Here is a 55,888-nt window from a genome sequence, read left to right on the forward strand (position 1 = left end):
GAAGGATTTGCTGCGCCAAAAAGGGGTTTCCGTTATAGAATACAAAGCCGACTACAGCCAGGCGGTTAAAGAGGGACGCCGGCAGGCGGAGCAAGATCCTTATTGTTATTTTATTGACGATGAACATTCGCGGGATCTGTTATTAGGCTATGCGGCAGCGGCTGGCGCTGATGAGCCGCTTTTTGTCTATCTGCCGTGCGGTGTCGGCGGCGGGCCGGGAGGAGTTGCGCTCGCTTTAAAACTTATCTATGGAGAGAATGTCCATATCTTTTTCGGTGAGCCGACACATTCCCCGTGTATGCTTTTAGGTTTATTTTCGGGTTTGCATGACGGCATCAGCGTGCAGGATATCGGCCTCGACAATCAAACGGCTGCCGACGGGCTGGCGGTGGGAAGGCCGTCCGGGTTGGCAGGCCCCCTCATGGAGCCTCTGCTCAGCGGCTGTTATACCGCGGATGACAGCACGCTTTTTTCGCTTCTTTATAAGCTAAGAGCATCCGAACATAAGAGTCTGGAGCCTTCAGCGCTTGCCGGGATGGCCGGGCCTGTCAAGTTATATCAAACGAAAGCCGGAAAACGCTATATGAAAGAGCACGGACTGAATATGAAAAATGCCGTTCATCTTGTCTGGAGCACGGGCGGGAGCATGGTTCCGTCTGAAGAAATGGAAGAGTACAGCCGTATCGGCTTCTCATTTGCAAAAAAAATGGGCAGACAGTGAGGCGGATTTCCGTTACAATCTTTGTAAGCGTTTGTTTTAAACCGGAAGCTATACAGAGAGATTGGTGTGAATTGTGAAAAGTAAAGAATTAAACTTACATACATTGTACACGCAGCACAGCCGCGAGTCGTGGTCGGGATTCGGCGGCCACCTCTCGATTGCTGTCTCAGAGGCTGAGGCCAAGGCCGTAGAGGGGTTGAATGACTTCTTATCGGTGGAGGAGGTGGAAACGATTTATATTCCGCTTGTGCGCCTGCTTCATCTTCATGTGACATCTGCCGCCAGACGGAACAAGCATGTAAACGTATTTTTGAAGCATCCGCACTCAGCGAAAATACCATTTATCATCGGGATTGCCGGCAGTGTTGCCGTCGGCAAAAGCACGACGGCGAGAATTTTGCAAAAGCTGCTTTCCCGTTTGCCGGATAGGCCGAAGGTGAGCCTTGTGACAACCGATGGTTTTTTGTATCCGACAGCCGAATTAAAAAAGAAAAACCTCCTGTCCAGAAAAGGTTTCCCTGAGAGTTATGACGTAAAGGCGCTGCTTGAATTTCTGAATGATATAAAGTCAGGAAAAGAGAGAGTGGAGGCTCCGGTATATTCCCACCTCACCTACGACAGGGAAGAGGGCGCTGTCGAGGTTGTGGAAGGAGCGGACATCGTCATAATAGAAGGAATCAATGTTCTCCAGTCGCCGACGTTAAAAGATGACAGGGAAGATCCCCGCATCTTTGTATCCGATTTCTTTGATTTTTCGATTTATGTGGATGCGGAAGAAAGCCGTATTTTTACGTGGTATTTACAGCGTTTCCGCCTTCTGAGGGAAACCGCTTTTCAGGATCCTGCTTCTTATTTTCATAAATTTAAGGACTTGTCTGACGCGGAAGCGGATGCGATGGCCGCTTCCATTTGGGAGAGCGTCAATCGCCCTAATCTGTATGAAAATATTCTGCCGACAAAATTCAGATCGGATCTGATTTTGCGAAAAGGGGACGGCCATAAGGTGGAAGAGGTGTTGGTAAGAAGAGTCTGATTTGAAGAGGGAGCGGGTGCTGCGGTGCATCATATTGAATTGTATGTATCTGACCTGAAGGCTTCCGCGCAGTTTTGGGAGTGGTTTTTAGGTGAGCTTGGTTATACGGAATTTCAAAAGTGGGACTCCGGCATCAGCTGGAAAAAGGATGGAATTTATATAGTGCTTGTACAGACAGAAGAGCGGTTTTTAAAGCCGGAGTACCACAGATGCCGGGTCGGGCTGAACCATCTGGCCTTTCATGCTGTATCAAGAGGGCAAGTGGATGAGATGACGGAAAAGCTGCTTGCCAGAGGCTGCCGTGTGCTTTACAGAGACCTTCATCCGTATGCTGGCGGAAGCACGCATTACGCCGTATACACAGAGGACCCGGATCGGATAAAGGTCGAATTGGCTGCTCCGGCTTCTGACCTATAACTTTTCGTTTTTTTCCTTGCGGAGCGCATCAAGCTTCTTTTCGATTCTGTCTAATTGCACGCTGCGCTTCTTCAAACTTCTGAATACATAGATAACGGCAAAAAAGAAAATGGCGGCAATGAGAAACGAAAGCATTTGAAAGATTACATCACCAATATTCATCATCTCACCTCGTTTTTGCGGCGGACTTTTAAGAGCCCGCCTTTTTTTACAGCGTTTTTTCCATTTCCGGCGTGCTGTGAGCCGCTGTCCTCACTTGCCGGTAAGCATATGCTGAAAGCGGCATGCCGAGAAGCGTCATTCCCGCAAGAACGGAAAAAATCAGGGACGGACGATTTGGGCCGAATAAATCAATGCAAACCTCCTCCGGCCCACGGCCCGATTACGCTGCCAAGCTGCGAAAATCCCATCGCTCCGAAATACGTTCCTTTCATTCCCGGTTTGGCGCTCGAACAAAGCTTTGCAAAGCCCGTTTAAAGCATTCATCACAATGAAATCAAATGTGGGAGGCGAGCGCAAAACCGGCGAATACAAATGTCAGCCGAAGATGATCCGATAATAATGGTCCAGCTGGTGGGGTGAATCTCTCTCCATTTTTTCATCTGTTTCTCTCCTGTATGTCCTCTTCCTTTATCATACAAGAAAAAATTTCCTCTTCCAATCATAAAAAAAGAATCAAGAACTGCTTCACAGAGCTACCCGCGTTTTTTTCTGAGAATGAACAGCTTTTGCAGATGACTGACAATGACCTTTGCCACTGCATATCCCGGTATCGCAAGCAGCATCCCGATAATGCCTGCAAACTTCCCGGCTGCAAGCAGAAGAAAAATAATGGTCAGCGGATGAATCGCCAGTTTCCGGCCCATGATTTGCGGGGAGATCAGCTGGCTTTCAAGCTGCTGGACGATGACAACGACGACAATGACAAGCACCGCTTCCGCCGGTGAATCAAACAGGCCTACAATCACACCCGGAAACGTGCCGATCCAAGGTCCGATAAACGGGATCAGATTTGTTACCATAGCGAACGCGCCCTGAATGAGCGGATAATCCAGACCGATAATGAAATAACCGATCGTTACGAGAACGCCGACGCAAAAGCTGACGATCAGCTGTCCTTGTATGTATGAGCTGAGAGCTTCATCCATATCTTGAAGGATTTTCTTTCCTTCTTTTTGGTGTTTTTCCGGAAGAAGACGCAATATGCGCTGCGGCGCTTTATTCCCTTCTTTTAACATGTAATACAGGGCGAACGGGATAATGACTATGGTGATGGCTGCATTGGCAGCCGTCTCGGCCAGGCCGCCGAGAGAAGCAACGATCGAGTCTGAGTAATCTGCCGCTTTATCCGCCATCTGCTGAAAGGAATCCTGCTTTTGGAGCCGGGAAAATCATTTATTGTCCTGAAGCTGTCCGATCCAGTTTTTAGCCTGTGCGGTCAGCTCCGGAAAATGATCTATAAAGTTTGTAAACTGTTTTAGGACGGCAGGACCTGCCGTAAAGAGGAGGAGGGCAAAAAGTCCGCCCGCACCCGCATAAATCGCTAAAACAGCGATACCTTTCGGCAGCTTTGCTTTCGTATGAAGCAGCCGGACGAGCGGACGGCATAAATAGTAAAGAACGCCGGATAACACAATGGGCGGAAACAAGGTTTTAAGAGTAATGACAATAGGCTGAAACAAAAAGTCTATTAATGTTCCGAGATAAATAATAAGAAATAACAAAAGAACGGCATAACCGATTTTGAAATAGGGCCCGACAGTATTCTTTCACCACCCAATCTCAAAGGTTTTACCCTCGAACGATTCCCTTATTGCCCGGCGCATAAACGTCCGCCGTCAGGAAAACTGCCCTTGATTGGTAACATAATCATAAATAATATCCTCCACATGGGCATGGAGATCCTCATCGGGCTCTTCGTTTCTTCTCTCTTCCAAGGCCTTTTTTAAGCTTTGCTTTTCATACGGGCTCAGCGGGTCTGTCGCCACATTCCGCCCATACTGGCGGAGAGCCTGTCCCAGCATCTTTTCTATAAATTGATCCATCATTTACTCTCCTATTCTTAGGATTCGCCTTTATTCTACTAGATATGATGCCATTCTCACACCCTTGTATCATATTTTCTGTCAGGCCAATGCGGATTTCAGTTTATTCTAATTCGACTGAAATAATACGGTGAAAAGGTAAAGTTAACGCATCTTCATCATTGATGATTTTTAAGCGCTTTTCATGGTGCATCACTTGTTTTATCCACCCCCAAAACCGGAGCGGGCCTTGGGCTGAGGCATAGGTGACCGTAATGGCCCTATCCTCTTCAATCGACTTTGCGATTATGCCATTCATGTCGTTCATTTGATCCTCGCTCAGCTCCGGAAGCTGGAATTCCCGTTCTTTTCGTTTTTTGGCAAGCAGCTGTTCTCTATGCTCGGGAAGCATCATTCGGCTTGATTCCCACATGACATTATACCCGGGCGTTAATTTATTCGGATTCATGTATACCACCTCGATTATTTGTAATGCCCGCCGATTTTTTCAGCCCGGTGATGAGCCTGGCCGGCTTCGGTAAGAGAAGCGGCGTGAAGCAGGGCCGCGGGGCCGTATCGTTCGTGAATATCATCGAATACTTTGCCGAGGCTGATTTTCTTCTCCTGGGCATCAAAAAGGCTCAGCTGAAAATAATGGCAGGGCTCAAGCTGGGAGAGGGCGACTCCGGCGCTTCGGACCGGCTCGCCGTTCCAATGCTCGCGAAAAAGCTTGACCGCCTCTTTAAAAATATCCATTCCGAAATTTGTTGGAGAAGCGAGTTTTCTTTGTCTGTGAAACCCTGTGGGAAAATCAAAATCAGCGCCTCTGATGCTTACGGAAACCGTATGGCCGATATATTGTTTAAAGCGGGCGCGGCGGGCCACTTCTTCGCTTAACTCAAGTAAAATGACTTTAATATCCTCAAAGCTGCAGTAGTCCCTCGGGAGGGTCATGTTATGGCCGACTGCTTTTTGCTGATTGTGCGTGCTGACGGTGACCGGAGAGGGATCAATGCCGTGCGCTGTACGCTGAAGCAGTTCGCCGTTAATTCCCCAGCGCTTTTTCAGCAGTTCGGGAGGGTGCTCGGCAAGACCGCCAATCGTGCTGATGCCCATCCGTCTTAAATTGTGTTCCATCCGTTTTCCGACGCCGAATAATTTTCCGACCGGCAGAGGCCACAGATCCTGCTGGATGTTTGACATATCCAATCTGTGAATGCCTGACGCATTTTTTTTGGCAAAATGATCGCAAGCCATTTTCGCGAGCACCTTATTCGGCCCGATGCCGACGCGGGCATAAATGCCAAATTCATTCATAATCGCCGTTTGAATGCTTTTGGCGATGGTAAAAGGATCGCCGAACAGCCTCATGCTTCCGGTCACATCGAGAAACTGCTCATCAATGGAGTAGGGTTCAACCAGATCTGTATACCGCTCAAGCAGCTCGGTAATCATGACGGACACGTCAATATACCGCTGCATCCGCGGGCGGACAATGACGGCATCCGGACATTTGGTTTGCGCTTCCCACAGCCGTTCAGCGTTTTTTACGCCGAATTGTTTGGCAAGGGGGCAAGCGGCAAGCACGACGCCGCTGCGCCTTTCTGGATCTCCTGAGACAATCACGGGCCGCCTTTTGAGATGAGGGGCCTCCGCTTTTTCAACAGATGCGTAAAATGATTCCATATCAACAAGAAGAATCTCAGTCATAAAAAAACCACCCTCGGGAACATTTGTTCTGTTTTTCATTGTACCCGAAGTCTGACGGTGTTTATACTGGTAAATAGTTCTTCGGATGGGATCAAAGAAAAGGAGCTGTAAACAGCTGTTACTTCAATGTTTGTCTTTTTTCTTTCTTTCTCAGGACGTTCTGTCGGACTGCTTCTTCCTGAAAAGAAATCATTTACAATTACAAACAACCCACATATAATTTTTTTATATTCCAATAAGAAGAGCTGACATTCATTTTGCCGGGCGAAAAGGAGAGTCAATTGACAATGGACATTCGAACAATCACGTCTGAAGACTATGAAATGGTTACGTCTGTTTTGAATGAATGGTGGGGCGGCAGACAGATGAAAGAAAAGCTGCCGCGTTTGTTTTTTGAACATTTTCAGGACACCAGCTTTATTACATATGAGCAGGAGGGAATGACCGGTTTTTTAATCGGGTTTCAGTCACAATCAGACCCTGAGACGGCCTACATTCATTTCTCCGGTGTGCACCCTGATTTCAGAAAAATGCAAATTGGAAAACAGCTGTACGAGCGATTTATTGAAACAGTTAAAAAAAGGGGCTGCACAAAAGTCAATTGCGTCACGGCGCCTGTCAATAAAGTATCAATTGCTTATCACACAAAATTAGGATTCGAGGTTGAAAAAGGCACCAAAACTGTAAACGGAATCCCCGTTTTTGCGAATTACGACGGGCCGGGCCAAGACCGGGTTCTGTTTGTAAAGCACATTTAGAGAGGAGGGGGAATATAGTTTTTTAGCCTATACGCCGGAGCAGCCTTATTATACGGTCATTTTAGAGCGGATGATGAGGCTGGCAAGCGGCCGGCCGGGTTTTTTAGGCGCAGAAAGCGTCCGGGAGGAAAACGGGTGCGGCATCACCGTTTCCTGCTGGGACAGCATGGATGCGATTAAGCGGCGGAAAGACCATACTGACCATCAAGCGGCGAAACAAAAAGGGAGAAGTGCCCATATGCCGTCCGCATTACAAAAGCGGAGTCACAGCGGGTTTTCGCCAAAAGGAGCAAAGGATTGATTGCATTTTTACCGCATACACAAGAACAGACGGCGCGGGAAATTGCGGCGGTTCAGCGCTGCTCATATCAAAAAGAAGCCGAGCTGATCGGATTTTTCGGCATTCCTGCCCTGCATGAGACAGAAATCGATGTGAAACGATCACAGGAAACGTTTGCCGGCTTTAGAGAAAAGGAAAAGCTCCTCGGCGTCATTTCGTATGAAAAAAAGGGGCATCAACTTGTCATATGCCGGCTGACGGTGCATCCGTCCGGCTTTCGAAAAGGAATAGGGAAGGCGCTTGTTCAATTTGTGATAGACATGAATGAAGACGCTGAAACAATAGGAGTGACAACAGCCAAAGACAATATCCCGGCAGTCTCTCTCTATTTAAAGGCCGGGTTCACAGAAGCAAAACAGATCGAGGCGGCAGAAGGACTGACACTCTCGGTTTTTCAGCTCTGCCCGAAAAGAAAAGCGGAAGTCATTCCGTATCAGCCTGAATGGAAAGCGATGTTTAACAAAGAAAAAGCGAATCTGATCCTGATTTTCGGCTCAGCCCTCCAATCTGTCAGCCACATCGGCAGCACCTCCATCCCGAATATGGCCGCAAAGCCTGTCATTGATATATTAGCAGAGGTCCATGACATCCATGCCGCTGACCGCTGCCGGCCGCAGATGCAAGCGCTCGGCTATGAAGCAAAAGAGGAAAACGGGATCAAGGGCCGGCGTTTTTTTCGAAAAGGCGGCAATCAGCGCACGCACCATGTTCACATATATGAATCCGGGCATCCGGACATCAAGCGGCATCTGCTGTTCAGGGATTATCTCACCGCCTGCCCCGAGCAAGCGGCTCAATACATAAAGCTGAAACGGCAGCTCGCTGATACGCACCCGGACGATATCTCAAAGTATATCGAAGGGAAAAATGACTGGATCAAGGCTGCCGAACAAAGGGCGAAGCGCTGGGAAGCAGACGGCTGCGAATGAGGCAGAAACGATGCATACGGCCGTGCGGTATGCTACAATGGCGAAAATGAAAAGAACGGGGGATCACCTTATGCAAATACATGTGACCGATGCGGCCAAAGAAACGCTTCACCTGGCGATGGACGCCAACCCGGGAAAAAAAGCTCAGCTCCGTTTCGACGCTGAAGGCTGCGGCTGCGCCGTAAGCGGCGTGCCGACGATCTGGCTGGCGGAAGAATTAACGGGAGAATGTGAACGCATTGAAACAAACGGGCTCCCGCTTTATATCCAAACCTCACAAAAAGTGTTTTTTGACGAGCAAATGACAATCGATTACAATGAAAAGGCAAAAACGCTGGCCTTAAAAAGCCCGGCGCAGATGCTGAGCCCGAGAATGAGTATATTAGTAAAGCAGGGAGAAAGCGAAAGTGGATCAAAAGCTGAAAGCCATTAAACAAACAGCACAGCATAAAACGTGGGTATCCTTCCTGAATAAAAATCACCCGTACAGCTTGCTGCACTGGTCTATCGGAGGCGCCGAAGCCGTTCAGAAGGATGTTTGGCTGCTTCAGGATGAGATGACATTTGAAGCGCAGGAGTTTACGACAATAGATCTTGCCATTGACTGGATCGGGGAGCATATGGACGGAATTACCGACGTTTTATGACGGGAAGCGAAAGAACAAAATCGTTCTTTCGCTTTTTTACGTTGGCGCTATCGTTTCTAAAAATGTTTGAACGGCGTTGCGGTAGCTCTCCGGATTTTTCGTATATGACATGGCATGGCCGCCTGATTCTGCAAGATACAGCATCTTCGGCCCGCGTTTTCTGCGGTACAGTAATTCTGAAGAAGCGGGAGGGATATAATCATCTTCCTTGCTGTGAATAAACAACACAGGCTGTTTGATGCGGCTGATGACGGATAAAGGTGATACATCCCGGATGCGGTACCCTTCCCTTATCCGCAAAAAGACATCAGCCAAAGGTAAAATAGGCCATGCGGGCAGCCGAAACTCCCGCTTCAGCCTGTAGGCGAGCTGCCCCCGAAAGCTCGCAAAGGGACAATCGGCAATATAAAAATCGGCGCAGTCATTGTCCTGACAGTCTCCCGCATATAACAGAGCCGTTACGGCCCCCATCGATTCGCCATGGATGCCGATCAGCCCGCCGGCTCCGGTTTTTTTGCGCACCCAGTTCATCGCTTCCTGCAAGTCATCCTTTTCAAAATATCCGTAACTCGTCGTTTTGCCGCCGCTTTTTCCGTGTCTGCGGTGGTCATACATCAGCACATTCCAGCCCAAATCTAAAAACAAATGCATGTATTTCAGTGAATTGAACACATTTACCGTGACGCCGTGGCAGATGATGATGGTATTTGCCGTATCATAAGGCGCGATATAATAGCCTTTTATGTCATACCCGAGGCGGGACGGGATGACAGCTTCTTCTTTTTCCATCGTGTGAAAGGATTCAAATATGTCGTGCCCGTCTGCGATTTCCTTCTTCATAATCTCTTCATCGGTTTTTTTCTTAATAAACATGATCACATTCGTCAACCCAATCCCGGCCGCCAAAATAACGGCGCAAACCGAACCGAACACCGCCAGCCATTTTTTCACGAAGCATTCTCCTTTCTGAATATCCCTTAAGTATGACAAAAGTTTAAAAAATCCTTTATATAAGTATTGCTGCTGACGCAGCGTCATGCCGTATCATTAACATATAACAAATATGGGAGTGAAAAGATGGAGGAAAAAATATACACAGTAGGGGAGTTTGCAAGGCTGACAGGAGTGACAGAACGCACTTTACGATATTATGACCAAGAAAACCTTTTAAAACCCGCAGAGTATGAAGACAACGGCCGCCGTCTTTATTCACACGGCGCATTGTTTGAACTAAATAAGATATTGGCGTTAAAGTTTATCGGCTGTTCTTTGGCAGAAATAAAGAAATGCATACAATCACCGGCACAGCAAGTAATAGACACATTGATAAAGCATAAACAACAGCTTATGAACAAAAGAAGACATATAGATAAAGCAATTGATACCATCAGCCGAGCCGAAGCAATGATCCGGAATAAAAGTCAAGCTGACAGCGATCATGTGCTGTCACTTTTATGGCACTATCAGCATGAGGAAGAAGGGGTGCAATGGTTTACCGAACATTTTTCAAATGAATCGCTTGATAAGATGCTGATGAGTCATCATTCTAGAAAAGAGCAGAGAGAGGCGGAGCAAAAGATCAGTAGACATGAGCCGTCTGTATAAACAAAACAAAACTGCGGATGATCCTGAAGTGCAGCGTATTGCAGCACAATTTGTAAAGCTTGCGATTATTCTGTCTCCGGAATCTGCTGACTTGGAGAAATATGCTTCATTGGAAAAACCGTCATACTTTTCAGGAGGATTTCCGGAAGGGTTTGAAGAGTTTATCATTGAGGCATCAGTACATCTTGCCGAACAAGAGGAAAGATAGTTGTCGGTCTCCGGCACTCCGTGATACACTTGCTTCACAATCATCCAAATACGGGGGCGTAATGATGAAGAAGCAGCAGCCATCCAAGGAAAAACACAGCCTGAAAGACGACCTGCAAGCGGACCTGAAGGACAAGCTTTTGCAAATGAAAAGTGAGCTGAAGGAAGAAGACGAGAAAAAACAAGCGCAAAAAAAGGCGGAACAGATCAGAAAACGAAAAGAAATCGAAAAGAATAAAAGCTTTGAAGAGCTGCTGAATGAAAGCAGTCTTGATTGGCACAAATACAAATAACCAGCATCTGAAAAAGATGCTGGTTATTTTGTTTAAGAGCGATGGGCTTCGTATACGTCCCGTTTTGTATGAAATTGCAGTGCTTTTATTTCTTGTCCGCTTAAACGGCGGGCCTTGGCCGCCAAGCAGTTCTCTTTGAGCTGTTCCTGCGAGCTCGCTCCCGTAATGACAGAGGCGACGGCCGGCTGTGAAAGCAGGTATTGAAGAGACAGCTCCGTCATGCTGAGATCCGGGGCAACACCGGAAATGGCTCTTTTGGTGTCTGCCAATTCTTCAAAAGAATACGTTAAATAACCGTGCTGTTTCACGCGGCCGCCTGCCTGATCCAGCGGTTTTTCCGTCAGCAGCCCTTTTGCGACCGGGCCCCTTGCGACTGCGCTGATTCCGTGCTCTTCCAAAAGAGGCAGCCATTCCTCAGGGCGCCGGTCCAGAAGGCTGAATTGCATCATAACACTTATGATATTAGATTTTTTTACATATTCTTTGATGACATTCGGACGGATGGAGGAAATGCCGTAGTACCGGATCACTCCTTCTTGTTTTAAGTCCTCAAACGCTTCGATCGTTTCCTCAATGTTATCTTCCATCGTGCCGCCGTGCAGCTGATAAAGGTCGATATAATCCGTTTTCAGCCGGGCAAGGCTGTTTTTGACCGCTTCTTTTATGTATGCTTTTGAAGCGTCCCAATACCAGCCGTCCTTTTCATTATTCCAGCGGTTTCCGGCTTTAGTGGCTAAAATGATATCGTGCCGCCGGTTTTGAATGGCTTCCCCGACAATTTCCTCATTCCGGCCGAAATCATAAAGGTCGGCGGTGTCTAAATAATTGATGCCGAGTTCAATCGCTTCATCCAAAATGGACAGCGCTTTGTTTTTGTCTGTACCGAGTGACATGCAGCCGAGCCCGATTTCGCTTATTTCTAAATCAGAACGTCCTAACGTGCGTTTTCTCATGGTTTCGCTCCTTTTTCTGGTCTTTTATTGACCGTAATATAAAGGTGCGAAGTTTTCAACTGTTAAGGCCTGGCGATCCAATCTCCGACATAACGGAATGTGCGCCCGTACTCTTTCAGCTTAGCCCGTACTTCCCAAGCCTTTCCGACCAAAACGATGCTCTTTTCCATCCGGTACACCTTCAAGCGAAAAGCACCTCCCTATTATGCATGTATGATAAAATGTATGAGGCATAATAGAGAGACAGAACGGGAGATGAAATGATGAAACATTTAGAAGAAAAAACACTTTCTAAAAAGCAGCTTTATAATGGGAAAGTAATAGATCTTTACTTGGAGGATGTAGAACTTCCGAACGGAAAAACAAGCAAACGGGAAATCGTCAAGCACCCTGGGGCAGTTGCAGTGCTCGCGTTGACGGAAGAGGGGAAAATGATTTTGGTCAGCCAGTTCAGAAAGCCGCTGGAGCGGACAATTGTTGAGATTCCGGCCGGTAAGCTCGAAAAGGGTGAAGAGCCTGAGCATACGGCATTAAGAGAGCTTGAGGAAGAGACGGGGTATACGGCGGAAACCTTGACGAAAATCACCGCTTTTTATACATCGCCCGGGTTTGCGGACGAAATCGTGCATCTTTTCCTTGCAGAAGGGCTTTCTCCGCTTGAAGAAAAACGGGAGCTTGATGAAGACGAATTTGTCGAAGTGATGCTGGTCACGCTTGAAGAGGCGCTGGAGCTGGTGGAATCCCGCCAAGTGTACGATGCAAAAACAGCATATGCGATTCAGTATCTTCAGCTGAAGGAAGCACTGAAGGAAAAATGATGAAAACCGTTTATGCGGATCTGCACATTCATATCGGCCGCACCTATACGGGGAGGCCGGTTAAGATCACCGGAGCCAAAACGCTGACCTTGGACCGAATATTAGCCGAAGCAAGCGAGGGGAAAGGAATTGGGCTGCTAGGCATTATTGACTGTCATTCTCCGGAAGTCATTCAGGAGATTGAACACGGAATTGACTCAGGGAAATACCGCGAGCTGAAAGAGGGAGGCATCCGTTACCGGAATACAACCCTTCTGTTAGGTAGTGAACTGGAGATATATGATCAATCCTGCCGCGGGCCGATTCACGTTCTGGTGTTTATGCCGGCTCTTGCGGAGATGAAGGAATTTTCCGCCTGGCTGGCTGAGCGGCTCAAAAACATCCATCTCAGCTCACAGCGCATTTATGAAACCGGTTTGAATCTGCAAAAGAAAACGAAGGAGTTGGGCGGGCTGTTTATCCCCGCCCATATTTTCACGCCGCACAAAAGCCTGTACGGAAAAGGCGTTACCTCTTCCTTGGCCGAAGTATTCGATCCCTCGCTCATAGATGGGGTTGAGCTCGGCTTAAGCTGTGACACGGACATGGCCTCCCGGTTATCGGAGCTTGACCGATATACATTTTTAACAAATTCTGATGCGCATTCCTTAGGGAAAATCGGCAGAGAATATAATCAATTGCTTCTTCAGGAAGCGAATTTTTCGGAATTTTTGCTGGCGTTAAAAGGGAAAGACGGCAGAAAGGTCGCCGCAAATTACGGGCTGAATCCGAAGCTCGGGAAGTATTACCGGACGGTTTGCGATACATGCGGAAGCCCGCTTGAAAAAGGGGATGGAGTCTGTGCGGAGTGCGGCGGCAAAACATTTACAAAGGGTGTCAGTGAGCGGCTGGAAGAACTCAGCGATCAAAAAAAAAGCCGCGCTGCGCGGCCTCCGTATATCTATCAAATCCCGCTGCAATTCATTCCCGGCGTCGGGCCGAAAACATTAGAAAAGCTGAGAAAGGCCTTCGGAACGGAGATGGCTATTTTGCATCAGGCGGAAGAAGAGGACTTGGCGCGCGTGGTGCCGCCTAAACTGGCGGCCGTCATCCATAAAGCGCGCACAGGACAGATCGGGCTTGAGGCCGGAGGCGGAGGAACGTACGGACGGCTCAAGCCTTAAAGAAACGGCGTTTATCCGAGCTCCTCTTGAATCTTCTTTTTCGTTCGGATAAACGCAATCAATTGAATGATCTCATCCTGAGTCAGCGGCTGTCCGTCAACAGTCAGCGTGCCTGATCCTTCGGCAGCTTCTGTTAATTCAATGGCCTGCGCAAATGGCTTTGCTTTTTTTTCAGCGCGGCCGAGTAAATCGTCGCATGTAGTATCAAACAGATCGGCAAGCGTACCCAGCGCCTCAAAAGACGGACGCCGGTAGCCCGACTCATATCCGGCGTACGTGCTTTTGGCGATGCCAAGCCGGTCAGCTGTATACTGCAGCGACCAATTTTTCTTTTTTCTCAGTTCAGTTAAACGATCTAAATTCATATTCAAAACCGCTCCTTTTCACTTGAGCAAATTATATCATATCGATATGTAAAAGTGTACGCGAATTGAATAATAATAGCTTGATTAATTTCATTTGTCTGTCTATAATTTGATTAAAAGTATGCGAAAAGCGAATGCTTAATACATCTTGAGAAATGATGAAGAGGTGCAGGGTATGAAAAAATTATTGCTGTTAACAACCGGAGGAACAATCGCCTCAGTCGAAGGAGAAAACGGGCTTGCACCCGGGGTAAAAGCAGATGAATTGTTAACTTACGTATCAAAACTTGATAACGATTACACGATGGAAACCCATTCGTTAATGAACATCGACAGCACAAATATGCAGCCTGAGTATTGGGCCGATATAGCTGAAGCTGTAAAAGAAAAATATGATGCTTATGACGGATTTGTCATTACGCACGGCACTGACACGATGGCTTACACATCAGCGGCATTATCTTATATGCTCCAGCATGCTGATAAGCCGATTGTCATTACAGGTTCGCAAATTCCGATTACATTTCAAAAAACCGACGCCAAAAAAAATATCACGGATGCGATCCGCTTCGCATGTGAAGGAGTGGGCGGCGTATACGTCGTATTTGACGGCAGAGTCATTCAAGGCACCCGCGCCATTAAACTGAGAACAAAAAGCTATGATGCATTCGAGAGCATTAACTATCCGTATATCGCGTTTATCACAGAAGACGGAATTGAATACAATAAACATGTGCATGCACCGGAAAACGATTCATTTACTGTGAATACATCACTATGCACGGACGTATGCCTCCTCAAACTTCATCCGGGACTCAAACCGGAAATGCTTGATGCGTTAAAGGGCATGTACAAAGGAATCGTAATTGAAAGCTACGGAAGCGGCGGCGTGCCGTTTGAAGGCAGGGACATCCTCGCCAAGGTCAATGAAATGATTGAAAGCGGCATTGTCGTCGTCATTACGACACAATGCTTGGAAGAGGGAGAGGACATGAGCGTGTATGAAGTCGGCCGCAGAGTCAACCAAGATCTCATTATCCGCTCCAGAAACATGAACACAGAAGCCATTGTCCCGAAATTAATGTGGGCGCTCGGCCAGTCACACAGTTTGGCTGAAGTCAAAAACATTATGGAAACACCGATCGCAGACGACGTTGTACTGTAAAACAATGACTATCAACAAAGAGAAAGTAGGGTTTTAACATGTCAAACGGGCAAAAAGAATATCGTCAGGAAAAGGATTTTCTTGGAGAAAAACAAATCGAAGCTGATGTGTATTACGGAATTCAAACGCTGCGGGCGAAAGAAAACTTTCCGATTACCGGCTACCGCATCCATGAAGAAATGATCAATGCGCTCGCGATCGTCAAAAAAGCGGCGGCGCTTGCCAATATGGACGTCAAACGGCTGTATGAAGGAATCGGGAATGCGATCGTTCAGGCAGCTGATGAAATATTGGAAGGAAAATGGCATGACCAATTCATCGTCGATCCGATCCAAGGCGGAGCCGGAACGTCCATGAACATGAATGCCAATGAAGTCATCGGCAACAGGGCGCTTGAGATCATGGGGCATCAAAAAGGCGAATACATTCACCTCAGCCCGAATACTCACGTCAATATGTCTCAATCGACAAATGATGTGTTCCCGACAGCCATTCATATTTCTACTTTGAAACTTCTTGATAAGCTGCTTGACACGATGGAGCACATGCTGAGCGTATTCAGAGAAAAAGCGAAACAATTTGATTCCGTCATAAAAATGGGACGCACTCATCTTCAGGATGCTGTTCCGATTCGTCTCGGACAGGAATTTGAAGCATACAGCCGCGTGCTCGAACGCGATATCAAACGGATAAAACAGTCCCGCCAGCATCTGTATGAAGTAAATATGGGAGCGACTGCAGTGGGAACAGGGCTTAACGCTGATCCGCGCTACATAGAACAAGTCGTTAAGCATCTGGCTGAAATCAGCGGACTCCCGCTCGTCGGCGCTGACCATTTGGTGGATGCCACGCAAAACACCGATGCGTATACAGAAGTATCAGCGGCATTGAAGGTATGTATGATGAACATGTCTAAAATCGCCAACGATCTGCGCTTAATGGCATCAGGCCCGCGCGCGGGACTTGCGGAAATTTCACTGCCGGCGCGCCAGCCTGGTTCATCCATTATGCCGGGGAAAGTCAACCCGGTTATGGCGGAGCTGATTAACCAAATCGCCTTCCAAGTCATCGGGAATGACAATACGATCTGCCTCGCTTCAGAAGCGGGCCAGCTTGAATTGAACGTAATGGAGCCGGTGCTTGTGTTTAATCTGCTTCAATCGATCAGCATTATGAATAACGGCTTCCGTTCGTTTACGGATCATTGTTTGGCGGGCATAGAAGCTAACGAAAAACGCCTTCAGCAATATGTAGAAAAGAGCGTCGGCGTTATTACGGCAGTCAATCCGCACCTTGGCTATGAGGCAGCTGCGCGAATTGCCCGCGAAGCCATCATGACAGGTCAATCTGTGCGGGATCTCTGCCTTCAAAATGATGTGCTGACAGAAGAAGAATTGGATATTATTTTAAATCCGTTTGAAATGACAAAACCGGGAATTGCAGGAAAAGAACTATTAGAAAAATAAATTTTTAAGCAATATTGCCGCCTGTTCACCGTTTTTTGGTGAATAGGCGGTTGCCATACAAAGGGATGAGGAAGTATAGTATTATTTGTTATATTATTTGATGAAAGCGTTTTAGCTTTTTTCTTCTAGGGGGATTTCTTTTGAAAGAGGTTAGATTGCCAAATTTATTCGAAATTTTTATTGTTTTGGGAAGTTTTTTGGCGCTTGTCATGTCGTTTACGGTTTTTCTGGACTTGCCGATTCAGCTTGCTCTTTTTATTTCTTGGTTTATTGCCATGATTCTTGGAGCCAGACTCGGACATTCGTATAAAGACTTACAAACCGCGATTATAAACGGAATATCGAACGGGTTGGAAGCTGTGTTAATTCTTGTTTCGGTTGGCGCCCTTATCGGAACATGGATAGCCGGCGGGGTTGTGCCGACTTTAATTTACTACGGGCTCGAATTTATTCATCCTAATATCTTTCTTCTTGCGACCTTAATCATTTGTTCAATTATGTCTGTGGCGACAGGGACATCTTGGGGGACTGTAGGAACAGCGGGTATTGCGATGATTGCCATTGGCGAAGGGCTGGGGATACCGCTTCCGATTGTAGCCGGTGCCGTTTTGTCAGGCGCTTACTTCGGGGACAAGCTGTCTCCTTTGTCCGACAGCACAGTGCTTGCATCATCTCTTTCAAAGGTTGATGTGCTCGATCACGTGCGGGCGATGCTGTTTTTGTCCATACCTGCGTATATCATTACAGCCATCCTTTTTACGGTGACTGGTTTTATATATGGCGGAAAACATATTGACCTTGAAAAAGTAGATTTCTTAAAGTCTTCTTTGCAGCAGACCTTTGATATTCATATTTGGATGCTCATTCCTGCTATTGTTGTCATCGTGCTTTTGGCACTAAAAAAACCATCCATGCCAGTCATTGTCATCGGAGCTTTGCTTGGAGCGATCTGGGCTGTTGTATTCCAGGGGATGAACATACCTGATGCGCTCGGAACCGCTTATAACGGATTTTCTATTAAGACAGATGTCGAATTTCTCAATGGCCTTTTGAACCGCGGAGGAATTACAGGTATGCTCGGTTCTCTCGTCGTTATCATATTCGGCCTCGGTTTTGGCGGCTTGCTGGAGAAAATGGGCGTGCTGCAAGTGATTGTTTCAAAGTTTGAAAAGAAGCTCACGACACCAGGGAAAATAACGCTATCAACGCTGATTGTAGCCTTTTTAGCCAATATTTTCGGCTGTGCGATGTACGTTTCATTGATTTTAACGCCGAAAATTATGGAAAACAGTTATGATAAACTGAATCTTGACAGAAGGATTTTATCCCGCAACGCAGAGGTGGGCGGCACGCTGACCGCAGGGATGGTGCCTTGGTCTGATAACGGTATCTATATGGCCGGCATTCTCGGAGTGTCCACGTTTTCTTATCTGCCGTTCATGTGGCTCAGTTTTGTCTCTATAGGACTTGCTTTATTGTACGGCTACACAGGGAAGTTCATTTGGTACACGAAAGAGAAATCCTTGCAATCTCAAAAACTGGGTTAGGAGGTTCATTTTAATGATTACAAAGCATATGATTCGGACATTAATGATTGAAACGCCGACTATCCCCGGAAATCTGGGGAAAGTGGCTACCGCCATCGGCTTAATGGGAGGAGACATCGGGGAAGTTGAAACCGTTAAGGTCGGGCCGAACTACACGATGCGGAACATGACCGTTCAAGTCGAAAATGAAGAGCAGCTTCAAGAGGTCATTCAGGCCATCGAGGCCCTCGGTGAAGGCATCCGGCTTCATACGGTATCAGATGAGGTGCTCTCAGCCCATGAAGGCGGCAAAATTCAGATGAAAAGCAAAATGCCGATCCGGACATTGGCGGAGCTGGGCCGTGTGTATACCCCGGGTGTTGCCGATGTTTGCAGGCTGATTGAAAACGAGCCGGAAAAAGCGTCCATTTATACGACAATCAGCAATTCTGTCGCCATAGTGACCGACGGAACGGCGATTCTTGGCCTCGGCAATATCGGCTCTGTCGCGGGAATGCCCGTTATGGAAGGGAAAGCCGCTCTTTTTGATCAGCTTGCCGGCATCAGCGGAATTCCGATTTTGCTCGATACCTCCGACCCGGAAGAAATCATTCGCACAGTGAAACATATTTCTCCGGGCTTCAGCGGAATTTTGCTTGAAGATATCGGCTCGCCGCATTGCTTTGACATAGAGGACCGCCTGAAAGAGGATTTAAATATACCTGTCATGCATGATGATCAGCACGGCACGGCGGTTGTCACCCTTGCTGCAGCGATTTCGGCTTGTAAAAGCGCCGGCCTTGATTTAAAAGAAGCGAAGGTCGGACAAATCGGGCTTGGCGCGGCAGGAGTAGCGATTTGCCGCATGTTTATGGCATACGGAGTCAAAGCCGTTTGCGGAACGGACAAGTCAGAAGAAGCAATGGACCGCCTCGCTCAATACGGCGGCCAGCCGCTTGAAAGCATCAAGGAGTTAATGGACACATGCGACATTGTTATCAGCACGACCGGAGTTCCCGGTCTGATTAAAAAAGAGTATGTCAAACAGGGCCAGGTCATTTTGGCATTGTCTAATCCGAAACCGGAAATTGAACCGGAGGAGGCATTAGAAGCGGGTGCTGCCTATGCGGCAGACGGCCGTTCAGTCAATAATGTCCTCGGTTTCCCCGGCATTTTCCGAGGCGCGCTGAACGCCAAAAGCAAGGTGATTGATCATGAGATGCTCGTTGCGGCCGCAGAAGCCATTGCTTCTTGTACAAAGCACGGGGATCTCGTGCCGCAGCCGCTTGATCCGAAAGTGCATCAAGCCGTTGCAGCCGCCGTTGAACGTACGGCAAGAGGCAAGTAAATATTGCTTACAGCACCGGATTCTCTTCCGGTGCTGTTTTTTTACAGTGAATAAGAGCGGAATTCTTTGGCAAGCTAATAGGAAGCAAAAGTCGGAATAAAGAGGTGTCAATATGGATTATTTTCCGCTGATCCATACAAATATTTGGGATGCGGTCATCGGTGTGCCGGTCGTCTTATGCGTGACGCAGCTTATTAAGGTGTTCTGCCGGGTTCCGAGTCCATACGTCCCTGTCATTGCCCTTGCGGCCGGTAACATTGTTTCGATCGTTTTCGGCCATCATGAGCACGTGTATGCGGGGATTTTTATGGGGTTTTTTTACGGATATGCCGCGATGGGAAGCTTTTCGTCGACGAAAACTTCTCTTCGCGCTTACCGGACGAAACATGAACCGTATTCATAAACATGCCGGCTGAAATCTGCTATCATAAAGACAAAGGTAAAAGGAGTGATTGGCAGATGGCAAAAAGCAAAGCAAGAAAAAAACGCGCGCATCTCGCAAGAAACGGAGTGCGTGACGTGTCATTATCACGGGGAGCGCAGCCGTCCTTCAGCACGCATGAACGGATGACCAAAAGCAAAAAGGACCGTCTTCAAAATATCAAGCATAAAAAGAGGAATCCTTATGATCACTATAGTGATGGCAGGGATTCTTTTTTTGTGCCGCAATCTTGCAGCTTTCTATGATTTCTCTGTCATGTTTTCTCTTTTCTTTCATACAATCTACTAAATTAAGTCAATAGAGTATGCGGGAGGAAACGGTATGCGAAAACAATCGTACAAAGAAATGTTTTTTCGCCATGTAAAGGATCATCTGTCTCTTTATATATTTGTCTTTGTCTTGTTTTTAATGGGAGTCATCTTCGGGGCTATCATTGTCAACAGCATGACAATTACGCAAAAAGAAGATTTATATTACTATTTAAGCAAGTTTTTCGGGCAGCTGTCTGATGGGAAGCATGCCGGCGCTTCAGAGATGTTTTGGCAAGCCGTCTTTCATGATGTAAAATACTTGGGGCTGATGTGGATTTTGGGTATATCCGTCATCGGATTGCCGGTTATTTTTATCATGGTCTTTCTAAAGGGGATTGTTGTCGGATTTACGGTCGGTTTTTTAGTGAATCAAATGGGGATGAACGGCTTTTTCCTGTCATTCATTTCGGTGCTGCCGCAAAATATCGTGCTGATTCCCGCGTATCTCATTATGGGGACATGCTCAATCGCTTTTTCGCTGAAACTGATCAGGCAGCTGTTTGTGAAGCGGAGCCTTCATGATGCGCCGATTCAATGGTTTGGACGCTACGCCCTTGTACTTGTGCTCATTTTGCTTTTGTCACTCCTATCCTCATTTTTAGAAGCGTATGTGTCTCCGCTCTTTATGGAGAAGCTGTCATCGCGAATTTTTTAGAATAATTATTAAAAAATAATATTTTTATTTATCAGTTTATAATAATTATAGTTGGAACTCTGCGCGTATTTTGTTATAATGGGTCATGGAATGCGGCGTAGGAGGGAAAGACATGGAAAACCGTATTGATCGAATTAAAAAGCAGCTGCACTCATCAAGCTACAAGCTTACGCCTCAGCGTGAAGCGACAGTAAGGGTGCTGCTTGAAAACGAAGAAGACCATTTAAGCGCAGAAGATGTATACCTCCTCGTAAAAGAGAAATCTCCTGAAATTGGTCTCGCTACTGTATACCGTACATTAGAATTATTAACAGAATTAAAAGTCGTTGATAAAATTAACTTCGGGGACGGCGTATCCCGCTATGACCTTCGCAAAGAAGGCGCGGCCCACTTTCACCATCACTTGGTGTGCATGGAGTGCGGAGCCGTCGATGAAATTGAAGAAGATCTGCTTGAAGACGTTGAAGAAGTCATTGAACGTGGTTGGAAATTTAAAATTAAAGATCATAGATTGACTTTTCACGGCATCTGCCATCGCTGTCACGGAAAAGAAACAGAATAAAAGCCTTTGAACCTTTTCTATTCGGAAAGGGTTTTTTGCTGTTTTTATGTATAAAAGCCTTTGAAATTGGCATAAGGTGTACTAACAGTTGCCAAAGAAAGGGTCGATCGGGACATGGGCAGATTCATGAAAACAGCCGTAGATACCATCAAAGTGTTTATTCTGTTCACAGGTTTTACCGCGCTGTTCTATTATGCTATGATATGGGTGAATTCAGAGTATGAAAACTATCATCGGTACGATAAGCCGGAAGGCTCCGCCGTCAAAGTAGCCGGAATGGAAAATGAGGAGAAGGACGGCTGGTTCGGCCGATTGATCTTTTTTTACCAAAACGGGGAGTAGATCGAGAGTGAAGGATCAAATTAAGGATTTCATCCATTATGTGAGGGTTGAAAGAGGGCTGTCCCAAAATACGATGATGTCCTATGAGCGTGATCTGAAAAGTTATTCTCTCTTCTTAACAGAAACCCTTCAGATCGCATCATGGAATGATGTGACCCGACTTCATATTATTCAATATTTAAAGCATATAAAGGACTCCGGGAAATCCGGGAAGACATCCGCCAGACATTTGGCGTCGATCCGTTCGTTTCATCAATTTATGCTGAGGGAAAAAGTCACTGATAAAGACCCTTCCGTACATATTGAAACACAAAAAACAGAGCGGACGCTCCCGAAAGTGCTGGCGCTGAACGAAGTAGAACTGCTATTGGACACGCCTAAGCTTGACAGCCCATTCGGCCTCAGGGACAAAGCAATGCTTGAACTGCTGTATGCCACAGGCATCAGGGTCAGTGAAATGATTGAGCTGAAATTGTCCGATGTCCATTTGTCAATGGGATTTGTCCGCTGCTTCGGGAAAGGCCGGAAAGAGCGGATCGTGCCGATCGGTGAAGCCGCAGCCCACGCGATAGAAGAATACGTCGGGAAAGCCAGGGGGAAACTATTAAAGAAAAACGTGACCGAAGCGCTTTTTTTAAACCATCACGGCAGGCAGATCAGCCGTCAGGGCTTTTGGAAAAACTTAAAAAAAATAGCGCTTGAAGCGGGAATCAGAAAAGAGCTGACACCGCACACGCTCCGGCACTCTTTTGCCACGCATCTGCTTGAAAACGGAGCTGATTTGCGGGCGGTGCAGGAGATGCTGGGACATGCCGATATTTCCACGACGCAAATTTATACACATGTGACAAAAACAAGGCTGAAGGACGTGTATAAGCAATATCATCCGCGCGCCTAGCGGCCTCTGCCGCAGGGGCTGCGGTTTTTTTCTGTGCCCGGAGCGGAATATAGCGAAGGTTCTTATTATTTGAATTTGCATTGTCAACGGGAATGTAAACGGTTTATACTTGAGTTGTCTGACCTCTGTAAGATACAATGAACAGATGGAAGAAAAGGAGGCTTTTATGATGTCTGATTACAAATATAAACGCGTATTTTTAATCGTCATGGATTCTGTCGGAATCGGTGAAGCGCCGGATGCCGCTGATTTTAATGATAAAGGCGCAAATACGCTCGGGCACATTGCCGAACAGATGAACGGCTTACATATGCCGAATATGGCGCAGCTCGGTCTCGGGCTGATCGGAGACATCCGCGGTGTCGAAAAAACCGAACATCCCCTTGCTTATTACGGAAAAATGCAGGAGGCGTCTAACGGGAAGGATACGATGACGGGTCATTGGGAAATCATGGGTCTGTATATCGAAAAACCGTTCAAAGTGTTCCCGGAAGGATTTCCTGATGAACTTTTGCAAGAGCTTGAAAAACGTTCAGGGCGGAAAATCATCGGAAATAAACCGGCTTCAGGTACGGCGATCTTAGATGAGCTCGGCAAAGAACATATGGAAACAGGAGCGCTGATTGTTTATACATCGGCAGATTCCGTTTTGCAAATTGCCGCCCATGAGGATGTCGTTCCGCTTGAAGAGCTGTACAAAATCTGTGAGACGGCCAGAGAGCTGACTCTTGATCCGAAGTACATGGTCGGCCGGATCATCGCGCGCCCGTTCGTCGGAGAACCCGGCAGCTTTAAACGGACGCCGAACCGCCATGACTATGCCCTTAAGCCATTTGGCCGTACGGTGATGAATGAGCTGAAGGACAGCGGGTTGGACGTGATTTCTATCGGGAAAATTTCTGACATTTATGATGGGGAAGGCATAACGTCTTCACGCAGAACGGTTTCTAATATGGACGGCGTGGACAAAGTGATTGAAACGCTCGATGAAGATTTTACGGGCATCAGCTTTGCCAACCTCGTCGATTTTGACGCGCTGTACGGACATCGCCGTGACCCTCTCGGCTACGGAAAAGCGCTTGAAGAATTTGACGCAAGGCTTCCGGAAGTATTTGAAAAAATGAGGGAAGACGATTGCCTCATTATTACGGCTGACCACGGTAATGATCCGATCCATCACGGCACGGATCACACGAGGGAATTTGTGCCGCTTCTTGTGTACAGCAAAAAGCATAAACACGCTGAACACTTGCCGCTTGCGGATACATTTGCCGATATCGGCGCGACCATAGCGGATAATTTCAAAACTGAAAAACCGAAATACGGAAAAAGCTTTTTATCACGATTACAGTAGGGGGACTTTTTTTGAAACAAAAAATTGAACGGGCCGCTGCATTTATTAAAGAAAACTTGAAAGAAACGCCTAAAGTCGGTTTGATTTTAGGCTCAGGGCTCGGGGTGCTGGCCGATGAAATTGAGGGAGCTGTCAAGCTTACATATGAAAATATCCCTGATTTTCCGGTCTCAACCGTAGAAGGCCATGCGGGCCAGCTTGTGCTGGGAACGCTTGAGGGTGTGCAAGTCATTGCGATGCAGGGCCGCTTTCATTACTATGAAGGCTATTCAATGGACCAGGTGACGTTTCCCGTCCGTGTCATGAAGGCGCTTGGCGTCGAATCACTTATCGTGACGAACGCAGCCGGCGGCATTAACACAGAGTTTCGCGCCGGCGATCTGATGATTATCACGGATCATATCAACTTTATGGGCACGAATCCGTTAATCGGACCGAACGAAGCCGATTTCGGAGCAAGATTCCCTGACATGTCAGAAGCCTATGACAAACAGCTGTCAAGCTTAGCTGAAAAAACAGCAAATGAGCTTAACATTCCTGTTCAAAAAGGCGTGTATACGGCCGTTACGGGGCCTTCCTACGAAACGCCTGCCGAGGTGCGCTTTTTAAGAACAATGGGCTCTGATGCTGTCGGAATGTCGACTGTTCCGGAAGTCATCGTCGCAAACCACGCCGGTATGCGTGTCCTCGGTATTTCCTGCATTTCCAATGCGGCTGCCGGTATTCTTGACCAGCCGTTATCTCATGATGAGGTAATGGAAATGACGGAAAAAGTAAAAGGCGGCTTTTTGAAGCTTGTAAAAGCTGTTGTCGCCCGTTCTCAATCATAACAAAATAACAAGACAGCTGTTTCTTAAGAAGCAGCTGTTTTTTTATGCCTTCTAAACGAAACATTTTCCATATAAGGCGTATAAAACCACCCGGCTTGGAAAAAATAAAAAGGATTATGAAATGGAGGGCTTTGGAGATGAAACGTCTTATATCCACTTTGTTGATTGGTATTCTAATAAGTGCATCAGCACCGTCCGCATTTGCAAAGCAGGACGGAAAACATACATCGGAGCTTGCTCACGAAGCCAAGAGCGCCGTGCTGATTGAGCGTGATACGGGAAAAATTCTTTACAATAAGAACAGCCGTGAGCGGCTGGCGCCCGCAAGCATGACAAAAATCATGACCATGCTTTTAATCATGGAAGCACTGGACAAAGGAAAAATTAAAATGAGCGATAAAGTCAGAGCGAGCGAACACGCCGCATCGATGGGCGGATCGCAGATTTTTCTGGAGCCGGGCGAAGAAATGACCGTCAAAGAAATGCTGAAGGGTATTGCCATTGCTTCCGGGAATGATGCATCTGTCGCTATGGCTGAGTTCATTGCAGGTTCTGAAGAGGATTTTGTCAGCCAGATGAACAAAAAAGCAAAAGAACTGGGATTGAAAAATACATCCTTCAAAAACCCGACCGGATTGCCGGAAAAAGGCCATTACAGCTCTGCCTATGATATGGCCAAAATGGCGAAGGAATTATTAAAGTATGATAAAATCACCCAATTTACGGGAACATATGAAGATTATTTGAGAGAAGATACAGATAAAAAGTTTTGGCTTGTCAATACAAACCGGCTGATCAAATTTTATCCGGGAGTAGACGGTGTGAAAACAGGCTATACAGGTGAAGCGAAATATTGTTTAACAGCTACCGCCAAAAAAGGCAATATGCGTGTCATCGCGGTTGTTTTCGGGGCGAGCACACCGAAGGAGAGAAATGCTCAAGTTACCAAAATGCTTGATTATGCATTCAGCCAGTTCAAAACACACCCTCTGTATAAACGAAATCAAACCGTCGGGGCGGTTAAAGTAAAAAAAGGGAAGCGGAAACTGATCAAGCTGACCACTTCAGAGCCGATCTCCCTGCTTGCCAAAAAGGGCGAGAACATGGAAAAGATAAAAAAAGAAGTAAAGATTAAGGGCAATATTACGGCTCCGATTAAAAAAGGAGACGTGCTGGGCAGCCTCGTTCTGAAAAAGGACGGTGAAGTGCTCGTTGAAAGTCCTGTAACCGCAAAAGACGACATGGAAAAAGCAGGTTATCTCACTTTCCTTAAGCGGACAATGGGAGATTGGACAAAATTTAAATAATCGTGCCGAACGGACACTAGTTTTGTCATAGTGAAGGAATTGCTCCCCGTAAAATCGAAACACTCATTATCCGATCATATCAAGGAGGAATGAGCATGAGCCTTGGAATTGACTTTCATGTCAAAGAAACCGTGCTTTGTATTCGATTATCAGGTGAACTTGACCACCATACGGCAGAATCCTTAAAACAAAAGGTTGCTGAATCGCTGGAGAGAGACGGCATCCGCCACATTGTGCTGAACCTTGAGGACCTTTCCTTTATGGACAGCTCCGGCCTCGGTGTTATTTTAGGACGGTATAAACAAATTAAGCAGCTCGGCGGAGAGATGGTTGTGTGCGCGATTTCGCCTGCGGTGAGACGTCTGTTTGACATGTCGGGCCTGTTTAAAATTATCAGGTTTGAACAATCTGAACAAAAAGCGCTTTTAACTTTGGGGGTGGCATCATGAAAAACGAGATGCATCTTGAATTTTCCGCCCTCAGCCAAAACGAATCGTTCGCCCGTGTAACGGTGGCTTCTTTTATCGCGCAGCTTGACCCGACGATGGACGAGCTGACGGAAATCAAAACGGTCGTATCAGAAGCAGTAACCAACGCGATCATCCACGGATATGAAGAAAACTGCGACGGTAAGGTGTACATTTCTGTCACGCTTGAGGATCATGTCGTGTATCTGACCATTCGTGACGAAGGGCTAGGCATCGCAGACCTTGAGGAAGCACGCCAGCCTTTGTTTACGACAAAACCCGAGCTGGAGCGCTCCGGAATGGGCTTTACCATTATGGAGAATTTCATGGACGATGTCACGATTGATTCCTCGCCGGAGATGGGGACGACGATACGCTTAACAAAGCACCTATCAAAAAGCAAAGCGCTTTGTAATTAAGGAGATTTGTTATGGATGTGGAGGTTAAGAAAAACAGTAAAAACGCGCAGCTGAAGGACCATGAAGTCAAAGAATTAATCAAAAAGAGCCAAGAGGGCGACCAGCAGGCAAGAGACCTCCTCATAGAAAAAAACATGCGTCTTGTTTGGTCTGTCGTGCAAAGGTTCTTAAACAGGGGCTATGAGCCGGACGATCTCTTTCAGATCGGCTGTATCGGATTGTTAAAATCCGTTGATAAATTCGATTTGTCCTACGATGTCCGTTTTTCAACTTATGCCGTGCCGATGATTATCGGAGAAATCCAGCGCTTTATCCGTGATGACGGAACCGTCAAAGTATCAAGGTCGTTAAAAGAGCTTGGCAATAAAATCCGCCGGGCCAAAGATGAACTGTCTAAGACATACGGAAGAGTGCCGACCGTCCAGGAAATTGCGGAGCATTTAGAAATTGAAGCAGAGGATGTCGTGCTCGCGCAGGAAGCGGTGCGGGCGCCTTCATCCATTCATGAGACGGTATACGAAAACGACGGCGACCCGATTACCCTGCTTGATCAAATCGCAGACCACTCGGAAGAGAAGTGGTTTGACAAAATCGCATTAAAAGAAGCCATCGCAGATTTAGAAGAACGGGAAAAACTCATTGTCTATCTCAGGTATTATAAAGACCAGACACAATCGGAAGTGGCTGAGCGTCTAGGGATTTCCCAAGTGCAGGTATCAAGGCTTGAGAAAAAAATACTGAAGCAGATAAAAATGCAAATGGATCATACGGAAAGCTAGCCTTTTAGGGGCCGGCTTTTTTATTTGTGTTTACGATGGTAATTTATGGTCTTTTGCCGCTGATGAATGAGAACAAAAGTGAACCACATACTACATATATAACCACCCGAAAGATGGTGATGCAAGATGGAAAGACGAATATTTATCAGGCTTCGCCACCGTGTGAAGGCACACCCCGGAGACATCATAACAGTCGGCGATGCCGCGCAGATTGCCGGACAGCACAAGCTGAAGAAAAAACTATCAGCCCTGCCGCTGTATCAGGTGACAAAAAAAGATAAAAATATCGTCGTTCTGGATATCATAAAAGTGCTGAAGGCCATTCATGCGGCTTTTCCATCCCTCGATGTACAGACTGTCGGCGGCGCTGAAACGATAGTGGAAATTCATTATCAAAAGAAACATTTGTCAGCCGTTTTGTTTGTCATTGTTTGGCTGCTTCTTTTTGTCGGATCATGCCTCGCCATTATGAATTTTCACGAAGATGTCAGCATGAGAGAGGTTCATATCGCCTTATATGAAATCATAACAGGGGAACGGAATGAGTATCCTTATCTGCTCCAAATTCCGTACAGCATCGGTCTCGGCCTTGGGATGATCGTCTTTTTTAACCACATTTTCAGAAAGCGCCTGAATGAAGAGCCAAGCCCGCTTGAAGTCGAGATGTTTAACTATCAGCTTGATCTCGATCATTATGTCGCGATGCACGAGAATCAAGAAACAACGAAAGATCTGCATGATCGTTAGCATTCTTTTCGTTATGTTTGTCGGGCTTGGCGGGGGATTAACCGTGGGGGCGGGTTTTGTGGCTTTTCTGACCGTTATGGGAATCATGCCCCGTCTGATGCAGCTGACAAAAACAATGCGGTTTATACAGGCCTATGAAGCAGCCGTTATCGCAGGGGCGGTGTTCGGCGGCTGGGAAACATTAAATATGAATCATTTTTTTTTATCTGAATGGCTTGCCGTTCCGATCGGGCTTTTGGCCGGCGTATTTATCGGCATGCTGGCGGCTGCGCTTACAGAAGTGCTGAATGTGCTTCCTATTCTCGCCAAGCGGATCGGCTTCGGCAGTAAAATCATCATTCTCTTGATGGCCATTGTATTCGGCAAAATTGCCGGCTCTTTATTTCATTGGCTGTATTTTATCCATCATTCATAAAGGAGGAACCACCGTGACAAACTTAAAAGAAAATTACAAAACAAAAGTAAAAGACTATCAGCCCAAACCGCCATACGTCTGGAATTGTGTCAAAGCCTTTCTGATCGGCGGTTTCATCTGCCTTATCGGACAATTCCTGCAAGATTTTTACATTCATTTTTTTAATTTTACTGAAAAAACAGCCGGAAACCCGACCTCGGCAACCCTTATTTTACTTTCAGCCCTGCTGACCGGATTTGGCTTTTATGACAGACTCGGACAATTCGCGGGAGCTGGTTCAGCCGTGCCGGTTACGGGTTTTGCGAACAGTATGACGAGCGCCGCTCTGGAACACAGAAGTGAAGGACTCGTTCTCGGAGTAGCGACGAACATGTTTAAATTAGCGGGAAACGTTATTGTGTTCGGCGTTGTGTCGGCTTACATTGTAGGCATGATACGGTTTGCTTGTGAAAAACTGTTTTCATAGGAGGAGAAAAGATGAAATTGACCGGAAAGCAAACCTGGGTATTTCAAAACCCGGTATTTATAAACGCGGCGGGAACTGCTGCCGGACCGAAGGAAAAAGACGGACCGCTCGGCTCCCTGTTTGATAAAACATACGATGAAATACATTGCAATCAGAAAAACTGGGAAATGGCAGAACGCCAATTAATGGAGGATGCCATCAACTCCGCTTTGCAAAAAGAAAATTTGAAAAAGAGTGACATTGATTTGTTATTGGCCGGAGATCTTTTAAACCAGAACGTGACGGCCAATTATGTGGCAAGGCATTTGAAAATTCCATTTCTCTGTATGTTTGGCGCCTGTTCGACATCAATGGAAACGGTTGCCGTCGCCTCTGCACTCATTGACGGCGGTTTTGCCAACCGGGCTATCGCCGCAACAAGCAGCCATAATGCAACGGCCGAGCGGCAATTCCGCAATCCGACGGAGTATGGCGGGCAAAAACCGGATACCGCCACTTCGACAGTCACGGGGGGCGGGGCTGTCATCATCAGCCAAACCCCTTCCGATATCCAAATTACTAGCGCGACTGTAGGAAAAGTAAGTGATCTCGGCATTACTGATCCGTTTGATATGGGATCTGCGATGGCTCCGGCTGCTGCGGATACGATCAAACAGCATTTGCAGGATTTAAACCGCACGGCTGATGATTATGATTTGATTTTAACGGGAGATCTCTCGGGCGTCGGCTCACCGATTGTGAAAGATTTGCTGAAAGAAGAAGGATATCCGGCCGGAACGAAACATGATGACTGCGGACTACTCATCTATACGCCGGACCAGCAGGTATTTGCAGGGGGAAGCGGCTGTGCCTGCTCCGCGCTTGTCACTTACACGCACATTTTTAACCAATTAAAATCCGGGCTGCTGAAAAGAGTCCTCGTCGTGGCGACCGGTGCGCTTTTAAGCCCGACGATGATTCAGCAAAAAGAAACGATTCCGACCATTGCCCACGGGGTTGTATTTGAGCGTGCGGGAGGTGCATCATAAATGGAGTATCTTTTGGCTTTTGTATGCGGCGGAATCATATGCATAATCGGCCAGCTGCTTTTAGATATTTTTAAACTGACACCCGCGCATGTCATGACTTCCTTTGTTGTCATCGGCGCCTTGTTAGACGGTTTCGGCATCTACGATAAATTTATTGAATTCGCGGGAGCGGGCGCCACTGTTCCCATCGTCAGCTTCGGCCACAGCTTATTGCACGGCGCCATGCACCAGGCTCATGAACACGGATTTATCGGCATCGGCATGGGGATTTTTGAACTTACATCCGCCGGGGTATCTTCAGCGATTTTATTCGCATTTCTTGTAGCCGTTATTTTTAAACCGAAAGGATAATGCCTGATGACGACGAAACGTAAGGTCATCCTTGTGACGGATGGTGACGTATACGCCGCTAAAACCATTGAATTTGCCGCGAAGAAAGCCGGCGGCCGCTGTATTTCCCAATCAAAGGGCAACCCGTCAACAAGAAGCGGTCCGGAACTTGTGAAGCTCGTTAAAGCCGCGCCGAACGACCCGGTGTTCGTAATGTTTGACGATTCCGGCCTTCAAGGAGAGGGTCCCGGGGAAACGGCGCTTAAATATGTCGCCTCCCATCCTGACATTGAAGTGCTGGGGGTCATTGCGGTTGCGTCTAAAACCCATCAGGCTGAATGGACAAAAGTCGATGTCTCTATTGACCGTGACGGAGAAGTGACGGAGTTTGGCGTCGATAAAATCGGAATGAGAGAAATGGACGAGCACAGAATGAGCGGCGACACGGTATATTGTCTGGATAAGCTGGACGTTCCCCTCATCGTGGGCATCGGAGATATAGGGAAGATGGGCAGAAAAGATGATATCGCAAAAGGCTCACCCGTCACGATGAAAGCTGTTGAATTCATTTTAGAAAGGAGCGATTTTCATGGCGAAAAAACCGGAAAAAGACATGATCAAAGTATACCGGGATCCTAGAAAAAATGAAGAATATTTTAAAACCCGCGTCGGTATGGGGACGAGCTATGACGTCGGCCTTCGCAAAGTTTATTTATTAGACCGCGAAGTCCAAATATACTTTGTCAACGGTCTGAGCGATATGCTATATATCATCCATTTATTAGAACAGCTGGTCGATGTGAATAACTTTGACGAAAACTCTGATGAAGCGATTGACGTCGTGGAAAACCGGCTTGTCAACCAGCAGGTCCAAAAGGTCAAAACGCTGGACGAAGCAACGGACCAAGTGCTGTCAGGCCTTATCGCCATTATCGTGGAAGGCGCCAGCTTCGCCTTTGTTGTCGATGTCAGAAATTACCCCGGGCGCACGCCTGAAGAACCTGATACTGAGAAGGTCGTCCGGGGGGCAAGAGACGGCTTTATCGAAAATATCGTCATTAATACAGCGTTAATCAGAAGAAGAATCAGGGACGAGCGGCTGCGTATCAAAATGACGAAAGTCGGGGAACGCTCAAAAACGGATATCGCCATAGTTTATATTCAGGATATTGCAGATCCGGACCTGGTCAGCATCGTCGAAAATGAAGTGAATGCCATTGACATTGACGGCTTGACGATGGCTGATAAAACGGTAGAGGAATTTATCGTCAAGCAGGGCTACAATCCGTTTCCGATGGTCAGGTACACGGAACGCCCCGACGTTGCTGCGAACCACATTTTGGAAGGTCATGTTCTTATCGTTGTCGATACATCACCGAGCGTTATCATAACGCCGACGACTATTTTTCACCATATTCAGCATGCGGAAGAATACAGGCAGGCGCCTTCTGTCGGCACATTTTTAAGGTGGGTCAGATTTTTCGGCATCATCGCCTCAACCGTTCTGCTTCCGATATGGTTTCTCTTTGTGTTAGAGCCGTCGCTTCTCCCTGAGAGGCTGGATTTTATCGGTCTAAATAAAAATACGCATATTCCGATCATCCTGCAAATCTTTTTGGCTGACTTGGGAATTGAGTTTCTCAGGATGGCTGCGATCCATACACCGACCGCCTTATCCACCGCCATGGGTTTGATTGCGGCGGTATTAATCGGACAAATCGCCATAGCGGTCGGGCTGTTTTCATCTGAGGTGATTCTGTATGTTTCAATCGCCGCCATCGGGTCATTTACGACACCGAGCTATGAGCTCAGCCTCGCCAATAAAATGCTTCGGCTTATTCTGATGATTCTCGTGGCCATTTTCCGCGTAAAAGGCTTTGTCATCGGATTTACATTGCTTTTGATTATGGTGGCGAGTATCCGCTCATTTCACACTCCGTATTTATGGCCGTTTTTACCGTTTAACGGCAAGGCGTTATGGCAGGTGCTTGTCCGCACCACTGTTCCCGGAGCGAAAGTCAGGCCGAGCATCATTCACCCTAAAGACCGCCAAAGACAGCCGAGTAATTCATAATCGCATTGAAACCGACAGAAGATTATGATATTGTATGTCTTAACTTATACGGAAAATGTATAAGGACAGCTCATCTGAAGCTGTCCTTTTCACCCATATGCGGATCAGAAAGAGGGAATGAGCATTGTTCTTACATGGCACAAGCAGACAAAACAAACTAGGTCATTTGGAAATCGGAGGGGTGGATGCGCTTTATTTAGCAGAGCATTACGGCACGCCTCTTTACGTTTATGATGTGGCTTTAATACGTGAGCGCGCTAAAAGCTTTAAACAGGCTTTTATTGCGGCAGACTTAAAGGCGCAGGTCGCATATGCGAGTAAGGCGTTTTCATCCGTCGCGATGATTCAGCTTGCCGAACAAGAAGGGCTTTCCTTGGACGTTGTGTCCGGAGGAGAACTGTATACAGCCGTTTCAGCGGGGTTTCCGGCGGAGCGTATTCATTTTCACGGCAATAATAAAAGCAGGGAAGAATTACAAATGGCGCTGGATCATCAAATCGGCTGCATCGTCGTTGATAACTTCTATGAAATTTCTTTACTTGCGGATCTATGCAGTGAGTCAGGGCTCACAATGGATGTGCTTCTCCGGATTACCCCGGGGGTAGAGGCCCATACGCATGACTACATTACGACAGGGCAGGAAGATTCCAAATTCGGCTTTGATCTGCATAACGGCCAAATAGAGAAGGCGATCGAACAAGTTTTACAATCAAAATATATCCATCTTCTCGGCGTCCATTGCCATATCGGTTCTCAGATTTTTGATACCGCGGGTTTTGTGCTGGCGGCAGAAAAAATTTTCGTCAAACTGAATGAATGGAGAGCATCATACGGATTTGTCTCCGAGGTGCTGAACTTAGGCGGCGGCTTCGGCATCCGTTATACCGATGAGGATGAACCCCTTCATCCCGCTGTTTACGTCGAAAAAATCATAGAAGCGGTAAAAGATAATGCAGCGCGTTATTCCTTTGACATTCCGGAAATTTGGATTGAACCGGGACGCTCGCTTGTCGGTGACGCGGGAACAACGCTGTATTCCATCGGCTCTCAAAAAGAAGTGCCCGGCACCCGTAAATATGCGGCGGTTGACGGCGGCATGAGTGACAATATCCGCCCGGCGCTTTATCAGGCCAAATATGAAGCAATTTCGGCAAACAGAATCGGGGAAAACCATGACACAACGGTTTCGATCGCCGGAAAATGCTGTGAAAGCGGAGATATGCTCATATGGGATATTGACCTTCCGGAAGTAAAAGAAGGCGACCTTCTCGCTGTTTTCTGTACGGGGGCATACGGTTACAGCATGGCCAACAACTACAACCGCATTCCGCGTCCTGCCGTCATATTTGTGGAGGACGGCGAAGCGCATCTTGTCATTAAAAGGGAAACCTACGAAGACATTGTGAAATTAGATTTGCCGTTTAAAACGGGGGTCAAACAGTAAATACAAAAAAGAGACCGGGACTTTTCAGTCCGGTCTCTTTTTTCAGCTTCAGCTGTTTGCACCTGATTGGCTGCCGCCTGTAAATACAGACACAATCGCATTCCAAATGGAAACGAAGAAATCTATGACTTTCTGAATAAAGCTTTTGCCTTCATCTGATTGAATGAACTTTGTGATTTTATCCTTTGCCTTATCGAGCTGATCGCCGACTTGGCCCCAGTCAATCTTGGCATTTTTCATTTTATTAAACAATGAAACAAGCTGGTCTTTTTGAGCGTCAGTCAATGTGATGTTCAGATTTGAAGCAGCATCATCGACTTTCTTCTCAATGCCGGCTTTCGTATCCGGCACGCCGTTTTTCGCAAAATCCTCTTTTATGTTTGCGATAAGCGCTGAGGCGTTTTTATCCCCGATTTTATCCCCGAGATCTGAAGTCGTCACAAGCTCCTGGTTTGCAACCTGTTTGACATCTTCAGAAATAGCCTTGTCAGATGAGACTTCATATGCCTTAATGATGCCTGTTAATGCTGCGGTTCCCGACACTTCAAACGGAGCCGTCACATATACTTTCGCATCTTTTACCCCTGCTGTCATCAGGGCGTTTAAGTACATTTCATCCGTAATTGAATCAATATTATGTGTCTTTACATCAAGACCTGATCCCTTCTTTTCCACTGTGATGGATGATGAAGAAATCGCTCTCGTGCCGATTTGTGCCTTAGATATATATTTTCCTAGATATTCGTGTTCTTCTTTGTTTGTGACGGTCACTTTCGTCGCGTTATCAGGTACATTTAATTCGTCAAGCACCTTTTGACGGTCTGTGCTTGATAAGTCTGCCCCAAGCGTGACGATCACATCTCCGACCGCGGCATCGGCAAGGCTGATTTTCGGTATTGTAAACAATACGACGGCCGCCGCCAGCATTCCAATCCACATTTTTTTCAAAGCGGTTAACCTCCTTCTTTTCACAAACGCCGTCTTAAAGGGTTTGTGAGGGACTGTAAGAGACAGTTCCGATACATAGACGGCTGTGAAGCTGTTCTGGTTTCATTTTCTTTCTTTGGAAGCGGGGAGATTCGTTTTCCGGCTGAAGGTGTGGTATAATAGCCGCTAAAAGAAGAGCAAACGCTTCTTCCTTCAAAAGAATATCAAAAAGAAAGCCGGCTTACAATTGAAATTCAATTTGGGGCGGCTTTAGCAAAAACAATAAGGAAGTAGGAATGAGAATGAAAACTGGTTACATAGTAATGGAAAATGGCAGCAGAATTGAATTTGAACTTTACCCGAATGAAGCGCCAAACACGGTTGCCAACTTTGAAGAGCTGGCAAATACGGGATTTTATGACGGCGTGATTTTCCACCGCGTGATTCCGGGGTTTGTAAGCCAAGGCGGAGACCCGACCGGGACAGGCATGGGAGGAAGCGGAAAAACAATCAAATGTGAAACGGAAGGCAACCCGCATAAGCATGAAGCCGGTTCTTTATCAATGGCACACGCCGGTAAAGACACAGGCTCAAGCCAATTCTTTATCGTACATGAGCCGCAGCCGCATTTAAACGGTGTTCACACTGTTTTCGGTAAAGTAACAAGCGGATTAGAGCATGCAAAAAACATGTCTAACGGAGATAAAATGAAAGAAGTCCGCGTAGAAGGTTAACGAAAGAAATGCCCGCCCTTAAAAAGGCGGGCATTTTTTTGTACATGAAAAATCTCATATGAAAAAAGTGAAATTATACATATATGAACACCCGTGACCCTTCTGGTATAGTGATAAAGACGGATCACATAAATGAAAAGAGGTAGAAACGTTGGTTCAATCGGCAATCGCTCTATTTGTCATCATATGTATTGCACTTATAATTTGGTTCAGAGTAAAAAAAGGAAACCGGCCTATTAAAGGCGGAGGCTTCGGCATCATCTCGCCGCTTATTATAAGCGTGATTGTTTTCTCCTTCAGTATCAGCCAGCTCATGAATATACCGGGAAAGCCATTTCATTTTCCCGCTTATTGGGAGCTCGCCATCGCCGGCCTGTTAGGGGGGCTTTTTGGCGCCGTCATGCTGCCGCAAACCGCTTATGAAATTCGTGAAGACGGGTTTGTCTACTCAAAACGGAATAAAAACTTTAAATATGTCATTATCTCGATCATTGCAATTCGTATCGTGTTAAGCCAATATTTTAAAAATATTGATGCGGCAGAATTTGCGGTATTAACAATGGAGCTGGCATTTGTGTACCTATGCATTTGGCGAATCGGAAGCTTCGTAAAATTCAGGAAAATCAGCAAAGCCGCCTTGTGAAAAAGAAAAAAATGGATAACCCGCGTCGCCTTATTTGCCCTCTGTACAGGGATTCATGGTAAAATAAAAGGACCATAGCTAATGGGAGGAAATCAGTTGAAATCAGAAAAAGAAAAAACTTCTAAAAAAAGCGCCGTACTAGATTGGACAAAAGCCATCATCATCGCTGTCATCCTGGCAGTGCTCATCCGCAACTTTTTATTTGCTCCTTATGTCGTTGACGGTAAATCAATGAATCCGACCCTGGATGACCGCGAGAGGATTTTTGTCAATATGACGGTCAAATACATAAGCGAGTTTAAGCGGGGCCAAATCGTTGTCTTGAACGGCGAGAACGAGCACTATGTAAAACGCATTATCGGACTTCCCGGCGACACGGTGCAAATGAAAAACGACCAGCTGTACATCAACGGAAAAAAAGTGTCCGAACCTTATTTGGCGGCTAATAAGAAAAAAGCGAAGCAAGACGGCTATGACCATTTAACGGATGACTTCGGTCCTGTCAAAGTGCCGGATGACAAGTATTTCGTGATGGGTGATAACCGCAGAGAATCTATGGACAGCCGCAACGGGCTCGGTCTTTTCACGAAAAAACAAATTGCCGGCACAGCAAAATTCGTCTTCTTCCCGTTTAACGAAATACGCCAGACGAAGTGACACACCTAGCAGTTTTCTTTTATAGAAAACTGCTTTTTTTTATAAATTTTCGTCCTCACCCTCAAAAACAGAACATAAATTCGTATATCTATAAAATAGATAGAAAGTTTTACAGATAGATGAAACATATTCCCTTTACGGAACGTTATATGAATAATTCTTTAGGGAACAACGGTTTTCTATTCATGAAAAAAAGGAATATTACATAATAATGAATAGATTGATATGCGCTGGAGGTTGGAAAATGGGAAGAATAAAAACAAAGTTAACCATTTTAGTTGTGCTTCTGCTTTTATTGGCGGGCGGCTTCATGGTGATAAACGATATTGAGCTGAAAGACGTGCCGACTGCAATCGGACAAACCCTGTCCCAGGAAAAAGAAGAATATACGACGAAAACATACAAAATTACGAAAATAGACGGCTCTGATTATCACGGCACGGCAGCAAACGGGACAAAAATTATTTTTAACGGAGATAAGCTGCAGCAAGATCTTTCCGATATTAAAGAAGGAGATAAAATCAAAGCTTATTTCAGCAAATCCAACCGGATTGACGGTTTGCTGAAGGTCGTCAAAGTAAATGAATAACGAACGGCGCCTCTTATGTAAAAAGGGCGCTTTTTCTTTTTTCTAAAAATTTTAAGTGTTTATTCATTGCGCCTTCTGTGAAGGATCGTTATAATAGCGACTAAGGACAAAAAAATATTGATTGTATCCTTCGGGGCTGGGTGAAAATCCCGACCGGCGGTAATAAGGCGCTCTGCTGCGCTTTACAGCCCGTGACCCGTATGCATTCGCATACGGTGGATTCAGTGAAAAGCTGAAGCCGACAGTGAAAGTCTGGATGGGAGAAGGATGAGAGAAGCTATGCAAAAATAATTATGTTGTATAGTCTTATTTCTTATGGATAAAAAATGGCAAAGCCCCGAACTGTGTAAACATTCGGGGCTTTTTTGACGCCAAATTGCGTAAAGAAAGGAGGGATACGAGATGGAAGAATACTATATGAATACGGCGATAGAGCTTGCCAAACGGGGCGAAGGGCAGACAATGTCCAATCCGCTTGTCGGGGCGGTTGTCGTCAAGGACGGACATATTGTCGGAATGGGCGCCCATTTAAAATACGGAGAGGACCATGCGGAGGTTCACGCTATCAGGATGGCCGGCGAGCATGCCAAAGGTGCTGATATCTATGTAACGCTTGAGCCGTGCAGCCATTACGGAAAAACGCCGCCGTGCGCCGATCTGATCATAAAGTCGGGGATTAAAAGGGTGTTTATCGCCATGAAAGACCCCAATCCGCTTGTTGCCGGGAAAGGCATCAGTATGTTAGAAGCGGCGGGCATTGAAGTGACAACAGGAATTCTAGAGCATCAGGCAGAAGAGCTTAATAAGATGTTCCTTCACTTCATGCGGACGGGACTTCCGTACGTTACGCTGAAAGCCGCTGCAAGTCTTGACGGAAAAACTGCAACCAAAACGGGCGACAGCAAATGGATTACATCAGAGGCGGCAAGGCTTGATGCCCAGCAATACAGGAAATCGCATCAAAGCATTCTTGTCGGCGCAGGCACTGTCAAAGCTGACAATCCGAGCCTGACCTGCAGGCTCCCTGAAACGCCGAAGCAGCCTGTCAGAGTCGTTCTCGACACAAAACTGTCCATTCCTGAAACGGCAAACGTCATCTCTGACCGCGCTGCGCCGACATGGATTTTTACGGCAAACGGGGCTGACGAAGAAAAGAAAAACCGGCTTGCCGCTCTCGGAATCAAAATATTTACGCTTGAAACAGACCGGATTCACATTCCCGAGGTACTCGGCATTCTCGCTGAAAACGGCATTATGTCGGTATATGTGGAAGGCGGAGCATCCGTACACGGAAGTTTTGTCAAGGAAGGCTGTTTTCAAGAGCTTCATTTCTATTTTGCCCCTAAACTGATCGGAGGAACGCTTGCTCCCAGCTTGATCTCCGGTGAAGGTTTTCAATCAATGAAAGATGTCCCCCATTTACAATTCACACAAATCACCCAAATCGGTCCGGATATTAAATTGACGGCCAAACCTCAAGACGAAAAGGATGGTGACGATGTTTACAGGAATCGTTGAAGAAACAGGCACGATCCAAACAATAAAAAAGAAAGGCCTTTCCATGGCCTTAACCATTGCGGCTTCAAAAGTGACAAAAGATGTGAAGCTTGGCGACAGCATCGCCGTTAACGGGATTTGCCTGACCGTAACCGAGTTTACAAACGCTCAATTTACGGTTGATGTCATGCCGGAAACAGTAAAAGCGACATCGCTGAACGGCTTGTCAAAAGGAAGTAAAGTCAACTTGGAAAGAGCCATGTCTGCAAACGGGCGTTTCGGAGGCCATTTTGTTTCAGGCCACGTGGACGGAACGGCGGAGATTACGCGGATAGAGAAAAAAAGCAACGCCGTATATTACGATTTGAAACTGTCTCCCGAATTAACGAAAACGCTTGTATTAAAAGGTTCAATTACGGTAGACGGCGTCAGCTTAACGATTTTCGGTTTGACGGACGAAAGCGTGACGGTATCGGTCATCCCGCATACGATCACAGAAACGATTTTTCAGACGAAAACCGTCGGCTCTATCGTAAATATTGAGTGTGACATGATCGGGAAATACTTATATCGCTTTTTGCACAAAACAGATCAAAACAAGAGCAATCAAACTATCACAGAAGCCTTTTTAAGCGAGAACGGCTTTTAGAGAGGGAGATCGATATGTTTCATCCGATAGAAGAAGCGTTAGAAGCACTGAAAAAAGGCGAAGTCATCATCGTTGTCGATGATGAAGACAGAGAAAACGAAGGAGATTTCGTAGCGCTTGCTGAGCATGCTGCGCCAGAAGTGGTGAATTTTATGGCAACACACGGAAGAGGTTTGATCTGCACGCCGCTTTGTGAAGACATCGCAGCTCGCCTAGATCTTTATCCGATGGTGGATCATAATACCGATTCCCACCAGACCGCTTTTACGGTAAGCATCGACCACAGGCTGACAAAAACGGGAATCAGTGCGCAAGAACGTTCACTTACCATTCAGGCGCTGCTTGATGAAGAATCAGTATCTGCTGATTTTCAGCGGCCCGGACATATTTTCCCGTTAATCGCAAAAAAAGGCGGTGTCCTGAAGCGGGCGGGCCACACGGAAGCGGCGGTTGACCTTGCGGAAGCCTGCGGGTCGAAAGGAGCCGGAGTCATCTGTGAAATTATGAATGAAGACGGCACGATGGCCCGAGTTCCCGAATTAGCTGAAATCGCTAACCGGCATCAGTTAAAAATGATTACGATTAAAGATTTAATAGAGTACCGCTACAACATGACAACGCTTGTCAACAGAGAAGTTGAGATTACGCTTCCGACTGACTTCGGTACTTTTAGCGTTTACGGATACACAAACGAAGTAGACGGAAAAGAGCATCTCGCATTTGTAATGGGTGATGTGCCATTTAATGAGGAGCCCGTTCTGGTCAGAGTGCATTCAGAGTGTCTGACGGGAGACGTGTTTGCTTCCCATCGCTGTGATTGCGGGCCTCAGCTGCACGCAGCGCTTGCGCAAATTGCTGAAGAAGGCAGGGGGGTCTTATTGTATTTGCGCCAGGAAGGGAGAGGCATCGGGTTAATTAACAAATTAAAAGCATATCAATTGCAAGAACAAGGGTATGACACGGTTGAAGCCAATGAGGCGCTCGGCTTCCTGCCTGATTTGCGCAATTACGGCATCGGCGCTCAAATACTCCGTGATTTAGGGGTTCAGAATATGAAGCTTCTGACAAATAATCCCCGGAAAATCGCCGGCCTTGAAGGATACGGCCTCAGCATTTCCGAGCGGGTGGCGCTTCAAATGGAAGCAAAAGAGCATAACAAACAATATTTGCAAACCAAAATGGAAAAACTCGGACACCTGCTTCATTTCTAAAAACAAAACACACAAAAAAGGATGGATATCATATGAATATTATACAAGGAAACCTAGTTGGAACAGGACTTAAAATCGGAATCGTCGTCGGCAGATTTAATGAATTTATTACAAGCAAGCTGTTAAGCGGCGCGGAAGATACATTGCTTCGCCACGGTGTAGAGTCAGGCGATATTGACGTTGCCTGGGTGCCGGGAGCATTTGAAATTCCGTTTGCGGCGAAAAAAATGGCGGAAACGAAAAAATACGATGCCGTCATTACACTCGGCACGGTCATCAGAGGAGCGACAACGCATTACGACTATGTCTGCAACGAAGCCGCGAAAGGAATTGCGCAGGCAGGAAGCGCGGCGGGCGTGCCGGTTATTTTCGGCATCGTGACAACGGAAACCATTGAACAAGCCATCGAGCGAGCCGGTACAAAGGCCGGAAATAAGGGGGCAGATTGCGCAGTATCCGCCATCGAAATGGCAAATTTAAACCGTTCATTTGAATAATTTGATGAAAAGAGTTTAAAACCGCGGCGAAAATGATATAATGTGAGAAAACGGATCACCTTTATTTATCCGTTTGATAGACATGAATGGACATTTTGGATATAGAGGGGTTTTTATGTTAATTCGTTATAAAAAATCGTTTGAAAAGATTGCGATGGGTCTTCTGTCATTTATGCCGAATGAAAAAGATCTCAAGCAGCTTCAGCAGACAATGAAGGACTATGAAACGGATACTGGCTGCCAGCTCTTTCTGTGGAAAGAGGATGAAGATATCGTCGGAGCCATCGGAATCGAAAAAAAAGATTCTGAAGTTGAAATCCGCCATATCAGCGTGAATCCTTCTCACCGCCATCAAGGAATCGGAAAACAAATGATGGACGCCTTAAAACGTTTATTTAAAACAGAGGCGATCGTTCCAAATGAATTAACGCAAAGCTTTTTTGAACGCTGTCAACATCAAGCAGATCAAGATATCTCATATAATAACTAAGGAAGGCTAAAGCGCCTTCCGGTTCCAAAGCTCGAAACGGCAATCCTGTTTCGGGCTTTGGTTGTTTATACGAAAACAGAGGCTTGCGGTCAGCCTCTGTTTTTTTTTCTTCTCTCGATTTCCCGATTGCGTTCCATGATGACATCTGTCCTGTCCCGCAGGCGATGCTTATTGATAAGAAAGGTATCGGTTAATATGCTGTTTTGCCCCCACGTATATCCTTTCCGGCGGCATTCTGCAAGACATGCTTCCTTCAGGTTTTCATCGATAATCGGCAGCATGACGCTTTTATACGGTGAGCCTGCTTCTATATCGTCTGACAGCGATTCGATCAGCTCAATCAGCCGCGGATAACTCAGTCCGAGAGAACGGACAGCCTGTTCTTCAGACCGCAGAATGCGTAAGCTGCTGGCTATCAGCCGTTTGGCCCCGGTTTGATTTTGCCTCCGCTGATGGTATAAAGCGACGGCAAGCTGAATCAGTCCGACCCAATACATGTTTCGCTCCTTAGGCGGACTTTCTTTCCAATATTCCTCTAACAGTTCATGACATTCAAAATAATCTCTTGTTGCGTGAAATTCGGCCAAAAAGCCGATATAAGCTTTTGGATACAAGCCGCTTCCCCCTTTTATGCTAAGCCTAGTGTAACACAGCGCAAATAAAAGGAAAAAAGAGCGGCTTGATTTCTGCTTCCTGCCGGACTAGCAGATGAAAGACGCTCCTACAACGACGAGCAAAATGAACAGAACGACAATTAATGCAAATCCTCCGCCGAACCAAGCTCCATCCATGTACAATCAGCCTCCCTTTGTTTCATGTTTACACGAGTATCATATGTATATCCGCCTTTGTAGGTATAGGCGGGTATCTTCTTTTTCAGTATTTTCTAAATAACAGAGCCCGTTTATAAAAGTATTGGACGAGAGCATTTTGGTGGATTATACTAAAGGGTAGCCAGTTTTTCCGGCAATGAGAGTGATATTGAAAATGGTGAGATAATGGTAGAATATCAAGTGAAAATTGATACGTTTGAAGGCCCATTGGACCTGCTGCTTCATTTAATTAACCGTCTGGAAATCGACATATACGACATACCCGTGGCAACCATTACAGAACAATATTTATTATATGTACATACAATGCAAGTGCTTGAGCTTGACGTAGCCAGCGAATATTTAGTCATGGCGGCGACTTTGCTCAGCATTAAAAGCAGAATGCTGCTTCCGAAACAAGAAGAAGAGCTTTTTGAAGATGAAATGCTTGAAGAAGAAGACCCTCGCGATGAGCTGATTGAAAAGCTGATTGAGTATAGAAAATATAAAAGCGCTGCGAAGTATTTAAAAGAGCGGGAAGAGGAAAGGCAAAAATCTTTTACAAAGCCGCCGAGTGACTTAAGTGAGTATGCGAAAGAAATGAAACAGACGGAGCAGAAACTGTCGGTTACCGTCTATGATATGATCGGCGCGTTTCAAAAGGTTCTCCAGCGGAAAAAAATCACGCGTCCGAAAGAAACGACCATTGCAAGACAGGAAATACCGATTGAAGAGAGAATGAACGAAATCGTAAAAAGCCTTAAGACGGCGGGAAAAAGAATGAACTTTATGGAGCTTTTTCCGTATGAGCAAAAAGACCATCTTGTCGTGACTTTTTTAGCCGTTCTTGAGCTGATGAAAAATCAGCTGATCCTGATTGAGCAGGAAGAAAACTTTTCAGATATATACATTACGGGGAGTGAATCCATTCATGGCGCTTGATATCGTGAATTGGAAAGCAATTGTGGAGGCCCTGCTGTATGCGGCGGGTGATGAAGGGCTGACTAAAAAGCAATTAGTAACGGTGCTTGAAATAGAAGAGGCGGAACTGGCCGGAATAATGGAAGAAGTCGCAGCACAGTACAAGGAAGAAAACAGAGGCATCGAGCTTACTGAGTATGCGGATACGTATATGCTTTCAACGAAAAAAGAGTTCGTTCCATATTTGAAAAAATTAATTGAAGTGCCGTCAAAAGGGTTATCCCAGGCTTCGTTAGAAGTGCTGGCGATTGTTTCTTACAGACAGCCGATCACACGGGCGGAAATTGAAGATATCCGGGGAGTGAAATCAGAACGGATTTTGCACAGCCTCGTGTCAAAAGCGCTGCTGTGTGAAGTCGGGCGCGCTGACGGTCCCGGCCGGGCGATATTATACGGCACGACATCGGTGTTTCTTGAACAATTCGGTTTGAAAACATTGGACGAACTGCCGCCATTGCCTGAGCATGGGGAAGAAGACGTTCTTCAAGAGGAAGCCGATTTATTCTTTGAAAACTTCAACCAAACTTTTGAGGATATAAAATAATAGCAGTTTTTCATCATACGATAGTAGGGAAAGGCCATTGATGAATGACGCAAGATACGAAGTACAAGAGAGGAAGGAAACGGACAGAATGGGAAATTCGATTGTGAGGGCCCATACAGAAGAAACAGGCGAATTTTTAGCCAAGGTTGTCACGATGGTCAGCAGCTATTTAAACCATACAACATTACCGGATATGCAGGCTTCCGGAGGTGCGGATGAGGCGTATTGCCGGGACGTGCTCAGTGTTCTGAGAAGAATGACCGTCTTTTGCGAAGGTGCCCAGGAGGCCTGCCGCCGGCTCTTAATCCAGGAGCCGTTTCAAGAGGCAAGTGCGGAAAAAATGCTTTTTAAAGTGTATCATCAGTGCGTAGAAGAATTTTTTATGCCCAAAAAAGATACGTGGTATGAAAACAGCCGTGCGGCTTATACAGACCAAAGCGCCATTCAATTTTATCAGCACGTGCCGGACTCACTGCAGAGCTTGCTTTTGGCGCTCAGCCGGGATTTTCTGCACATGCGGGAAGAACTGGCGCAATATGAAGCCTCAGGTTCAAATATCGCTTCTGTCAGATAAAAACTCTCCCATACCGGGGGAGTTTTTTTATGCTGAACAGATATAAATGTTATTCATAAGTCATGGACATGCGCATAAACTTGTACAAACCACAACAAGGACGTGAGCATTCATGCGCTTTCTAAAAAAAGCTGTTGTATTCCTTCTGACTTTTATTTTTTTTCTTTCTATCATAGACGGCAATACAGCACATGCCCAAATACATGTCAGCGCAAAAAGCGCGATTATTATTGACGGAGCATCAGGCAGGGTTTTATTTGCAAAAGATGAACACCATAAGCGGCGGATCGCAAGCATTACCAAAATCATGACAGCCGTACTTGCAATTGAATCGGGAAAGATGGAAGAGACCGTCACGATTTCTCCCAACGCCGTGAAAACGGAAGGTTCAGCGATTTATCTGCAGCCAGGACAAAAGGTTAAGCTGAAGGACCTCGTCTACGGGCTCATGCTGAGGTCAGGAAATGACGCCGCTGCAGCGATTGCTGAGTATGTGGGCGGCAGCCTTGACGGATTTGTATTTATGATGAATCAAAAAGCGGAGCAAATCGGAATGGAAAATACGAAATTCCAAAATCCCCACGGGCTGGACGACCATGAAAATTTATATTCAACCGCTTACGACATGGCGCTTTTGACAAAGTATGCAATGAAAATCAAAGACTATCGGACCGTCTCGGGAACAAAAGTGTATAAAGCCGAAACGATGGACCGGGTGTGGAGGAATAAAAATAAGCTGCTGACGGGGCTTTACCCTTACAGTACAGGCGGGAAAACGGGCTTTACGAAAATTGCAAGGCGGACTTTGGTCTCGACCGCTTCAAAAGACGGCACTGATCTGATCACGGTCACTATTAATGATCCGGACGATTGGGATGACCATATGAATATGTTTAACTATGTATTTGAACATTATAAAACATATATCGTCGCCAAAAAAGGAGAAATACCGAAGCTGAAAAACACATTTTACGGAAAACACGCCTTTATCAGCCGCGATGTCCGCTACCTATTAAAAGAAGACGAAATCGAAGATGTCAAAATCAGCACCACCTTGATCAAGCCGAAAAAAGCCTGGAAAAAAGACGCGTCATTAATTCCTGATGTCGTCGGTCAGATGACTGTCATGCACAAGGGGGAAATCATCGCCAAACTGCCGGTCTATTACGAAAATGAACGCCGTAAAAAACCGAAAAAACACTTCATCGAAACATTTACGAGCCTGTTTATGAGCGCTGTGGGCGGGGCAAAATGGTCAATTTAATCTGGGTCGGCCTGACGGTGATCGGACTTGTATTTGCGATGTATAACGGAACCCTGCCGGATGTGAATGAAGCTGTTTTCAAAGGGGCTAAAGAAGCGGTGACGATCTCATTCGGACTGATGAGCGTCCTCGTTTTCTGGCTTGGACTGATGAAAATAGCCGAACAGTCGGGGCTTTTGGATATATTCAGCAGAATATGCCGCCCGTTTATTTCAAAGCTCTTTCCTGATATTCCGCCTGACCACCCGGCAATGGGATATATTTTATCCAATTTGATGGCAAACTTTTTCGGATTGGGAAATGCCGCGACCCCGCTTGGCATTAAAGCGATGGAACAAATGAAAAAGCTGAACGGAAACCGCACGGAGGCCAGCCGCTCCATGATTACCTTTTTGGCGGTGAATACATCAAGCATTACATTGATTCCGACAACCGTAATCGCCGTGCGAATGGCTTATTCGGCAAAGGCGCCGACCGATATCGTCGGACCGACCATTTTAGCGACCCTGATATCAGGAATCGGCGCGATTTTGATCGACCGCTATTTCTGCTATCGCCGCAAAAAGAAGGGGAGGTAAGCGAATGGAAATGGTCAATTGGCTGTCTTTAGCAATGATTCCGATTATTATCGCCGGCATTCTTATTTACGGCACCATTAAGAAAGTTCCGACCTATGAATCGTTCGTTGAAGGCGGAAAGGAAGGAATTGAGATTGCTTTTTCCATCATTCCGTATTTGGTGGGGATGCTTGTCGCCATTACTGTATTCCGTGCATCAGGCGCGCTTGATTTTGTGATGGGGATGTGCAAGCCCGTCTTTACGGCAATCGGCATTCCCGCTGAAGTGGTGCCGCTTGCACTGATCCGCCCGATATCAGGTACAGCGGCGCTTGGCATGACGACGGATCTCATCGCTGTATACGGGCCTGATTCATTTATCGGCAGGCTGGCATCAGTCATGCAGGGGTCAACGGACACGACTTTATATGTCCTCACCGTGTACTTCGGAGCAGTCGGCATCAAAAAAATGGGCGACGCATTAAAGGTGGGCCTTCTCGCCGATCTGATCGGGGTGGTTGCATCAATCATCATTGTTACATTATTATTTGGAAGCGCCTGATTCAGGCGCTTTTTATATATCAGAATAACTGCTCCTTGAAAAAGCTTGTTTGTTCAGGGGGAAAAAAGTAAGATTATACTTGAGGTGAAAGACATGGAAAGACTGCAAAAAGTTATTGCTCACGCCGGCGTGGCATCACGCAGAAAGGCAGAAGAGCTGATTAAAGAAGGAAAAGTAAAGGTGAATGGAAAAGTAATAACAGAGCTTGGCGTAAAAGTAACCGGCTCTGATCAAATTGAAGTAAACGGATTAAAGGTGGAACGGGAAGAGCCTGTGTACTTTCTGCTCTATAAGCCGAGAGGAGTGATTTCTGCAGCGGAGGACGACAAAGGGCGTAAAGTGGTAACCGACTTTTTCAAGGAAGTGCCTCAGCGCATTTATCCGGTCGGCCGTCTTGATTATGATACGAGCGGGCTCTTATTGCTGACAAATGACGGTGAGTTTGCCAACAAACTCATGCACCCGAAATACGAAATTGATAAGACGTATGTCGCAAAAGTCAAAGGAATTCCTTCAAAAGAACTTCTTCGTAAGCTTGAGCGCGGCATCCAGCTTGAAGAAGGCAAAACAGCGCCTGCCAGAGCGAAACTGCTTTCTTTGGACAAAAGAAAACAGACAAGTATTATCCAGCTGACCATTCATGAAGGCCGAAACAGACAGGTCCGCCGTATGTTCGAAGCGATCGGCCATGACGTGCTGAAACTCAAACGTGAGGAATACGCGTTTTTAAATTTAAGAGGCCTGCACACGGGGGACGCAAGAGAGCTGACGCCGCATGAGGTGAAAAGGCTGCGGGCTTTAGCTGATCACGGTAAAAACGCTTTCTAATTTTCACATAACCTTCAAAAATTACAAAACGTGAAAATGATATAATTGAATGGATTTGCAAGCAGGGGAGGGGAGCAGTGAACAATGAACAAAAAACGGCGGCGTTTATTCATTCGGACCGGCATCCTTCTCGTCTTACTCTGCGCGCTCGGATATACCATTTACAATGCTGTCTATACGAACGGGGAACGTATATCTGAGGGGTCCAAGGCCCCGAATTTCGCGCTGAAAGATACGGAGGGCAAGCTCATAGAGCTGAGCCAATTAAAAGGAAAAGGTGTTTTTCTGAATTTCTGGGGAACGTGGTGTGATCCGTGCAAACAGGAATTTCCTTACATGGCAAACCAATATAAGCATTTTAAAGACCTCGGCGTCGAGGTGGTTGCGGTAAATGTCGGAGAATCAAAAATTGCAGTACATAACTTTATGACATCATACGGCGTCAATTTCCCGGTTGCGCTCGATACTGACCGCCAAGTGCTGGACGCGTACGGCGTATCGCCGCTGCCGACAACTTTTTTAATCAATCCCGAGGGGAAAATTGTTAAAGTGGTGACCGGCACAATGACAGAACGCATGGTTCATGATTATATGAATTTAATTAAGCCGGAGGCGTCTTCATGAAAAAGGTCAAATGCGAATGCGGACATATAAATCCCGCCGGGACAGTTTTATGTGAATCTTGCGGAAGGCCGCTCGATGATCATCAGGCGCAGCTTGCCGATATGAGATACGACGGAAGCGCAAGGCGTTCACAAACGTATAACAAAACAATCATTGATAAAATATGGAATTTCTTTTCTTCCGTTAAAGTCGGAATATGGCTGATCGTTATCACACTTGCCGCGTCAGCGTTCGGCACCATTTTTCCGCAGGAAGCCTATTTGCCTCCGGGCGCCCAGCCAGATACATACTATGAACAGCAATACGGCACAATCGGCAAAATCTATTATCTTTTAGGTCTTCACCATTTATACGGTTCTTGGTGGTATATGCTTCTGATCGCGTCAATCGGCATTTCTCTTGTCATTTGCAGCCTGGATCGGGTGATTCCCCTATACAGAGCGCTCAAGAATCAAGGTGTGCGGCGAAATCCTGTCTTTTTGCGAAGGCAGCGCCTGTACAGCCGGACAGAAACCGGGCTGACCGATGACACGGCAGACAGAATCAAAACCCAATTAAAGAAAAAACATTATAGATTGCGAGAAAAAGAGGGAAGCATTCTTGCTGAAAAAGGCCGCTTTTCAAGATGGGGACCTTATGTGAACCACATTGGCCTGATTATTTTTCTCATCGGTGCAATGCTGAGATTTGTACCGGGAATGTATGTCGATGAAACCCTCTGGGTCCGTGAAGGAGAAACTGCTCCGATTCCCGGCACTGACGGCAAATATTATTTGAAGAATAACCAATTCAGCATGCAGACGTATAACAAAAAAACCGAAGATAAAGTATTCGCCGACGCCATTGACAGGGCCGGAAACGGTAAGGTCGCCAAAACCTTTAAGACGGACGCCGTTCTTTACAAGAGGGAAGGCGATATCGTGTTCGGCGAAAAACCGAAGCTTAAACGAATCAAAGAAGAAAATATCCGTGTCAATGAACCGCTGCGGTTTGATTCCTTTTCTGTTTATCAAGTGGATTATAAAGAAAACCAGCTGGATCAAATGGTGTTTCAGCTGATTGATCAAAAAACAAAACAATCATTCGGGAAGCTGAAGATAAACCTTCTTGATCCTGATACGGACTATGATCTTGGTAACGGTTACAAAGTGGAGATCGCCAGCTATCTTCCTGATTTTTATTTTAACAAGGACGGAGAACCGAGTACGAAAACAAAGGTCCCTAACAATCCGGCTTTTGTCTTTAAGGTCATTGCGCCTGACAAACCGAAAGGGGAGAAAAGCTTTGTTGCGATCCAGCAGACCGTTGAGGGTTCAGGCCATAATAAGTACAAATTAAAATTCGATCATGTCGAAACGAAAAACATTACGGGGCTTACCGTCAGAAAGGATTTAACCTTATGGGTTCTTGCCGTCGGCGGTGCGATCTTTATGATCGGCGTCATTCAAGGCATGTATTGGCAGCACAGAAGAATCTGGCTGCATAGAGGAGACGGAGAAGTGCTGGTGGCGGGACATACGAACAAAAACTGGTTCGGTTTGAAAAAGGATATCGAATATGTTCTTAACGGAACAGGGATTTCAGAACCGGCTGATCAAAAAGAACTGATGAAAAATCAGGCCTAGTGAAAAAGGAGTGGTGTCATGGCGGAGCTGAGCGCAAATTTTCTTTATGCTGCCTTTTTGATTTATTTAATCGCTGTCCCGATTTTCGGCGGCGCCATCCGGGGAACTAAAGGCAAAAAGGACGGAAAGGGCCGCTGGGCGGCAATTGGGATTACCTTAACGGTTATCGGATTTCTATGTCATCTCGGCTACTTTATTACGAGATGGGCTGCAAGCGGTCATGCGCCTGTCAGCAATATGTTTGAATTTACCACGTCTTTCGGCATGATGCTTGTCCTTGCTTTTATTATTCTTTACTTTATTTATAAACTGCCGTCTTTAGGAATGTTTACATTGTCGATTGCGCTGCTGCTTATTGCATACGCGAGCATGTTTCCGACGGATATTACGCCGCTTATTCCGTCACTGCAGAGCAATTGGCTGTATATTCACGTGACGACAGCGGCGCTCGGTCAAGCTATCCTTGCCATCAGCTTTGTCGCCGGGGTTATATTTCTGTTAAAACATGTCGACCAGTCAAAGCCGAGCAAAAAAACGTTTTGGCTTGAAGTCATCATGTTTATCCTCGTGACGGCCGTGGCGTTTATCGCAGTAACATCGGCATTCCGGCTTGCTGATTATAAAGCCGAGTTTAATTGGGTGGATAAAAAACAGAATAAAAGTGTCATGGTATACGATATGCCCGCACTTGTCGGGCCGCATGACGGAGAACTGCTCACAGAAGGCGCGATGAAACCGGTTATTAATCTTCCCGCCATTTTTTCCGGCAGAAAAGTAAATACGGTAATTTGGTCGCTTGGTGCGGGGCTGGTGTTATACGGCGCACTCAGGCTGATACTCAGAAAAAGAATCAGCGCATTTATCAGTCCGCTCGTAAAGAACGTGAACCTGGATTTGGTTGATGAAGTCGGCTACCGTGCCGTTTCAATCGGATTTCCGGTGTTTACTCTCGGCGCCCTCGTGTTTGCGATGATTTGGGCGCAGCTCGCATGGACGCGGTTTTGGGGCTGGGACCCGAAAGAAGTGTGGGCTCTCATTACCTTTTTATTTTACGCCGCTTATTTGCACTTGCGGCTGTCACGAGGCTGGCATGGCGAGAAATCCGCATGGCTTGCTGTGATCGGCTTTGCCATTATTATGTTTAACTTAATTTTTGTTAATCTTGTGCTAGCCGGACTTCATTCGTACGCATAGACCAGAAAGCGATACAGTTCTCAAGCCGCCGCACATTTTGTTAAAATGATAGTAACAGAAGGAAAGCAGGGGGAAAACGATGGATCAAACAAATGAAACTAAAATTTTAGTAGTAGATGATGAAGCCAGAATTCGCCGCCTTTTAAGAATGTACCTTGAACGGGAAAACTACGTTATTGAAGAAGCGGAAAACGGCGATGAAGCCATAAAGATGGGGCTGGCATCAGATTATGATCTCGTGCTGCTTGATTTAATGATGCCGGGAACAGACGGAATAGAAGTCTGCCGCCAGCTCAGAGAAAAAAAAGCCACTCCGATCATTATGCTGACTGCAAAAGGGGAAGAAGCCAACCGCGTGCAGGGATTTGAAGCCGGAACGGATGACTATATCGTGAAGCCTTTCAGCCCGAGAGAAGTGGTGCTTCGTGTGAAGGCGCTTTTGAGAAGGGCTTCCCAAACGTCATACTTTACCGCCAATACGCCGACTAAAAATGTGCTCGTTTTTTCTCACCTTTCAATCGACCACGATGCCCACAGAGTGACTGCAGACGGCACGGAAGTGAGCCTGACGCCGAAGGAATACGAGCTTCTGTACTTTTTGGCGAAAACGCCTGATAAGGTGTATGACCGGGAAAAACTCTTAAAAGAAGTGTGGCAGTACGAATTTTTCGGTGATCTCAGAACGGTGGATACTCATGTAAAACGGCTTCGTGAAAAATTGAACAAAGTTTCCCCGGGAGCGGCGAAAAAAATCGTCACCGTATGGGGAGTAGGGTACAAATTTGAGGTAGGCGCTGAATGAAATTTTGGAAAAGCGTAGTAGGAAAGCTTTGGTTTACCATTCTTTCGCTCGTGTTAATCGTTTTATTCATTTTAACCGTGCTTTTGCTGGAATTTATAGAAAATTATCATGTCGAAGAAGCGGAAGAAGATTTAACGCAGCTTGCCGATAAACTTGCGGTCATTTTAGAAAATCATGAAGACCAGGCTCTGGCAAGATCCATCATGTGGGAGCTGGCTGACAATTTAACGAGCATTGCGATCATTCAGGATGATAAACATGTTTGGTATTCGCCCAATGATGATAATCATTTATCATCCATTACGTTGTCGCAAATTGAACGTGACCGTGATTTACACAAAGCGCTGAACAGCCATAAAAAAGTTAGCAAACGTGCCGGGCCGAATGACACCGAACGGCTGATCGTCGGAGTGCCTTATGAAAAAGACGGCAAAAAAGGCATGGTCTTTTTATCGCAATCATTGCTTGCTGTAAAAGACACGACTAAACATACGACCCGTTACATCTTTCTTGCCGCGGGCATTGCCATCGTGCTGACGACGTTTTTCGCCTTCTTTTTATCAAGCAGGGTAACGTACCCGCTCCGAAAAATGCGGGAGGGCGCACAGGATCTGGCAAAAGGAAAGTTTGACACGAAAATTCCGATCCTCACTCAAGATGAAATCGGGGAGCTCGCCATTGCCTTTAACCAGATGGGCCGGCAGCTCAACTTTCATATCAATGCCCTGAACCAGGAAAAAGAACAGCTGTCGAACATTTTGAGCAGTATGGCGGACGGGGTCATCACCATTAATATTGACGGGACCATTTTGGTGACCAATCCGCCGGCTGAACGTTTTCTGCAGGCCTGGTATTATGAGCAGAATATGAACATAAAAGAAGATGACAATCTTCCGCCGGAAGCGAAAGAACTGTTCCAAAATGCCGTCAGCACAGAAAAAGAACAAATGATTGAAATGACTCTCCAAGGAAGGTCATGGGTGCTCTTGATGTCGCCTCTTTATGCGGAATCACACGTCCGCGGCGCTGTTGCCGTGCTCCGGGATATGACCGAAGAGCGCAGGCTTGATAAATTGCGTGAGGATTTTATAGCCAACGTCAGCCATGAACTCAGAACGCCGATCTCTATGCTGCAAGGTTACAGTGAAGCGATAGTGGATGATATCGCAAGCTCGGAAGATGACAAAAAAGAGATTGCCCAAATTATTTACGATGAATCCCTGCGCATGGGACGGCTCGTAAATGATTTGCTGGATTTGGCAAGAATGGAATCGGGTCATACGGGGCTTCACTATGAGAAAGTCAATCTGCATGAATTTCTGGAAAAAATCTCCCGTAAATTTTCCGGAGTAGCCAAGGAAAAGGGAGTTGCGCTCACAGAAGATATATCAGTGACGGAACCGGAATGTGCGTTTGATGAGGACAAAATGGAGCAAGTCTTTACGAATCTCATTGACAACGCGCTGCGCCACACCGAGTGCGGCGGAAGCGTTCATATCGCCGCCCAAACCGTAAAAGACGGTTTGAAGATCGATATCAAGGATTCCGGTTCTGGTATTCCGGAGGAGGATCTGCCCTTTATTTTCGAGCGTTTTTATAAAGCGGATAAAGCACGGACAAGAGGCAGGGCAGGCACGGGGCTCGGTCTTGCCATCGTTAAAAACATCGTGGAAGCCCACGGCGGTTCGATTGCGGTGCACAGCAGAATCGACAAGGGAACGACGTTTACCTTTTATATTCCGACAAAAACGCAAGAGGGCGTCTGAAATTGACGAACAATCTTGTTCCATACGAAACACCCGCATATCCGGCGGGTGTTTTTTTATTTATTTCTCCCTTAAAAATTTAAGAATATGTTAATATAAATTCCCTTCCAAATTCCAGTTTCTCGTAATATAGTTGTAATGTAACTTTTCAACCTATTTATACGACAAAAAAGTGAACGGAGGGGTTTCCTATGGAAGAAACCTTTCAGGTATTATATGATACATACCATCAAGATTTATACCAGTTTTTGTTTTATATGGTAAAGGATAAGACCCAGGCCGAGGATTTGGCGCAGGAAGTGTATATCCGCGTCTTGAATTCTTATCATACATTCGAAGGAAGAAGCAGTGAAAAAACATGGCTTTTGTCGATTGCGCGCCATGTGGCGATTGACTGGTTCCGCAAGCAGCAAACGATCAGACAGCGTATCATGGGTACATTTGATTGGGATACACAAGATGTCAGAGATCAGCATTTGCTTCCGGACGAACTCGCCGTTCAGAACGAAAATGTCCGGGAAATTTATACTGCGCTTGATCATTGCACCATCGATCAAAGGGCTGTTATAATCTTGAGATTTATTCAGGGTTATTCCATTCAGGAAACAGCCGCCGCTCTCCGCTTCTCGGAAAGCAAAGTCAAAACGACCCAACACAGAGGGCTCAAAGTACTTCGGAAACAGATGGAGCTTTTGAGGGAGGAGCTAATGGATAATGAAGTCATACTGGAACGAAGAAAGAGTAAAGGAGTTGTTAAGACAACTTCCGGCGGTTAGAGACCATCGCTCGCCTGATGCCGTTTACCGGAACATTCAAATGGTAAAATACAAAAAAAAACCGATCCGAACCTGGATTGGCCCCGCCGCAGCCGCAGCGTGCGCATTGTGCATCGCATTTATCATATCTCCTCACCTGCTGACAAAAAATGAATCCGGCAGCCAGCTTGCAGCTGATGAGCAGCAAACTGTAAAAACTCGCCAGGCAGAACCTGGCAAGCCGGATCAGAAAACATTTGTCGTCTCAAAAAAAGAAAAAAACAATTACATTACCATGGCGTTTGCCGATTCTAAAACGTCTGCAGTGATCCCCGTCAGTTTTGAAAAAAATAAGCCGAACGAGTCAATTGAAGAAGCGCTGACAGAAGGAAGAAATGTAAATGTGCCTGATTCTTTCATGTCAGTTCCGGAACTTTTGGACGGTGTAAAAGTGACCGAAGACCAGAAGGATTTGCTTGTGCAAATAAACCAGCGCGCTGCGATTGAATCCTCAGCAGAAGCTGATTTATTACAAAAAATGCTGAAAGAAACTCTGTCATGGAGCCCTTATGAACGAATCAAAGTCACAAACATTCAAAGCAGCACCGGACTGGAATTCGGAAAATCTTACGGAATATCCACTGAGATTCCCGTACCGAAGAAGAAAAACAGGGCGTATTTTTCTTATCACGACGATCTGGGACAAGAATATCTTATTCCGTCTGAACAAACCTATGATTCTGTAAAG

Annotated in this window: 70 protein-coding genes, 3 pseudogenes and 1 riboswitch (1 of these 74 cut by a window edge); of the genes and pseudogenes, 60 read left to right on the top strand and 13 right to left on the bottom strand. The window is 46.2% G+C overall.

Translation table 11 applies throughout. From position 1 onward, the window contains the following. The 3 genes from AXI59_RS06070 to AXI59_RS06080 all read left to right on the top strand — a co-directional run. Positions 1–721: D-serine ammonia-lyase (locus tag AXI59_RS06070; protein ID WP_082791734.1), on the top strand; the 721-nt coding region annotated here is incomplete at its 5' end. 73 nt (positions 722–794) lie between these two features. Further along, positions 795–1,754: a type I pantothenate kinase gene (gene coaA / locus AXI59_RS06075; protein ID WP_061527657.1), complete on the top strand. Its 960-nt coding sequence runs from the start codon at positions 795–797 to the stop codon at positions 1,752–1,754. 24 nt (positions 1,755–1,778) lie between these two features. Then, positions 1,779–2,171, top strand: coding sequence for a VOC family protein (locus tag AXI59_RS06080; RefSeq protein WP_061527658.1), 393 nt, complete (start codon positions 1,779–1,781; stop codon positions 2,169–2,171). Here the strand turns inward: AXI59_RS06080 and AXI59_RS19710 are convergent. The 6 genes and pseudogenes from AXI59_RS19710 to AXI59_RS06105 all read right to left on the bottom strand — a co-directional run bounded on the left by AXI59_RS19710 (position 2,166) and on the right by AXI59_RS06105 (position 5,905). Next, the gene (locus AXI59_RS19710) at positions 2,166–2,333 is read right to left on the bottom strand and encodes a DUF4083 family protein (protein ID WP_156476236.1); all 168 of its coding nucleotides are present in this window, start codon (positions 2,331–2,333) and stop codon (positions 2,166–2,168) included. The two genes, AXI59_RS06080 and AXI59_RS19710, sit on opposite strands and share 6 nt — an antisense overlap. A gap of 46 nt (positions 2,334–2,379) precedes the next feature. Further along, a pseudogene (locus AXI59_RS20310) lies at positions 2,380–2,617 on the bottom strand (MDR family MFS transporter); the annotation flags it as partial. 249 nt (positions 2,618–2,866) lie between these two features. Beyond that, positions 2,867–3,913: pseudogene (locus AXI59_RS06090) on the bottom strand (AI-2E family transporter). Between the two features lie 96 nt (positions 3,914–4,009). Further along, a complete protein-coding gene (locus AXI59_RS06095) occupies positions 4,010–4,216 on the bottom strand; it encodes a YqzH family protein (RefSeq protein ID WP_061520860.1) in 207 nt (68 codons plus the stop codon). A gap of 103 nt (positions 4,217–4,319) precedes the next feature. Further along, positions 4,320–4,664 carry a YolD-like family protein gene (locus AXI59_RS06100; RefSeq protein WP_061527660.1) on the bottom strand — a complete coding sequence of 115 codons (345 nt, stop codon included), beginning with the start codon at positions 4,662–4,664 and terminating at the stop codon, positions 4,320–4,322. Between the two features lie 14 nt (positions 4,665–4,678). Further along, a complete protein-coding gene (locus AXI59_RS06105; protein ID WP_061520862.1) occupies positions 4,679–5,905 on the bottom strand; it encodes a DNA polymerase IV in 1,227 nt (408 codons plus the stop codon). A 287-nt stretch (positions 5,906–6,192) separates the two neighbouring features. On the opposite strand from AXI59_RS06105, the gene AXI59_RS06110 reads away from it, so the two are divergent. From AXI59_RS06110 to AXI59_RS06130, 5 genes and pseudogenes are all read left to right on the top strand, one after another. Then, the gene (locus tag AXI59_RS06110; RefSeq protein ID WP_061520863.1) at positions 6,193–6,663 is read left to right on the top strand and encodes a GNAT family N-acetyltransferase; all 471 of its coding nucleotides are present in this window, start codon (positions 6,193–6,195) and stop codon (positions 6,661–6,663) included. A 70-nt stretch (positions 6,664–6,733) separates the two neighbouring features. Further along, a pseudogene (locus AXI59_RS06115) lies at positions 6,734–6,960 on the top strand (antibiotic biosynthesis monooxygenase family protein); the annotation flags it as partial. Continuing rightward, entirely contained in the window at positions 6,961–7,932 is a 972-nt protein-coding gene (locus tag AXI59_RS06120; protein WP_061527716.1) for a GNAT family N-acetyltransferase, read from the top strand. 70 nt (positions 7,933–8,002) lie between these two features. Beyond that, on the top strand, positions 8,003–8,365 hold the full coding sequence (locus tag AXI59_RS06125) for an iron-sulfur cluster biosynthesis family protein (RefSeq protein ID WP_061527715.1): 363 nt from the start codon (positions 8,003–8,005) through the stop codon (positions 8,363–8,365). Further along, entirely contained in the window at positions 8,340–8,579 is a 240-nt protein-coding gene (locus AXI59_RS06130) for a DUF2552 family protein (protein ID WP_061520864.1), read from the top strand. Before AXI59_RS06125 ends, AXI59_RS06130 begins: the two co-directional genes overlap by 26 nt. Positions 8,580–8,615: 36 nt before the next feature. On the opposite strand, the gene AXI59_RS06135 is transcribed toward AXI59_RS06130, so the two are convergent. Next, positions 8,616–9,530, bottom strand: coding sequence for an alpha/beta hydrolase (locus AXI59_RS06135; protein ID WP_061527661.1), 915 nt, complete (start codon positions 9,528–9,530; stop codon positions 8,616–8,618). Positions 9,531–9,656: 126 nt separating this feature from the next. Between AXI59_RS06135 and AXI59_RS06140 the strand changes: the two genes are divergently transcribed. The 3 genes from AXI59_RS06140 to AXI59_RS06150 all read left to right on the top strand — a co-directional run bounded on the left by AXI59_RS06140 (position 9,657) and on the right by AXI59_RS06150 (position 10,684). Beyond that, positions 9,657–10,184 carry a MerR family transcriptional regulator gene (locus AXI59_RS06140; RefSeq protein ID WP_061527662.1) on the top strand — a complete coding sequence of 176 codons (528 nt, stop codon included), beginning with the start codon at positions 9,657–9,659 and terminating at the stop codon, positions 10,182–10,184. After that, positions 10,168–10,392, top strand: a complete 225-nt coding sequence (locus AXI59_RS06145) for a hypothetical protein (RefSeq protein ID WP_061527663.1) — start codon at positions 10,168–10,170, stop codon at positions 10,390–10,392. The genes AXI59_RS06140 and AXI59_RS06145 overlap by 17 nt, the downstream gene beginning before the upstream one ends. 64 nt (positions 10,393–10,456) lie before the next feature. Next, positions 10,457–10,684, top strand: coding sequence for a YqkE family protein (locus AXI59_RS06150; RefSeq protein WP_061527664.1), 228 nt, complete (start codon positions 10,457–10,459; stop codon positions 10,682–10,684). A 32-nt stretch (positions 10,685–10,716) separates the two neighbouring features. On the opposite strand, the gene AXI59_RS06155 is transcribed toward AXI59_RS06150, so the two are convergent. After that, entirely contained in the window at positions 10,717–11,637 is a 921-nt protein-coding gene (locus tag AXI59_RS06155) for an aldo/keto reductase (RefSeq protein WP_061520868.1), read from the bottom strand. Between the two features lie 62 nt (positions 11,638–11,699). Beyond that, positions 11,700–11,822 (bottom strand): Z-ring formation inhibitor MciZ, encoded by a 123-nt coding sequence (gene mciZ, locus AXI59_RS06160; RefSeq protein ID WP_061520869.1) that lies wholly within the window; start codon positions 11,820–11,822, stop codon positions 11,700–11,702. Between the two features lie 78 nt (positions 11,823–11,900). Here mciZ and AXI59_RS06165 point away from each other — a divergent pair, with 78 nt between their 5' ends. Together AXI59_RS06165 and AXI59_RS06170 are read left to right on the top strand one after the other, a co-directional pair. Next, positions 11,901–12,455: an NUDIX domain-containing protein gene (locus AXI59_RS06165; protein WP_061520870.1), complete on the top strand. Its 555-nt coding sequence runs from the start codon at positions 11,901–11,903 to the stop codon at positions 12,453–12,455. Continuing rightward, a complete protein-coding gene (locus AXI59_RS06170) occupies positions 12,455–13,618 on the top strand; it encodes a TIGR00375 family protein (RefSeq protein WP_061527665.1) in 1,164 nt (387 codons plus the stop codon). Before AXI59_RS06165 ends, AXI59_RS06170 begins: the two co-directional genes overlap by 1 nt. A gap of 11 nt (positions 13,619–13,629) precedes the next feature. On the opposite strand, the gene AXI59_RS06175 is transcribed toward AXI59_RS06170, so the two are convergent. Next, a complete protein-coding gene (locus tag AXI59_RS06175; protein ID WP_061520871.1) occupies positions 13,630–13,983 on the bottom strand; it encodes a helix-turn-helix domain-containing protein in 354 nt (117 codons plus the stop codon). Between the two features lie 175 nt (positions 13,984–14,158). Between AXI59_RS06175 and AXI59_RS06180 the strand changes: the two genes are divergently transcribed. The 24 genes from AXI59_RS06180 to lysA all read left to right on the top strand — a co-directional run bounded on the left by AXI59_RS06180 (position 14,159) and on the right by lysA (position 34,358). Continuing rightward, positions 14,159–15,148 (top strand): type I asparaginase, encoded by a 990-nt coding sequence (locus tag AXI59_RS06180; protein WP_061520872.1) that lies wholly within the window; start codon positions 14,159–14,161, stop codon positions 15,146–15,148. 38 nt (positions 15,149–15,186) lie between these two features. Then, positions 15,187–16,614 carry an aspartate ammonia-lyase gene (gene aspA / locus AXI59_RS06185; protein WP_061520873.1) on the top strand — a complete coding sequence of 476 codons (1,428 nt, stop codon included), beginning with the start codon at positions 15,187–15,189 and terminating at the stop codon, positions 16,612–16,614. Between the two features lie 140 nt (positions 16,615–16,754). Next, positions 16,755–18,161 (top strand): Na+/H+ antiporter NhaC, encoded by a 1,407-nt coding sequence (gene nhaC / locus AXI59_RS06190; protein ID WP_061527666.1) that lies wholly within the window; start codon positions 16,755–16,757, stop codon positions 18,159–18,161. Between the two features lie 13 nt (positions 18,162–18,174). Beyond that, complete coding sequence (locus AXI59_RS06195; protein ID WP_061527667.1) at positions 18,175–19,488, top strand: NAD-dependent malic enzyme; 1,314 nt, start codon at positions 18,175–18,177, stop codon at positions 19,486–19,488. A gap of 112 nt (positions 19,489–19,600) precedes the next feature. Further along, positions 19,601–19,891 carry a hypothetical protein gene (locus AXI59_RS06200; protein ID WP_061520876.1) on the top strand — a complete coding sequence of 97 codons (291 nt, stop codon included), beginning with the start codon at positions 19,601–19,603 and terminating at the stop codon, positions 19,889–19,891. Between the two features lie 56 nt (positions 19,892–19,947). Continuing rightward, positions 19,948–20,175 (top strand): hypothetical protein, encoded by a 228-nt coding sequence (locus tag AXI59_RS06205; protein ID WP_061527668.1) that lies wholly within the window; start codon positions 19,948–19,950, stop codon positions 20,173–20,175. Positions 20,176–20,251: 76 nt separating this feature from the next. Further along, positions 20,252–20,896 (top strand): stage II sporulation protein M, encoded by a 645-nt coding sequence (gene spoIIM / locus AXI59_RS06210; protein ID WP_061527669.1) that lies wholly within the window; start codon positions 20,252–20,254, stop codon positions 20,894–20,896. 112 nt (positions 20,897–21,008) lie between these two features. Further along, on the top strand, positions 21,009–21,458 hold the full coding sequence (fur, locus tag AXI59_RS06215; RefSeq protein WP_061527670.1) for a ferric iron uptake transcriptional regulator: 450 nt from the start codon (positions 21,009–21,011) through the stop codon (positions 21,456–21,458). A 114-nt stretch (positions 21,459–21,572) separates the two neighbouring features. Beyond that, positions 21,573–21,800, top strand: a complete 228-nt coding sequence (locus AXI59_RS06220) for a YqzK family protein (RefSeq protein ID WP_061520879.1) — start codon at positions 21,573–21,575, stop codon at positions 21,798–21,800. Between the two features lie 7 nt (positions 21,801–21,807). Further along, positions 21,808–22,698, top strand: coding sequence for a site-specific tyrosine recombinase XerD (xerD, locus tag AXI59_RS06225; RefSeq protein ID WP_061520880.1), 891 nt, complete (start codon positions 21,808–21,810; stop codon positions 22,696–22,698). A gap of 169 nt (positions 22,699–22,867) precedes the next feature. Further along, positions 22,868–24,052 carry a phosphopentomutase gene (gene deoB, locus AXI59_RS06230; RefSeq protein ID WP_061520881.1) on the top strand — a complete coding sequence of 395 codons (1,185 nt, stop codon included), beginning with the start codon at positions 22,868–22,870 and terminating at the stop codon, positions 24,050–24,052. A gap of 11 nt (positions 24,053–24,063) precedes the next feature. Next, on the top strand, positions 24,064–24,882 hold the full coding sequence (locus AXI59_RS06235) for a purine-nucleoside phosphorylase (protein WP_061520882.1): 819 nt from the start codon (positions 24,064–24,066) through the stop codon (positions 24,880–24,882). A gap of 137 nt (positions 24,883–25,019) precedes the next feature. Next, a complete protein-coding gene (locus AXI59_RS06240) occupies positions 25,020–26,189 on the top strand; it encodes a D-alanyl-D-alanine carboxypeptidase family protein (protein WP_061527671.1) in 1,170 nt (389 codons plus the stop codon). A gap of 95 nt (positions 26,190–26,284) precedes the next feature. After that, positions 26,285–26,638, top strand: a complete 354-nt coding sequence (gene spoIIAA, locus AXI59_RS06245; RefSeq protein WP_061520884.1) for an anti-sigma F factor antagonist — start codon at positions 26,285–26,287, stop codon at positions 26,636–26,638. Beyond that, positions 26,635–27,075, top strand: coding sequence for an anti-sigma F factor (gene spoIIAB / locus AXI59_RS06250; protein ID WP_061520885.1), 441 nt, complete (start codon positions 26,635–26,637; stop codon positions 27,073–27,075). Before spoIIAA ends, spoIIAB begins: the two co-directional genes overlap by 4 nt. Before the next feature lie 11 nt (positions 27,076–27,086). Next, positions 27,087–27,854: an RNA polymerase sporulation sigma factor SigF gene (gene sigF / locus AXI59_RS06255; protein ID WP_061527672.1), complete on the top strand. Its 768-nt coding sequence runs from the start codon at positions 27,087–27,089 to the stop codon at positions 27,852–27,854. Positions 27,855–27,980: 126 nt separating this feature from the next. Next, on the top strand, positions 27,981–28,601 hold the full coding sequence (locus AXI59_RS06260) for a stage V sporulation protein AA (RefSeq protein ID WP_061520887.1): 621 nt from the start codon (positions 27,981–27,983) through the stop codon (positions 28,599–28,601). Then, positions 28,591–29,016, top strand: a complete 426-nt coding sequence (locus tag AXI59_RS06265; RefSeq protein WP_061520888.1) for a stage V sporulation protein AB — start codon at positions 28,591–28,593, stop codon at positions 29,014–29,016. The genes AXI59_RS06260 and AXI59_RS06265 overlap by 11 nt, the downstream gene beginning before the upstream one ends. Before the next feature lie 13 nt (positions 29,017–29,029). Then, positions 29,030–29,482 (top strand): stage V sporulation protein AC, encoded by a 453-nt coding sequence (spoVAC, locus tag AXI59_RS06270; RefSeq protein ID WP_061527673.1) that lies wholly within the window; start codon positions 29,030–29,032, stop codon positions 29,480–29,482. Positions 29,483–29,493: 11 nt separating this feature from the next. After that, complete coding sequence (gene spoVAD, locus AXI59_RS06275) at positions 29,494–30,510, top strand: stage V sporulation protein AD (protein WP_061520890.1); 1,017 nt, start codon at positions 29,494–29,496, stop codon at positions 30,508–30,510. Further along, entirely contained in the window at positions 30,511–30,861 is a 351-nt protein-coding gene (gene spoVAE / locus AXI59_RS06280; RefSeq protein WP_061520891.1) for a stage V sporulation protein AE, read from the top strand. Positions 30,862–30,867: 6 nt separating this feature from the next. Beyond that, positions 30,868–31,479: a stage V sporulation protein SpoVABEA gene (spoVAEA, locus tag AXI59_RS06285; protein WP_061527674.1), complete on the top strand. Its 612-nt coding sequence runs from the start codon at positions 30,868–30,870 to the stop codon at positions 31,477–31,479. Further along, on the top strand, positions 31,430–32,914 hold the full coding sequence (locus AXI59_RS06290) for a spore germination protein (RefSeq protein ID WP_061527675.1): 1,485 nt from the start codon (positions 31,430–31,432) through the stop codon (positions 32,912–32,914). Before spoVAEA ends, AXI59_RS06290 begins: the two co-directional genes overlap by 50 nt. A 124-nt stretch (positions 32,915–33,038) precedes the next feature. Continuing rightward, positions 33,039–34,358, top strand: a complete 1,320-nt coding sequence (lysA, locus tag AXI59_RS06295; RefSeq protein ID WP_061527676.1) for a diaminopimelate decarboxylase — start codon at positions 33,039–33,041, stop codon at positions 34,356–34,358. Positions 34,359–34,406: 48 nt separating this feature from the next. On the opposite strand, the gene AXI59_RS06300 is transcribed toward lysA, so the two are convergent. Then, positions 34,407–35,306: a DUF1002 domain-containing protein gene (locus tag AXI59_RS06300; RefSeq protein ID WP_061520895.1), complete on the bottom strand. Its 900-nt coding sequence runs from the start codon at positions 35,304–35,306 to the stop codon at positions 34,407–34,409. 281 nt (positions 35,307–35,587) lie between these two features. On the opposite strand from AXI59_RS06300, the gene AXI59_RS06305 reads away from it, so the two are divergent. From AXI59_RS06305 to AXI59_RS06345, 9 genes are all read left to right on the top strand, one after another. After that, positions 35,588–36,019 carry a peptidylprolyl isomerase gene (locus tag AXI59_RS06305; protein WP_061521248.1) on the top strand — a complete coding sequence of 144 codons (432 nt, stop codon included), beginning with the start codon at positions 35,588–35,590 and terminating at the stop codon, positions 36,017–36,019. 151 nt (positions 36,020–36,170) lie between these two features. After that, on the top strand, positions 36,171–36,662 hold the full coding sequence (locus tag AXI59_RS06310) for a CcdC protein domain-containing protein (protein ID WP_061527677.1): 492 nt from the start codon (positions 36,171–36,173) through the stop codon (positions 36,660–36,662). 81 nt (positions 36,663–36,743) lie between these two features. Continuing rightward, positions 36,744–37,319 (top strand): signal peptidase I, encoded by a 576-nt coding sequence (gene lepB, locus AXI59_RS06315; protein WP_061527678.1) that lies wholly within the window; start codon positions 36,744–36,746, stop codon positions 37,317–37,319. Between the two features lie 244 nt (positions 37,320–37,563). Beyond that, positions 37,564–37,908, top strand: coding sequence for a hypothetical protein (locus AXI59_RS06320; RefSeq protein WP_061520898.1), 345 nt, complete (start codon positions 37,564–37,566; stop codon positions 37,906–37,908). Positions 37,909–38,030: 122 nt separating this feature from the next. After that, positions 38,031–38,180, top strand: a riboswitch (FMN riboswitch). A gap of 130 nt (positions 38,181–38,310) precedes the next feature. After that, complete coding sequence (gene ribD / locus AXI59_RS06325) at positions 38,311–39,426, top strand: bifunctional diaminohydroxyphosphoribosylaminopyrimidine deaminase/5-amino-6-(5-phosphoribosylamino)uracil reductase RibD (protein WP_061527679.1); 1,116 nt, start codon at positions 38,311–38,313, stop codon at positions 39,424–39,426. Beyond that, positions 39,407–40,054: a riboflavin synthase gene (gene ribE, locus AXI59_RS06330; protein ID WP_061520900.1), complete on the top strand. Its 648-nt coding sequence runs from the start codon at positions 39,407–39,409 to the stop codon at positions 40,052–40,054. The genes ribD and ribE overlap by 20 nt, the downstream gene beginning before the upstream one ends. 14 nt (positions 40,055–40,068) lie before the next feature. Next, complete coding sequence (locus AXI59_RS06335) at positions 40,069–41,265, top strand: bifunctional 3,4-dihydroxy-2-butanone-4-phosphate synthase/GTP cyclohydrolase II (protein WP_061527680.1); 1,197 nt, start codon at positions 40,069–40,071, stop codon at positions 41,263–41,265. 32 nt (positions 41,266–41,297) lie between these two features. Next, positions 41,298–41,762, top strand: coding sequence for a 6,7-dimethyl-8-ribityllumazine synthase (gene ribH / locus AXI59_RS06340; protein ID WP_061527681.1), 465 nt, complete (start codon positions 41,298–41,300; stop codon positions 41,760–41,762). Positions 41,763–41,877: 115 nt separating this feature from the next. Then, on the top strand, positions 41,878–42,252 hold the full coding sequence (locus AXI59_RS06345) for a GNAT family N-acetyltransferase (RefSeq protein WP_061527682.1): 375 nt from the start codon (positions 41,878–41,880) through the stop codon (positions 42,250–42,252). An 89-nt stretch (positions 42,253–42,341) separates the two neighbouring features. Here the strand turns inward: AXI59_RS06345 and AXI59_RS06350 are convergent, their stop codons facing one another. After that, positions 42,342–42,866, bottom strand: coding sequence for a DUF309 domain-containing protein (locus tag AXI59_RS06350; protein ID WP_061527683.1), 525 nt, complete (start codon positions 42,864–42,866; stop codon positions 42,342–42,344). A gap of 87 nt (positions 42,867–42,953) precedes the next feature. After that, a complete protein-coding gene (locus AXI59_RS19230; protein WP_082791737.1) occupies positions 42,954–43,043 on the bottom strand; it encodes a YjcZ family sporulation protein in 90 nt (29 codons plus the stop codon). Between the two features lie 207 nt (positions 43,044–43,250). Here AXI59_RS19230 and AXI59_RS06355 point away from each other — a divergent pair, with 207 nt between their 5' ends. The 14 genes from AXI59_RS06355 to AXI59_RS06420 all read left to right on the top strand — a co-directional run. Then, on the top strand, positions 43,251–44,006 hold the full coding sequence (locus tag AXI59_RS06355; RefSeq protein WP_061520905.1) for a segregation/condensation protein A: 756 nt from the start codon (positions 43,251–43,253) through the stop codon (positions 44,004–44,006). After that, positions 43,996–44,589, top strand: coding sequence for an SMC-Scp complex subunit ScpB (scpB, locus tag AXI59_RS06360; RefSeq protein ID WP_061520906.1), 594 nt, complete (start codon positions 43,996–43,998; stop codon positions 44,587–44,589). Before AXI59_RS06355 ends, scpB begins: the two co-directional genes overlap by 11 nt. A 40-nt stretch (positions 44,590–44,629) precedes the next feature. Continuing rightward, the gene (locus tag AXI59_RS06365; RefSeq protein ID WP_061520907.1) at positions 44,630–45,163 is read left to right on the top strand and encodes a DUF3907 family protein; all 534 of its coding nucleotides are present in this window, start codon (positions 44,630–44,632) and stop codon (positions 45,161–45,163) included. A 112-nt stretch (positions 45,164–45,275) separates the two neighbouring features. Further along, on the top strand, positions 45,276–46,427 hold the full coding sequence (locus tag AXI59_RS06370; RefSeq protein WP_061520908.1) for a D-alanyl-D-alanine carboxypeptidase family protein: 1,152 nt from the start codon (positions 45,276–45,278) through the stop codon (positions 46,425–46,427). Further along, positions 46,415–47,005, top strand: a complete 591-nt coding sequence (locus AXI59_RS06375; protein WP_061520909.1) for a nucleoside recognition domain-containing protein — start codon at positions 46,415–46,417, stop codon at positions 47,003–47,005. Before AXI59_RS06370 ends, AXI59_RS06375 begins: the two co-directional genes overlap by 13 nt. A 4-nt stretch (positions 47,006–47,009) precedes the next feature. Continuing rightward, entirely contained in the window at positions 47,010–47,546 is a 537-nt protein-coding gene (spmB, locus tag AXI59_RS06380) for a spore maturation protein SpmB (protein ID WP_061520910.1), read from the top strand. 93 nt (positions 47,547–47,639) lie between these two features. Continuing rightward, complete coding sequence (rluB, locus tag AXI59_RS06385; protein WP_061527684.1) at positions 47,640–48,374, top strand: 23S rRNA pseudouridine(2605) synthase RluB; 735 nt, start codon at positions 47,640–47,642, stop codon at positions 48,372–48,374. An 84-nt stretch (positions 48,375–48,458) separates the two neighbouring features. Continuing rightward, complete coding sequence (resA, locus tag AXI59_RS06390; protein ID WP_061520912.1) at positions 48,459–48,998, top strand: thiol-disulfide oxidoreductase ResA; 540 nt, start codon at positions 48,459–48,461, stop codon at positions 48,996–48,998. After that, positions 48,995–50,623, top strand: coding sequence for a cytochrome c biogenesis protein ResB (gene resB / locus AXI59_RS06395; RefSeq protein ID WP_061527685.1), 1,629 nt, complete (start codon positions 48,995–48,997; stop codon positions 50,621–50,623). Before resA ends, resB begins: the two co-directional genes overlap by 4 nt. Before the next feature lie 18 nt (positions 50,624–50,641). Next, complete coding sequence (ccsB, locus tag AXI59_RS06400; protein ID WP_061520914.1) at positions 50,642–51,817, top strand: c-type cytochrome biogenesis protein CcsB; 1,176 nt, start codon at positions 50,642–50,644, stop codon at positions 51,815–51,817. A 79-nt stretch (positions 51,818–51,896) separates the two neighbouring features. After that, entirely contained in the window at positions 51,897–52,619 is a 723-nt protein-coding gene (gene resD / locus AXI59_RS06405; protein ID WP_061520915.1) for a DNA-binding response regulator ResD, read from the top strand. Further along, the gene (locus AXI59_RS06410; protein WP_061520916.1) at positions 52,616–54,385 is read left to right on the top strand and encodes an ATP-binding protein; all 1,770 of its coding nucleotides are present in this window, start codon (positions 52,616–52,618) and stop codon (positions 54,383–54,385) included. The genes resD and AXI59_RS06410 overlap by 4 nt, the downstream gene beginning before the upstream one ends. Positions 54,386–54,576: 191 nt before the next feature. Then, complete coding sequence (sigX, locus tag AXI59_RS06415; RefSeq protein ID WP_061520917.1) at positions 54,577–55,161, top strand: RNA polymerase sigma factor SigX; 585 nt, start codon at positions 54,577–54,579, stop codon at positions 55,159–55,161. Continuing rightward, positions 55,100–55,888, top strand: the 5' portion of a protein-coding gene (locus tag AXI59_RS06420; RefSeq protein ID WP_476693138.1) for a sugar dehydratase. Its footprint extends 306 nt past the window's final position; the window shows 789 of its 1,095 coding nt (coding positions 1–789); its start codon is at positions 55,100–55,102; its stop codon lies off the right edge, out of view. The genes sigX and AXI59_RS06420 overlap by 62 nt, the downstream gene beginning before the upstream one ends.

The organism is Bacillus nakamurai (genome assembly GCF_001584325.1).
Classification (GTDB): domain Bacteria; phylum Bacillota; class Bacilli; order Bacillales; family Bacillaceae; genus Bacillus; species Bacillus nakamurai.

Coding starts and splice junctions, on each gene's coding strand:
- AXI59_RS06150 (WP_061527664.1), top strand. CDS start 10,457: ATGAAGAAGCAGCAGCCATCCAAGGAAAAACACAGCCTGAAAGACGAC.
- ribH (WP_061527681.1), top strand. CDS start 41,298: ATGAATATTATACAAGGAAACCTAGTTGGAACAGGACTTAAAATCGGA.
- AXI59_RS06140 (WP_061527662.1), top strand. CDS start 9,657: ATGGAGGAAAAAATATACACAGTAGGGGAGTTTGCAAGGCTGACAGGA.
- AXI59_RS06370 (WP_061520908.1), top strand. CDS start 45,276: ATGCGCTTTCTAAAAAAAGCTGTTGTATTCCTTCTGACTTTTATTTTT.
- AXI59_RS06125 (WP_061527715.1), top strand. CDS start 8,003: ATGCAAATACATGTGACCGATGCGGCCAAAGAAACGCTTCACCTGGCG.
- resD (WP_061520915.1), top strand. CDS start 51,897: ATGGATCAAACAAATGAAACTAAAATTTTAGTAGTAGATGATGAAGCC.
- spoVAE (WP_061520891.1), top strand. CDS start 30,511: ATGGAGTATCTTTTGGCTTTTGTATGCGGCGGAATCATATGCATAATC.
- lepB (WP_061527678.1), top strand. CDS start 36,744: ATGGGAGGAAATCAGTTGAAATCAGAAAAAGAAAAAACTTCTAAAAAA.
- spmB (WP_061520910.1), top strand. CDS start 47,010: ATGGAAATGGTCAATTGGCTGTCTTTAGCAATGATTCCGATTATTATC.
- deoB (WP_061520881.1), top strand. CDS start 22,868: ATGTCTGATTACAAATATAAACGCGTATTTTTAATCGTCATGGATTCT.
- ccsB (WP_061520914.1), top strand. CDS start 50,642: ATGGCGGAGCTGAGCGCAAATTTTCTTTATGCTGCCTTTTTGATTTAT.
- AXI59_RS06155 (WP_061520868.1), bottom strand. CDS start 11,637: ATGAGAAAACGCACGTTAGGACGTTCTGATTTAGAAATAAGCGAAATC.
- fur (WP_061527670.1), top strand. CDS start 21,009: ATGGAAAACCGTATTGATCGAATTAAAAAGCAGCTGCACTCATCAAGC.
- AXI59_RS06110 (WP_061520863.1), top strand. CDS start 6,193: ATGGACATTCGAACAATCACGTCTGAAGACTATGAAATGGTTACGTCT.
- ribD (WP_061527679.1), top strand. CDS start 38,311: ATGGAAGAATACTATATGAATACGGCGATAGAGCTTGCCAAACGGGGC.
- resB (WP_061527685.1), top strand. CDS start 48,995: ATGAAAAAGGTCAAATGCGAATGCGGACATATAAATCCCGCCGGGACA.
- AXI59_RS19230 (WP_082791737.1), bottom strand. CDS start 43,043: ATGGATGGAGCTTGGTTCGGCGGAGGATTTGCATTAATTGTCGTTCTG.
- spoIIAA (WP_061520884.1), top strand. CDS start 26,285: ATGAGCCTTGGAATTGACTTTCATGTCAAAGAAACCGTGCTTTGTATT.
- AXI59_RS06165 (WP_061520870.1), top strand. CDS start 11,901: ATGAAACATTTAGAAGAAAAAACACTTTCTAAAAAGCAGCTTTATAAT.
- AXI59_RS06305 (WP_061521248.1), top strand. CDS start 35,588: ATGAAAACTGGTTACATAGTAATGGAAAATGGCAGCAGAATTGAATTT.
- spoIIM (WP_061527669.1), top strand. CDS start 20,252: ATGCGAAAACAATCGTACAAAGAAATGTTTTTTCGCCATGTAAAGGAT.
- AXI59_RS06205 (WP_061527668.1), top strand. CDS start 19,948: ATGGCAAAAAGCAAAGCAAGAAAAAAACGCGCGCATCTCGCAAGAAAC.
- AXI59_RS06365 (WP_061520907.1), top strand. CDS start 44,630: ATGAATGACGCAAGATACGAAGTACAAGAGAGGAAGGAAACGGACAGA.
- AXI59_RS06145 (WP_061527663.1), top strand. CDS start 10,168: ATGAGCCGTCTGTATAAACAAAACAAAACTGCGGATGATCCTGAAGTG.
- rluB (WP_061527684.1), top strand. CDS start 47,640: ATGGAAAGACTGCAAAAAGTTATTGCTCACGCCGGCGTGGCATCACGC.
- AXI59_RS06335 (WP_061527680.1), top strand. CDS start 40,069: ATGTTTCATCCGATAGAAGAAGCGTTAGAAGCACTGAAAAAAGGCGAA.
- AXI59_RS06345 (WP_061527682.1), top strand. CDS start 41,878: ATGTTAATTCGTTATAAAAAATCGTTTGAAAAGATTGCGATGGGTCTT.
- AXI59_RS06265 (WP_061520888.1), top strand. CDS start 28,591: ATGATCGTTAGCATTCTTTTCGTTATGTTTGTCGGGCTTGGCGGGGGA.
- spoVAEA (WP_061527674.1), top strand. CDS start 30,868: ATGACGACGAAACGTAAGGTCATCCTTGTGACGGATGGTGACGTATAC.
- AXI59_RS06220 (WP_061520879.1), top strand. CDS start 21,573: ATGGGCAGATTCATGAAAACAGCCGTAGATACCATCAAAGTGTTTATT.
- aspA (WP_061520873.1), top strand. CDS start 15,187: ATGTCAAACGGGCAAAAAGAATATCGTCAGGAAAAGGATTTTCTTGGA.
- sigX (WP_061520917.1), top strand. CDS start 54,577: ATGGAAGAAACCTTTCAGGTATTATATGATACATACCATCAAGATTTA.
- AXI59_RS06320 (WP_061520898.1), top strand. CDS start 37,564: ATGGGAAGAATAAAAACAAAGTTAACCATTTTAGTTGTGCTTCTGCTT.
- AXI59_RS19710 (WP_156476236.1), bottom strand. CDS start 2,333: ATGAATATTGGTGATGTAATCTTTCAAATGCTTTCGTTTCTCATTGCC.
- AXI59_RS06180 (WP_061520872.1), top strand. CDS start 14,159: ATGAAAAAATTATTGCTGTTAACAACCGGAGGAACAATCGCCTCAGTC.
- AXI59_RS06240 (WP_061527671.1), top strand. CDS start 25,020: ATGAAACGTCTTATATCCACTTTGTTGATTGGTATTCTAATAAGTGCA.
- sigF (WP_061527672.1), top strand. CDS start 27,087: ATGGATGTGGAGGTTAAGAAAAACAGTAAAAACGCGCAGCTGAAGGAC.
- spoIIAB (WP_061520885.1), top strand. CDS start 26,635: ATGAAAAACGAGATGCATCTTGAATTTTCCGCCCTCAGCCAAAACGAA.
- AXI59_RS06195 (WP_061527667.1), top strand. CDS start 18,175: ATGATTACAAAGCATATGATTCGGACATTAATGATTGAAACGCCGACT.
- spoVAD (WP_061520890.1), top strand. CDS start 29,494: ATGAAATTGACCGGAAAGCAAACCTGGGTATTTCAAAACCCGGTATTT.
- scpB (WP_061520906.1), top strand. CDS start 43,996: ATGGCGCTTGATATCGTGAATTGGAAAGCAATTGTGGAGGCCCTGCTG.
- AXI59_RS06105 (WP_061520862.1), bottom strand. CDS start 5,905: ATGACTGAGATTCTTCTTGTTGATATGGAATCATTTTACGCATCTGTT.
- AXI59_RS06095 (WP_061520860.1), bottom strand. CDS start 4,216: ATGGATCAATTTATAGAAAAGATGCTGGGACAGGCTCTCCGCCAGTAT.
- AXI59_RS06200 (WP_061520876.1), top strand. CDS start 19,601: ATGGATTATTTTCCGCTGATCCATACAAATATTTGGGATGCGGTCATC.
- AXI59_RS06260 (WP_061520887.1), top strand. CDS start 27,981: ATGGAAAGACGAATATTTATCAGGCTTCGCCACCGTGTGAAGGCACAC.
- AXI59_RS06290 (WP_061527675.1), top strand. CDS start 31,430: ATGGCGAAAAAACCGGAAAAAGACATGATCAAAGTATACCGGGATCCT.
- AXI59_RS06175 (WP_061520871.1), bottom strand. CDS start 13,983: ATGAATTTAGATCGTTTAACTGAACTGAGAAAAAAGAAAAATTGGTCG.
- AXI59_RS06170 (WP_061527665.1), top strand. CDS start 12,455: ATGAAAACCGTTTATGCGGATCTGCACATTCATATCGGCCGCACCTAT.
- AXI59_RS06375 (WP_061520909.1), top strand. CDS start 46,415: ATGGTCAATTTAATCTGGGTCGGCCTGACGGTGATCGGACTTGTATTT.
- ribE (WP_061520900.1), top strand. CDS start 39,407: ATGTTTACAGGAATCGTTGAAGAAACAGGCACGATCCAAACAATAAAA.
- AXI59_RS06355 (WP_061520905.1), top strand. CDS start 43,251: ATGGTAGAATATCAAGTGAAAATTGATACGTTTGAAGGCCCATTGGAC.
- AXI59_RS06100 (WP_061527660.1), bottom strand. CDS start 4,664: ATGAATCCGAATAAATTAACGCCCGGGTATAATGTCATGTGGGAATCA.
- AXI59_RS06410 (WP_061520916.1), top strand. CDS start 52,616: ATGAAATTTTGGAAAAGCGTAGTAGGAAAGCTTTGGTTTACCATTCTT.
- resA (WP_061520912.1), top strand. CDS start 48,459: ATGAACAAAAAACGGCGGCGTTTATTCATTCGGACCGGCATCCTTCTC.